This is a genomic window from Veillonella atypica KON, from assembly GCF_002959915.1.
Classification (GTDB): Bacteria; Bacillota; Negativicutes; order Veillonellales; family Veillonellaceae; genus Veillonella; species Veillonella atypica.
In genome coordinates this window covers 1-57,671 of record NZ_PPDE01000010.1, presented here as the reverse complement: position 1 = coordinate 57,671, position 57,671 = coordinate 1, and the positions used below count along the sequence as shown (strand labels likewise).

Genomic DNA, 57,671 nt, shown 5'->3' with positions numbered 1-57,671 from the left:
CAAGAGATTGAAAAGGTTAATAATAAATTAGCAGAAACTCAACAAAAGCAAGCACAAGTTATGGCACATTTACAAGATATTCTCACTAAAGCATATCCATCTGAAATGGCTGATAAGAAATTCTCCTTAGCTATTCCATCTGGTGGCTATACAATGTATGAAATCACTAATAAGAATACAGGTGAGAAACTCTATAAAACTGGAGAAATCATGTATAATGTGAATTCCTCTTTATACCCTGAATACCTAAAAGAAAAGGCTAAGGGGCTCATTGTTTCTACTGATAATAAAGATGCTTTAATAAATCCAAAAGCTTATATTGATCAACATGCTGCAGATATTAATCAATCTATTTCGGAAATCGCAAAATATAATGCCGCAGATAACTGGTCTAACTATAATAATAGCGAGTTAGATACTGTTTGGGTTAAACAACCAGATGGTACGTTTAAACAATCCTATGATTATTATGGACAACCATCTAGCGACTATGAATTTACTGGCTATTTAGGTGTAAAAACGTATAAATACGATAGTGGAGAATATGTATTTAGCGATTATGATGCTAAAGATGCCCTTTATAATAAGAACTTTACAATGTCCTATAATGATTGGGGTGAAGGTAGCTCCGATTATGGTTGGGGCATGACACCAGCAATGTACAACTATTTATATAATCTTGAAAAAGTTGTACACGATGCAGAGTCTGAAAATAAATTACCACGTGAAGCAATTGGTAAAATTATCGGTAATATTATTCAAACAGAAGGTGTAGTTCTTGAAAAAGATACAATTCCACCTATCGAAACGGCAGCGTTTGTTCAAGTGAAGAAACAAATTGGAGATCGTCTTGGCTTACAAGCATGGTACTTACGCTCCTTTAATGGTAGTAAACGTACATTCTTAAATGCTAATGGCAATGGTAATGATGAACAAAGCTTCTCCAATATAGCTAATGTATTTGGCATTGGTGCTAAATATCAAATCGGTGAAAGTGCAGTACTTACTGTAGATTATGGTCAAAATAGATCGAAATTTGGCCGCTACATGAATGGTAATACTGTATATGACCATGAACGTGGAACCGCAGACTTTACTGTAAAAGGTCACCAAATGGGCGGTACACCTCATTTCTGGATGGCTCGCCTCGATATTGGTCGTGCTGATATCGATATTCCTAAATCATGGAATGCGTTCATAGATTATAAATACTTCGCTCATGGCTCATTCCTCGGCGGTAATGGTACAGGTGCTGTACCGGATCGTTACCTCGATGGTATTCGCAGCTTTACATTCGGCGCTGGGTATGTACCGCGCAAGAATTTACTCCTTGAAGCATTCTATACATTCGATGCTAAGGGCACAAATAAACGAGATACTTTATATGGTAATGAAGGCTTTAAGTTAGGCGATTATGCAAGAATTCAAGGAACCTACCGGTTCTAATGTACAGTCTGTAAACAGACAGAAAGGTTTATTAGTATGGAAAATCTAAATTATGTCATTCACTTGTTTCATAGTGGCGGGTATGTAATGTATCCATTATTATTCTTGTCTCTTATGGTCATTGCTATCGCCGTAGAACGCACTTTCTACTATCGTAAATATGCAGGGAAAACCTATATAGTAACTCATGCGGTTAATGAGTATGCAAAATTACAAAAATGGGATGAAATTGAAAAGGTAATCAAAGAAAACCCATCCATCGCTAGCCGTATTGCTGAAGCTGGTTTGAAAAATGGTGCTACTGAAGAAGGCATGAAAACAGCATTCTCTGATCAAATGGGTGTCGATGCAGTAGGTTTTAGAAAATATATGGATTACTTAAGTGCAACCGTTACAATTTCCCCATTGTTGGGTCTACTTGGCACCGTAACAGGTATGATTGGTTCCTTTAGTATTCTCGATGCCGGTGCTGGTGCATCTGCCATTACTGGTGGTGTAGGGGAAGCCCTTATCGCAACGGCGACTGGCCTATGTGTAGCCATTATGGCCTTTATTGTGTATACATTCTTTAGCCATCGTTTGGACTCTATTATTAACCAAATTGAAAACATGTGTGTTAACATCATTACCGCAAAACGAGAAGGGTGGAAATAACTATGAATTTACAAAGTTTTCGTATGAAATCCAAGCCTGAATTCATGATTATCCCTATGATTGATATCATATTCTTCTTATTGGTGTTCTTCATGATGAATAGCTTACAAACAATTGCCCAAAAGGCTTTGTCTGTACAGTTGCCACAGGCTACAACCGCATCTGCACCAGCTCAATTACCGGTGGTGCTTACATTAGATGCAGAAGGTCATATAACGATTGATAATGTCCCAATGAGCATTGATGCAGCAGAAGCGATGGTAAAAGAACGAATTGCACAAAATCCGAATGCTAGCGTTATATTGCAAGCGGATAAACGCTCTGCTCATGGACAAGTAGTAGCAATTATGGACATGCTTAAACAAGCTGGTGTTAAACGCTTAGCTATTGCAGCAGAACAGAAAGGATAACTATGGGATTAGGCATATCATGGAAAAAAGCAGCCATAATATCCGCCGTAGTTCATCTAATCATTCTATTTATTGCCGTTATCTTTTTCGTAGTCGTTCCTGCTATTCAAGAGCAAGAAATCTATGAAGTCGATCTCACCCAAAGTGTGCTCGATGATGGCGGTAGTGGTCACGCTGGTGGTGGCGGCGGTGATAGGTCATCTCTATTCCCAAAACCATTGTCTGCAGATGAAGTGGCGGCAAGAACAAAGGCTGTAGTAGCGAATGTAGAACCATCTACAGCGACGGATATTCCTGATGCGGTAGATGTCCCAAGTAAGGGTAGTGAAAATACATCAAATGTATCTGGTGAAAGCGGTGGTGCCGGTAATGGTCCAGGATCTGGTGGCGGCGAAGGTGGCGGCCATGGTACTGGTACAGGAACGGGCGTTGGTGATGGACAGGGTGAAGGCGAAGGCTCTGGTACGGACAAGGGCTCTGGTGATGGTCATGGTCGAGCTCATGTCGCTTTTGATAAACAAGGCTTTTATAATGCTGTAAATAATCAGAAGGTGATTCCTCAACAATACATTCGTCAACATAAAGAAGTTCATGAAACAATTTACGTATTTGTACGTATTGATACAAATGGTAATGCCGTTGAACAATATGTGGAATCTGGCGATGATCCATTGTTGAGAGAAGAGGCTATGGCTGCGGTAAATCGTGCATTACCATATCAAAACCCAACAGATGACATTCAACCGGTAACTGTTCCGGTACGATTTGACCTATCCGAAGGTACAGATGACGATGATTAATCATACATAATGTAAGGAGATAAATATGGGTACTATTATTTTATATTCTTCCCTCACTGGGAATACAAAAAGCGTAGCGGAGGCGATGGCCTCTGTTATGCCTGAAGGTACACCTTGTGTACCGGTAAAAGAGGCACCGGCTAATCTAGGGGATTACGATACTGTATTTTTAGGTTTCTGGGTGGATCGTGGCACAGCTAATAAAGAAGCGGCTAAGTTGATTGAAACCCTTACAAATAAACATGTAGTATTCTTTGCTACACTAGGTATGTATGCCGATTCTGATCATGCTCGTGAAAGTATTGAAAAGGCATCTGCCTTATTGCCTAATAAAGAATCTCTTGTAGATGGTTTTGTATGCCAAGGTAAAATTGACCCTAAGGTTATTGAGATGATGTACAAAATGTTCCCACCAGGATCTGCTCATGGACAAAGTCCTGAACGTGATGCATTGCATAAGGCGGCAGAAACGCATCCTGATGAACAAGATTTTGCAAATGCGAAAGAATTTGCTAAATCTGTGCTTGCAAAGTTGCAAGGCTAATGAGTGAAAGGGGGAACGTATGAGTTTAGCGAGTTTTTTCGAATCGATTCCAGAAAAACAACGGAATCTGCAACTAGGATTGGCCTGTGATAATCCTATGAGTGGCGCCTTTCCTCATAAGCGCGTTGTTCACGCAGGCCTTAATGGGACTTTAATTTCACCTAAGGAATCACAATCTGTATGGGATACTGTAATGCGTGGTACTCCTAAGAGGGGGCAAATGCAGTGTGCTTATATTCACATTCCGTTTTGTAAAACGAAATGTACATACTGTGGTTTCTTTCAAAATGGTACAAGTCAAAGTATTGAAGACCAATATATTGATGGTCTTATTGGGGAACTTAAGCTGGCTAGTGAAAGTCCGCGCTTAAAGGATGGTCTTATCCACGCTGTATTCATTGGCGGTGGCACACCGACATCCTTATCTCCAACAAACTCTGAGCGCTTGTTAAAAGCGATTAAAGAATACTTACCACTAGCAAATGATTATGAGCTTACCCTAGAAGGTCGCATTCATGATTTGATTCCTGAAAATCTTGAAGTATGGATGGATAACGGCGTTAACCGTATGTCTATTGGCATCCAATCCTTTAATACTGAAGTGCGCCAAATGGTAGGTCGTTTGGATACAAAAGAAACCGTACTAGAACGGCTAGCGGCCCTAAAGGCCTATGGTCAATGCTCCGTTGTGATCGACTTGATTTACGGATTGCCTGGTCAAACAATGGATGTATGGGAACAAGACTTAGCCGATTTAGTAAGTTCTGGTGTAGATGGCGCCGACTTATATCAATTGAATGTATTCGATGGTAGTGACCTAAACCGCGATATTGCAAGTGGTAAGGTACCACCTGCGGCAACAACCGCTATGCAAGGGGATATGTTTGAATTTGGTCGTAAATACTTAGATGCCCGTGCGTACCGTAGATTAAGTGCTGCTCACTGGAGTGCTAATAATCGTGAACGTAGTTTATACAATATCTTAGCTAAAGCAGGTGTACCGATGTTCCCGTTTGGCAGTGGTGCCGGTGGCAATGTGGATGGTTATGGGATGATGTTACATCGTGCGCTTAAACCATATGAAGATATGGTAAGCCGTGGCGAAAAACCATTTATGGCACTTATGAAGCAAAGTGATTTACAACCATTTGTAAACCAAGTAGTAAGCCAATTGGAACAAGGCTACTTGGATATCAATACATTAGTGGCTATGGATTCTCGTTTAGATGAATTGAATTGGTTGTATAAACTATGGGAGAAACGAGGCCTAGTTTCGTATAATGGCTTATTGTATAAATTGACATCCGCTGGTGAATTCTGGACTGTAAATATTACGCAAAGTACATTGGAGGCTATGGAATATATTTTAACTGGTAAAAATTCCTTTGCCTTAGAATCCGTAGCGGCCCAAGATACGAAGACTACATCTAAAGAAAATCCTAACCAAGAGGTACGTGGTATTGGTCAAGGTAAGGCTAATATTTCCGTACCGACAGATGAAGATAGTGAAGTACAACGTAAAGAAGCTCTCATGGCAAAAGCGAAAGAGGAAATTGCCAAGAGTGGTGCCTCTGGTGAAGCGGCAAACCGCATGGTGCAAGCTATGGCGAATTTGAGCGCTGATGAAATTGAATACATGATGGAACGTATGATGTCCTAATTATCTCTAACAACCTCTCATATAAATAACTACAAACATTGACAGGTACGTTTTATCTTAGTATTAAAACCCTAGATTACGATCTATTCTTTAAACTGGACGATTCAGTTTAACGAGAATATATCGTGGCCTAGGGTTTACTTTTTATGTTTTGGAATGTATTCTGTACATATAGTTATACAAGGTATTAGGAGGTTAGTATGAATGCATTTCCTAACGAAGTGATAGATATAGTTGGTATTGGGGCTAGTACCTTAGATCGATTCATCGTGGTTGATCATTTTCCAACGGGGCGTGAGGTGCAAGAGGCCATCTCATCTACTACAGATGGCGGCGGGCCGGTAGCGACTGCACTAGCCACGGCTGGTAAATATGGATCTCGGACGGTAATGATTGACCGTATTGGGGATGATATGGTTGGACGCTATATTCTAGAGGACTTTCATAAATATAATGTCAATACAGAGGGCATCCAAGTTGATGCGGATGCTAAGAGTGGAACTGCAACGATTCTTGTGAAACAGAAGACAGGGGAACGCGCTGTATTTTTTGAACGATCTACAGCGTCTGATCCAGAGTTCTTAGACAAGTATCAGGGATTAATAGAAAATGCATCCATCGTGCATATCAATGGACGCCATCGCCATTTGATGCGTACCGCTATTGATATAGCGCGACAAAGTGGTACTATTATCTCTCTAGATGGGGGGGCTCAACGATACGATAATGATATGAGGCCAATTACCGAATCATCTCATGTCGTTATTGTGGCTCGCGACTATGCAGAAAAATATACAGGGGCTACTAATTTAGAAGAGGCATGTTACATTATTCATGACCGTGGTGCGTTAATAGCTGGTGTTACCGATGGGGCCAATGGCAGTTATTTTGTTTGGCCTGATGGAACGGCGTATCGCTGTCAACCATTCCCTCAAGCCAGTGTAGTAGATACGACTGGTGCTGGAGATAGTTTCCACGGTGCATTCTTATCGAAACTTGCTGTGTCGATTCGCCAAGAAAATGCATTATATGGTGAGTTTATAAAACCTATAGACATATTACAATCCTTAGATCATAAACAGTTAGAGTCTGCCGCTATTTTTGCGTCTGCTGTGTCTGCGCTCAATACACAGGGCATCGGTGGGCGTAGTGCGTTACCATCGTTAAAATCAGCATGCAACCTAGCTGGATTGGAGTAGACCTATGTGGCAAAAACATAAACCGCATCATATGCAACGATATATGCAACAGAATCCATATCGATTGCTAGCACTTAGCTTTTTAGCGGTCATGACGGTGGGAACTCTTCTTCTTATGTTGCCTATAGCGAGTACACAAGGACAAGGTACAACCCTTGTTGATGCAGCTTTCACTGCTGTATCTTGTGTATCCGTAACGGGACTCACTACTGTGGATACTTATTATCACTGGTCCTTGTTTGGTAAGATTGTTATGGTCATCCTTATCCAATTAGGTGGACTTGGCATTGTATGCTTTACAACCATTATTGCCGTACTATTGGGAAAACGGGTAGGCCTTAAGAATCGATTATTACTTTCAGAAGACGTAGGTCAAGATGGGATGGCGGGTCTTCTCCATGTAACGAAAAAATTAACTATTTATACATTAGCCATTGAATGTATAGGCGGAATTTTGTATGCTATTCAACTACATCCATATATAGGTGATGATTCGCTCTATATAGGATTTATGCAAGCCATTTCTACATTTTGTAATGCAGGATTTATATTTTTTGACAATAATCTGCCCTATAAAATGGTAGGTGATGTATTATTTAATATTAATACGATAGCCTTAATTATTATCGGTGGTTTTGGTTATTTAGCAGCTTTTGATATATGGTCCCATCGCAAGGTGAGACGCTTCGCAGATTTAAAACTGCATACCAAACTTATGCTTATCGGTACGACTCTATTGATTGTCCTAGGAGTTATTATATTCCTCGGTGTAGAATGGGCTAATCCTAAGACCCTTGGCCCTCTGCCTATGTGGGATAAGGTAATGGCTGCCATCTTTCAATCTGTAACACCACGTACAGCGGGGATAGCTACTGTCGATTATGGTCAACTGCATCCTATCACACTGTTTGTCAGTATTATCCTCATGTTTATTGGGGCAGGTCCAAACTCTACGGGCGGTGGTGTTAAAATCAGTACTGTTATGGTTGCCATCTTAGCATCGTGTACATTGTTCAACAACCGCTCAGACGTAGAGGTTTTCGGCCGACGCATATCTATGGTTACCGTTCTTAAGGCGAATGGGATTATATTCCTTTCCCTATTATTGGTATTGTTAGCTACGTGCTATTTAGCATGGGATGAGCCGTTCGATTTTATCCGATTGCTCTTTGAGGTTACGTCCGCATTTGGTACAGTGGGCCTTACGACGGGAATTACGCCTGATTTATCTGAAAGCAGTAAATGGGTTCTTATTTTGGTCATGTTTACAGGCCGTGTGGGTGTCATGACCGTCATTGGAACTTGGGCGTTACGGACAAAGCCGAATAAGCCGATTTCTTATGCAGAAGAGAATGTAATGTTATAACGATAGATGACAATACATCTAAAAGAGGTACATAATGAAACAAAAAACAATAGCTGTTATAGGTCTTGGTAGCTTCGGTACGACCGTTGCCAAGATGTTGGCATCCATGAATCATGAGGTGCTAGGCGTAGATATCAATCCAGATGTTGTACAAAAAATATCTCCCTATCTTACACATGCCATCGTAGCGGACACTACTGATGAAGAGGCGATTAAAGCATTGGCATTAAGTCAATTTGATATGGTCATTGTAGCCATTGGTGGCAATATCCAAGCTAATTTGATGACATCCATGCTTCTCAAGGAAATGCATATCCCTAAGGTTGTGTGTAAGGCAGAAAATAGCCTGCAAGGTAAAATGCTTAAAAAAATCGGCGTAGATCAGGTTATTTATCCTGAGTATGATATGGCGTTGCGACTTGTTCAATCGTTGACGAGAGAACATGTGATGGATTATTTACAACTATCCAAAAATATTAGTCTTATAGAAATAAAAATGCCTTCATTTATGGTTGGCACATGTTTGAAAGATTCCAATTTGCGTGAGAAATATAATCTTAATGCAGTAGGCATAAGACGCGGTGAGGATTTAGAAGTTCCACCAAACCCAATTACCATCCTCGGTGAAGATGATAAATTATTAGTTATTGGGAATAATTCTGATTTAGATTCATTAACAGTGTAGTAAGTATACGAAACAGATATAATTATATCGAAAAATTATGATACAATAGGAATAGAATTCAGTATAGGCCGTACGTATTCGTATGGCCTTTTTAGATAGAAAAGAAGGTTATTATGACAGAGGAACAATATATAACGGCTCTCAAAAACAATCCCCATGGCATACGCAATATCCCTAATCCTACAGAGGAAATGCAGTTAGTCTGTGTGGAACAGAATGGGATGCTATTACAGTACATTAAAAATCCTACTGATCGAGTGATTGAAACTGCGTTAGCACAGTCGCCACGAGCCATTCAATATGTGGACAATCCAAGTGACGAATTATTGATTTCATTAGTCAAACAAGATTGGGCGGTACTTGAGTATATTCAACATCCATCAGATGATGTGGTTCGCATTGCCTTAGACCAATCGGGCTGGGCCATTCGATATATTACAAATCCATCAGAGGAATTACAGTTAAGGGCTGTAGAAACACAATATGATGTATTGCAATATATTGCCAATCCATCAGAGCGGGTTCAAATGGCTGCTGTAAAATCTAATTATTTATCATTGCGCTATATCCAGAATCCGACATTGGACATTTTGAAAGCCGCCGTGTTACAAGATCCGCAGGCTATGCGTCAAATTACGAACCTAGATTTAGATACAGTGGTAGAGCTATTGAAGGTTTCTACATTGATACTTGGGTATGTACCGAAACAAATAGGCTTGACTGTCGATATGGTTCGACAAATTATAACTGAAATGATTGCAAATCCTGCTGTAGAAGATCGCTATGTGCGAGAAATCGTAAGCAATCCTGCCATTGGTGGACGCCAATCAACATGGCCCATCGATGTATTGTCATTAGTTGATGCATATGGATCTATAGAGGCAAAGAAAATTGCTATTGATCAGTATTTACTATATTAATTAAGAAGGAGTCATAATGAATTTTACAGATACAATGGCTAGTGTGGAATTGGTACTAGCCGCTAATCAAGTACCATTGCTCGTCGGTGAAACGGGGATTGGTAAAACATCGCTAGCAGCGCGCGTAGCAGAGTCTCATGATTGGGAACTCGTCACCATTGATGGCAATCTTTTAAAAGAAGGTGAAATAGGCGGTTTGCCTACGGTGGAAACTGTATCTCATAAAGATAGTAATGGGACGGTTAAAGAAATAAAGACCACCGTGTATGCCGTTCATCATACATTAGAACATGTATCAAGGGCTGTTAATGCAGGTCGACATGTGTTGCTGTTTATCGATGAAATCAATCGGGCAGAGCATGCGGTACAACAAGAGTTGATGAATTTGATTTTGAATCGAGAAATCAATGGATTTGCTTTGAGCGATGATGTGCGCATCATTGCGGCTATGAACCCAGAGGATTCCTTTGACTACCAAACGATTGATATGGATCCAGCCCAACAAAACCGTTTCGTATGGCTTTATATGGAAGCGGATTATATGCAGTGGATTGACTGGGCTATTTCTGTAGGCATTGAAGATAAGGTGGTGGAATTTATCTCCTCTTATCCAGATTATTTAAATCAACGTCATGAAGATGATATCGATGCGACACCGCGTTCCTTTGAACGGATATCTCATATTTATGATATCTATAAGGAAGGTGGTTATAGCCGTGAAGTATTCCAAAATGTTATCCGTGGTAATGTGGGTAAACTCATTGCGGAGGCCTTTGTTAATTTCGTTGAAACTGAACAAGAGCCATTGATTTCCTTTGATGATGTGTTAGAGGCTGTGCATAAACCGGGTGCCATTATGTCCTTGCAAGAACGTGTTAATGGTGAAAGTCCTACTCGCCTCTATGTTTCTGCGAAAAATATGTTGTATCGTTTGAATCGTAATAGTAATGCCGAAGAAGTTCATTACTTTATTGAGTTCATCACATTGTATCCAGGTGATTTGCGCATTGCTGTTATGAAAGATTTACGCAACGCATATGCTCATGTGTATAGCTATGCTATTGAGGATGAGCTCTTTATTGAAACGTTTTTTGAAGCCAATCGTTAATTGTGAAAGTGCATATGACAGGTAGAAATTATGAATCGAAATTTAGATAAAGACGATATTCGGGATGCGTCTGACCTGCTCACTCATATAGACGGATGGGAGAAGACTGGACGCTACGATGAAGAGGCTATCAAGGAACTCGATCGCTGGCATAGAAAGCGAAATCAGATTGCTCGTGATGCGGATGCTTTGTATGAGCAAGTATATGCGCGTTATCAAGCGTATGTAGATGAACATCCAGTGCATAAACAACAGGCAGAAGATATTGCTGTAGATATGGTAAATCACAATATGTCGGATAGTCATATTGGCACGATAGGCAAGGGATTAACGGAACTGTATGAGGGCGAAGGCACAGATCTCGATGTGTTGGCACAACACGTACTAGCCGATGGCTATGAACAACGGTTATGGCATATCTTGCATGATGTAAATAGTTTATTGCTTGACGAGGATCAATTCTTTGGCTATTTTTATCTACAAATGACGCATCGTGTACGCTTAGATATGACCAGCGCTTTTGGTGTTAACCTCAAACACGGTGGCTATGTGCTATACGTGAATCCTTTCATTATGTTACGACAACCGCCGGATGTTATGAAAGACGGCATTAAACGAGAAATATTACATGTCATATCCGCTCATTTGATGCGGGTCAAAGAACTTAGTCAACGGTTTAATAAAAAAGCTGTTCACATGGCTATGGACATGGTTGTCAATGATTATTTAGAACATGTTGACCGCGATGCTATAACCGTTGCCAATGTAAATGCAAGATATGGTCTTTTACTAAAGCGATTCCGTACTTTAGAATATTATGCAAAGGCCATTGATAAGGCAATGCAGGAAAAACCAGATCTTTTTATAGCTGTCGAGGATTCCAGTCAAATCATAGCAATGGAGTTTAATGCTGATTCAAGCCATGATATTTGGGATGAGTCCGATGCTATCGATACAGAGACGATGGATAAAATTACGGAACGCTATATTAACGAAGCATCAAAAGGGGATATGGAAGGCTATGTAAAAAGCCTTATCGATACATTCCAAAAAACGCGCCGTTCCTTGCCTTGGTATTTTTATCTTAAAAAGTTGATGGGTAAGGTGGCTAGCGGACATAAAAAAACGACGATGCGTCGCAATCGTCGTCAACCTGAGCGTCTGGAATTATCTGGCACATTACGTCAACATAAGGCGAATGTGTGGGTAGCCCTCGATATGAGCGGTAGCATTACAGATGCGGAATTTACCAATGCTTTAGAACAAGTATTACAAATCGTACATGCCTATAATCATCGCATTACCATTGTGGAATGTGATAACGAAGTACGTCGAACCTATACGATGGAATCCGTAAAAGATGTGAAACCACGACTCGATGTGCGTGGGTCAACAGCCTTTTCACCTGTATTTTCTCTAGCTAATCAACATCACGTAGATTTACTCGTATACTTTACGGATGGCAAAGGCGAAGACCGCCTTCGCGAAGCGCCAAAAGGCTACAAAGTACTTTGGGTCCTTACGGGCTCTGAACCTAAATTATCCTTGCATAATCCGCACGGCATAGTTCGTGAAATGGGTTATGTAGCCGTTGACGAAACACAAGACATTGACGAATTCGTGAGAATGAGCAGTCGGTCGGGGTTTTCCATGGCGAATCAAGAGTAATCATTGCTTAACAATCTTAACTAGACCATATTATTTACGGCAGAGGGAGGTGTGGGTGTCTAAAATCTTCCACCGGCTATTTCTTCCCCCCTTCGGGGCTCAGGCCAAAGTCAGATTTTAGACACCCACACCTCCCTTTTGAACGTAGATGATATTTGATCCATTAAGATTGTTAAGCAGCTGATTACTTCGGGCATAATAAAGAAAGGGCCAAAGTCAGATTTTAGTCACCCTCGTCCCCTTTCTGAACGTAGATGCTACCAAGCTTATTAAGATTGGTAAGTCATTGATTACATCGGGTAAAAAGAGAACGGGCCAAAGTCAGATTTTAGACACTCACACCTCCCTTTTGAACGTAGATGATATTTGCTCCATTAAGATTGTTAAGTAGCTGATCACTTCGGGCATAATAAAGAACGGGCCAAAGTCAGATTTTAGTCACCCTCGTCCCCTTTCTGAACGTAGATGCTACCTAGCTTATTAAGATTGTTAAGTCACTGATTACACTGGGGTTCTGGAATTAGAACAGGCCTGTTCTAATTTTAAAATGCATATATCAAGGGCGGGAAAGGTTAGATTTTAGACATCCGTTTCTCTCTTTGAGCGTAGGTGATACTTAATCAATTAAGATTGTTACGTTACTGATTACACTAGGGTTCTAGAATTAGAACAGGCCTGTTCTAATTTTAAAATACATATATCAAGGGCGGGGAAGGTTAGATTTTAGATGCCCCTATATCTTTTTTGAGTGTAAATACTATTTAATTTATTGAGAGTATGAAAGTATTCTTCTAATATAAAAGGACGCAATTGCGTCCTTTTTTGCACTTTATTGATTTATCTGTATTAGTTTTATAATAGATAAATTACCAAGGTGGAATGACAAAAATGGCCCCCAAACTCTGACTTTGGCCTGAGCCCGTAGGGCGAAGAACAAGCCGGTGGAGAAGTTTGGGGGCTGTTTTTGTCACAACGTTGTAATTAGTTATTTAAAACAATAGAAGAACCTGGATCGATAATAACCGCAGTTTGGTTGTATTTGCCTTCTACTAGGCTTGTGAATACAGCTGGTTCGCGGTCGATAACAGGCCATGTTTTGTAATGGATTGGGATAGAAATACGAGCTTTTACATAGCTAGCTGCAAGGGCTGCATCCTCGACGCCCATTGTGTAGTTATCGCCGATAGGGAGAAGTGCGTAGTCGATATCGCCAAAGCGGTTCAATAGTTTCATGTCGCTAAAGAGGGCGGTGTCGCCTGCAAAGTATACGATGTCGCCAAAGAAGTTGACGATGCAACCTGCTGCGTGACCACCTGGTACGCCAGCGCCATGGAATGCAGGAACGATACGAACGGAACCAAATTCAAAGTCATATTTGCCGCCAAGGTGCATCGCATGTGTACGGCAACCTGCAGCAGCTGCTTTGCCAGCAACTTCAGCTGTAGAGATTACGAGCGCATCGTTAGCTTTAGCGATGAACTCTGTGTCGCCGTAGTGATCATCGTGACCGTGGCTGACGAAGATGTATTGGCATTTAATATCTCCTTTTTTTGCGATGTCCCATGTATTGCCTGTTAAAAATGGGTCGAAAATCATGGATACGTCACCATTTGTTAACATAAAGCACGCATGGCCGAAATAAGTTAATTTTGTTTTCATAGGAACACTTCCTTCCTCATATATACTAATTTAATTATATTGTATAATAGAAATGGAAAAAGTAAAACTATTGATGTACATTTATACATAAAATAAGGAAATATTATGGAATTAACACATTTTGATGAACAAGGTAATGCGTGGATGGTGGATGTTTCGGGGAAGGACCATACGCATCGTATTGCGGTAGCAGAAGGTTTTATCGCTATCAATGATGCCATTTTTGAGCGCATTCAAGGTGGAACGATGAAGAAGGGGGATGTTTTATCCGTTGCTCAATTGGCTGCTATTATGGGGGCTAAGCAAACGAGTAATCTCATTCCGTTGTGCCATCCTTTGATGCTTACGAAGGTAGAGGTTCATTGTCACCTTGTTGATGGTGAAAGTTTAGCTTTCACAACGGATACACATAATAAAGCGGTTAAAATTACGGCTACGGTTAAGACGACGGGGCAAACCGGTGTAGAAATGGAGGCACTTACAGCCGTTCAAGTGGGCCTTCTTACGGTATACGATATGTGCAAGGCCATTGATAAAGGCATGATTATGGGGCCTACGTATCTCGTTGAAAAAGATGGGGGCAAGAGCGGCCATTTTATTCGAAGTAGCAGTAAATAATCTTAGTGGTGTAGTGCTATTTGTGTCCCACCTAGGAAAAATAGAATTCACTACTTGAATACGCACTTTAGATTAGGTAGAATAATATAGATATAAGAATAGAGGGAATAATATGGAAATTGTATTATATGAACCGGAGATTCCTGGTAATACCGGTAATATTGCACGCCTTTGTGCGGCAAACCATATGACCTTGCATCTCATCAAGCCATTGGGGTTTTCCATTGATGACAAGCACGTTAAACGGGCGGGCCTTGATTATTGGCATTTGGTAGATGTACAGGTTCATGAAAATATAGAAGAATTATATGCGAAATATCCTGATCGTCGTTATTTTTATGCTACTACAAAGGCAAAACATGTGCATTCAGATGTGAAATTTGAAATCGGTGATATGCTCGTGTTTGGTCCTGAAACTAGAGGTTTACCTGAAAGTTTATTAGAAGGTAATGAGGAAGCGTGCATTCGCATTCCTATGGTGGAAGAGGCGCGGTCTTTAAACCTTTCTAATTCTGTGGCTATTATTGCCTATGAGGCTATGCGTCAATTGGATTATCCAGATTTGAAAGAAGTTGGCAATTGGATTAGCCATAAGTAAAATAATGTATGATGTTCGTGAGACTTAGCTTTCACAAAGAATAGTGTATGCAATAGGGGGAATGAATATGAATTACGATAAAGCCCATGATTTAGCACACGCAATGCGTGAATCTGAAGAGTATAAAGAGTTGATGCAAGCGCAAGAGGCTGTGAAAGCTGACGCAGAAGCAACTGCATTGGTGCGCACATTTATGGCTCAACAAATGCAATGGGAATATGCTAAGTTATCTGGCGCGCCTGAAGCAGATGATTTGCAAAAGAAACAAGAGGAATTAATGCCTCAAATTCAAGCAAATACTGCAGCTGCTAATTATTTGCAAGCGCAAATGCGTTGGAGCCAAGTATCTAATGATATTTACAAAATCATTAGCGAACCAATCACTGAGGGGATGAAAGTGTTAGATCATGGGGAAAAACAACAACCACAACATTAAGGCTTTACAAACGGCTTTATTAGAAACATTACCAAGTACACGTGTACGGGAAGAGGAATATTTACGTCATCATACGACCTTTAAAATCGGCGGTCCTGCTGATTTGTTCGTTGAACCTACAACGATGGCTGAATTAAGCTTTGCGCTTCGCACCATTCACGAGTTTGATGTGCCTGTTACCATTATCGGTTGCGGATCCAATATTCTCGTGAAGGATGGTGGCATTCGCGGTGCTGTTGTATCTGTTCGACATATGACACAAATTATGGACTGCAATGATAACGTATTGTGTATCGGTTCTGGGTATATGTTGAAAGACGCTTCTGAGTTCGCCTGGGAAAATGGCTTGACTGGCCTTGAGTTTGCTATCGGTATTCCTGGCACATTAGGGGGTGCCGTATTTATGAATGCCGGGGCTTATGATGGGGAAATGAGCCATGTCGTTACAGCTGTTCGAGCTGTAGATTTTCAAGGCAATATTAAAGAATACGATGCATCGCATTTAGATTTTGCCTATCGTCATAGTATATTCCACGATAATCATGAGGTTATTGGTGAAGTGATTATGACACTTAAACCTGGAGATAAAGCTGCTATCAAGGCACGCATGGATGAGCTTACAGAGAAACGCGAGTCCAAACAGCCTTTAGAATTTGCTAGTGCTGGATCCACCTTTAAACGCCCACCAGGGTATTTTGCAGGAACCTTGATTGAACAAACAGGCCTTAAGGGCTTATCCGTAGGAGATGCGCAAGTGTCTCATAAGCATGCGGGCTTTGTTATCAATACAGGCAGTGCTAGTGCGAAGGATGTACTCGATTTAATTGCTGAAGTACAACGTCGCGTATATGACCAACATGGTGTGCATCTTGAACCCGAAGTACGTATGATTGGTGAAGATTAATACAAAAAATACTCATACAAGATTTCTTATGAACCGTTATCCTTTTTTAGGTATGATGAATTCATAAGAAATCTTTTTTTATAGTCTGTAAAAGAGTATGATAACTATATAGTTAATCTATGTTTAGGAGGCGATGATATGAATATTTTGTTGGCCCAGGAGATTCATGATAAAGCGCTAGCATGTGGCTATGATAGTTGTGGTATAGTGCCTCTTGATGCACTTGATTTTTATAAAGACCGGTTAACGAAGCGTTTAAAAGATGTACCTGAAAGTGAAGATGTATATGCTCATAGTAAAGACTTTCTAGCATTAAAAGATAATTATCCTTGGGCACAATCTATAGTAGTTTGCACCGAGTATTTTGGAAATTATAAGTTTCCTGTGTCGCTGCAGAAGCGATATGCAAAAGGCTTACTATTATCATTAGCCAATATCCCAGATGGTGTTGAAGCCAAACGAAGACGATCTTTTGAAACGTGGTTGCATAGTAAGAATATCCAATGTATTGGCGGTGAAACAGCAAGGCCTGCAGGGGTTGTTCCGCTACGCCCCGCTTCCGTAGCAGCAGGACTTGGCATTTATAGGAAAAATAATTTCTTTTATGGCCCTAAAGGTTCTAATTATGAATTGGTAGCCTATTTAATAGATAAGTCTTGTGAGTATATTCAGCATCTAGAGATACCACCATGTCCAGATACTTGCGATTTATGTCAGCAAGGGTGTAAAACGAAATCTTTATCTGCACCGTTTACAATGAACCCATTAACCTGTGTATCTTTTATCAATACCTTTGGTGATGGTAATTTGCCAGAAGGTGTAACAGAGGATATGTTGGAAGAGTGGATTATAGGTTGTGATAATTGCCAAGACTCGTGCCCATTTAATAAGAATCATGATTGGAGCGTCGGGAAAGACTATCCTGGACTTGATGAATTGGAACCTATACTACAGCCAGAATTTATTTTGAAAGCCTCTGATGAAGAGATTATAGAACAGATGATTCCTAAATTCTGTTTTCATTTAACGAATGAACAAATTCCATTGTTGCGTAAATCTGCTAAGCGCGTGATAGAGCGTAAATAAGTCTTTGGTTTAAGATGAGTCAAAAGTATAATCAAATGTTGAAATTGCCATGATTAGAATAGGCGTCTGTTTTGACTTTTTTCTATAGACTGCGTTATAATTAAGTGTTGCCAATTTTGGGAATATACCTATATAGCGACTTTCACAAGCGTTATATGATATAGAATATACTGAAGGAATTAAAGGGAGGATCTTATGATTCGCGAAAATCTTCGTAATGTAGCGATTATCGCCCACGTTGACCATGGTAAAACTACTTTGGTGGACGCATTATTAAAACAAAGCCATGTGTTCCGTGAAAATGAAAAGGTAGCAGAACGCGTAATGGACTCCAATGATTTGGAACGTGAACGTGGTATTACTATCTTGTCTAAAAACACTGCAGTTATGCATGATGGCATCAAAATCAACATCGTTGATACTCCAGGCCATGCTGACTTCGGCGGCGAAGTAGAACGTGTACTTAACATGGTTGATGGCGTATTGCTTCTCGTAGATGCTTACGAAGGTCCAATGCCTCAAACTAAATACGTTTTGCGTAAAGCATTAGAACAAAAATTGAAACCAATCGTAGTTATCAACAAAATCGACCGTCCTGACCAACGTGTTAAAGAGGTTGAAGATGAAGTTCTTGAATTGTTCATGGAACTTGAAGCTGATGATGACCAACTCGATTTCCCTGTAGTATACGCATCTGCTCGTGCTGGTGTGGCTAAAACTAACTGGGATGACGAAGCAGTAAATATGGAACCATTATTTGAAACCTTGATTAAAGAAATTCCTGCACCACAAGGTGATTTGGAAGGTCCTCTTCAATTCATGGTTACTACACTTGATTACGATAACTTCATCGGTAAAATCGCAGTAGGCCGTATCGTTCGCGGTAAAATGAAACCTAATCAACAAGTGGCTATCATGACTGGTGAAAGCACTCGTAAAGCGAAAATTGGCCGCGTATATACATACAATGGCTTGAACCGTGTTGAAACTGACGAAGCACAAATGGGTGATATCATTGCATTCGCTGGTATCGACGATATCAATATCGGCGAAACTGTAGCAGATGCTGAAAATCCTGAAGCATTGCCATCCATCTCCATCGACGAACCAACATTGTCCATGGTATTCTCCGTAAACAATTCTCCGTTCGCAGGTCGCGAAGGTGAATTCGTTACATCCCGTCACTTACGTGATCGTTTATTCCGCGAAGTAGAAACTAACGTTTCTATGAAGGTAGAAGAAACTGATTCTGCCGATGCTTTCAAAGTATCTGGCCGTGGCGAATTGCATTTGGCTGTATTGATTGAAACTATGCGTCGTGAAGGTTATGAATTACAAGTAGGTAAACCTCGCGTAATTTTCAAAACTATTAACGACAAATTGTGCGAACCATTAGAAGCTTTGACTATCGACGTACCTCAAGAATTCATGGGTACTGTAATGGAAAATCTTGGTCAACGTAAAGCTGAATTGACTAACATGGTTGAGTTAGCTGGTTACCTTCGCATGGAATTCGTAATTCCTGCACGTGGTTTGATCGGTTTCCGTGCACAATTCTTAACAGCTACAAAAGGTAATGGTATCATGAACCATGTATTCCATGGTTATGCACCATACAAAGGTGAAATTCCTTCCCGTACACGCGGTGCCTTGGTAGCATTTGAAAATGGCGAAACTACACCATATGGCTTGAACTCTGTTCAAGATCGCGGTACATTGTTTGTTGGTCCTAACCAAGACGTGTACGCAGGTCAAGTTATCGGTGAAAACACTCGTGAACTTGATATGGATGTTAACCCATGTAAGAAAAAACACGTTACTAACATGCGTTCTAGCTCCTCTGATGAAGCAGTTCGCTTGACTCCACCTCGTATCTTCTCCTTGGAACAAGCTCTTGAGTGGATCAACGATGACGAACTTGTTGAAGTAACACCTGAAAGCATTCGTATGCGTAAAACAATCCTTGATCGTGCTGCACGTGCGAAAGCTGCAAAAAATAAAAAATAATATCTATACAAGATATATGAAAACGACACTCCTGGTGAGTGTCGTTTTTGTATTTTTATAAGATTTAGGTATTCCTATTTATTATATACATATGAAAATTAGATGATAAATTTATCATTTATGATAGATAAGCATAGTAATGCCTATATATATAAAGTATGCATAATAGCTTGATTATACGGGTATAGGTATATACGAAACCTCCATAAATTTGTATAATAATAGCAAGTTTGTTGATATAAGTTATTGATTATGGAGGTTTTTATGAATAAGAAATTATTAGCATCCTTATTTGCTGTAGGTTTGGCTGCAGGTTTTGTATGCTCTTCCGTTGACGCTCATGGTGTATTCTTTGCTAACCGTACCGATGAAAAAGCCCTTGTTCTTGGTGAAGGCCCTGTAGATAATGCCTATAGTGCAGATATGGTGAAAAATATTACTGGCTATGATGTTCAAGGTAAACAAATTCCAGTACAAGTTGTTAAACATGAAAAAAATGTAGCTATTGTTCCACCAGCAGATCTTGGTGTTACAGTAACTAATTTTGACTATGGCTACTGGACTAAAACTAAAGATGGCAAAATGATTCATAAACCAATTACAGAAGTACCAGGTGCTGTTAAGAGTACACATGCTATCAAATATGATGTTCACTATTGGAATGCACAAGCAAAACCTTTCGTAGATAAAGATGCATTTATCCAAATTATTCCATCTGTTAACCCATTAACACTTAGAAAAGGCGATACTTATGAAATTCAAGTATTGAAAGATGGCAAACCTTATGCAAATGCACCTCTTATTAAAGATTTAATAAATGATTTGACTGGTGAATCTAAAGCTGATGAAAACGGTAAAGCTACTGTAGCTGTTACAGCAGATGGCTTAAATGTAGTAGGTGTTGAAGTTGCATTCCCTACACAAAATAAAGGGGAACAAAATAAATACTTTAGTGCATTGTCATTCCTTATTTCTCCTGAAGAATAATAATTAGTATTTTCTAGTACTTACCGAGTGTGTGAGTTAATAAAAGCCCTCCTAAGTTGGACTTAGGGGGCTTTCTATGTTTTTGAGAGTATATAAATCAGTCTGTTGAGAGTGTAAATTAAGACTGGCTAAGAAAGAAGAGAGAACTTTATGAAATTATATCGTCATGTATCGGCAGTCATGGCTGCTTTAGTGTTAACAGGTTTATCTTATTCTGCTGGGGCTACTGATATTAATGTATCAAGTGATAAAGCAGAAGAATTACTTGGTTTATCCATGGGGTCCCCTACACAAACGCAACCAGAGGTTAAGCATTTTGAAGATACATTAACTGTTAATGTACATGGTAAAAGCTTGACCGATGCAGGTAAAAGTAAAAATGTAACAGGTATCTATAATGGATTTGGATCCCAGTTAACGGTAGATAAGGATTTAGTGGTTCGTCTTAAAAATGATGCGCCTGCTTCTAAACGAGAATTGGGTCATTATTATATGAGTGCTGTTTATGCTGGTTACGGCGGTAAGGTACCACGTCTTAGCAAGGATAATCCGGACCGAGATTTTGGGGATACTAATATTCATGTTAAAGGCAATGTAGATATTGATGCTATCGGCTCTGGTTTACAAGTCAATCAACGAGGTCATATCCTTGTTGATGGAGGCGGTAAGATTATCACGCATCCTGTAGAAACATCTGATACCTATTCTGTAGTAGCAGAAGAAGGGGATGTATATGTTAATGCAGGCGCTGATGGCAAACATCCAGGTACTAAGGACCTAGTTGCTGTTGGTAATGTGGGCCTTATCAACAAGGACTATGGCCGTGATCCAAATCATAATGTTGAACCAACTAATATAGCACTGGCTTTCACAACACCTAACTCTAGCCTTACCGGTGCTGTTTTGAATGAATATGCTGAAAGCAATAAAAATCCACATAATTCTGGCGCGGATATTTATCTACAAAATGGGGCTACTTGGAATAATGAATGGATTGGTATGGAACGACCTACTCCTAAAAAAGAACGTCCTTCTGGGGATAATGCGGCGTACCTATATAAGGGGAGTAAAGTACGTAATCTCGTAGGTGGGGCGAACCCAACTGCGGCAGGTATTATCCACCCTATCGATGCACGTCCAATTACCATTCAAAATTATAGCGGCTTTGTGAATGCCGATTATAAGGCTGGTGTACCAGCTAGTGAAGACGGTAAGGGGCAAATCATTATCCAACATGCAGCTGACAATAGCCATGTAATGGTGCAAGGGGATAGTGCAAAAAATCTAACTGATGATGCAAGTTACCGTACGGAAATGCAAGCATTGGCAAATAAATTGCAATATACTGGAAATGATAAAAAATTAGCTACCGCAGTTCAAATCAATGAAGGCATAACACGCCCTGCAGCTGTTGCAGAACTTGGTACAGATGCGTTTGATGCGCAAGGTAATCTCGTTGTAGGTAATACGACGACTGTTAAACACGCTGGGGAATCTTCGTTGGTAAGCGGTACTAAATCCGCTCTTGCATCTACGGCTATGGCATGGCGTAATAATACAAACGATTTACAACGCCGTTTAGGCGACCTTCGTTTAACTAATACAGATCAAGGTGTATGGGCTAAATATATTGGTGGTAAATCAAAGATTACAGATGGCGCTGATGCTCGTATGACCTATAATGGCGTTCAAGTTGGTTACGACCATAAGGTATCGAATGGCTGGATTTTTGGTGGTGCCCTAGATTACAGTACATCTAGCAATTCCTACGCCGTTGGCAGTGGGGATGGTAAAATCGGTGGTATTGCACTATATGGCACAAAACAACATGATGATGGTCGTTACCTAGACATTATCGCTCGTGGAAACCGTTTATCCAATAATTACAAACTTTATTCGGTAGGTGGACAACGTGTGAACGGTGATTACCACACATTTGGCACATCCTTGAGTGCTGAATACGGTAAGCGCATTAAGAAACAAAATGGCTTCTACATCGACCCTAGCGTAGAATTCATCGTAGGTCGTTTGAATGGCGTATCCTATGATGCTAATATTGCCGGTGGTGGCTCCATGCATGTGAAAGCTGACGGCGTTAACTCCGCCGTGGGTAGATTAGGCTTTGGTATTGGTAAAGAAACAGAAAAATCCAATATCTTTGCAAAACTTGCATTGGCTCATGAATTTGCTGGTAAGATGAACACAACCTATTCCGCACCTGGCAATCCAACAGTAAAAACGGAACTCGATTTGAAAGATACTTGGCTCGATGCCGAAATCGGTGGCTCCTGGAGCGTTCGTCCTAGTACATACCTATATGGCACATTTACGAAAAACTTTGGTGCTACTATAGATAATACATGGCGTATCGATGCGGGGGTACGACATAATTTCTAGTTGAATAAATAGAGTTGCTCTATAAGTTCTATCTCTATTTTCTTGTTTAGAGAAATTAAGTTACAATTTTTGGGAATGAATTTGGTATATTACCGGATTCATTCCTTTTTTTTATTGATGTTATAAATAAGAATTTTGGTCGTAGTAATATCTAAAATGTAAATAAGATGAATTTTTTCGTATTTTGGAGTACAATAAATGAAACGTTATATTTTATATTGGGGAAAGTATATATAATAAAGGGGAAATATTATGAAAGCTTTGGATTCAGAGCTGACCAAATTTTTAAGTACGGAAGCACAATTTTCTGTTCCTATTTATCAGCGTAAATATAGTTGGAAAAAAGAAAATTGTTTGAAGTTATTGGACGATATAATAAAAGTTGCAAATGATGAAGGCAGACCTTGTCATTTTATTGGTTCTGTATTATATCTTGCAAAAGATAGTTCAATGCATGCATCAGCTGTTAAAGAATATTTAGTGATTGATGGTCAACAGCGGCTTACAACTATTTCGATTTTATTATTAGCTTTAGGTGATTATACAGCTTTAAAGTTTAAGAATAATTTAGAGGAGTATAAAAAAGCAGCAACTAATCTTGATAAGATTTCTCGAAAGTATTTGCTGAATGAGGATGAAGCTGGAGAGCTATATTACAAAGTTAAGTTAAATAAGGAAGACTCTTATGCTTGGAAAAAATTAATTAATAATAGAGAAAAACCAGATGATATTGATAAGAGTAAAATTTTTGATAATTATAATGTCATATTGGGGGAATTTTGCAAGCAAGGAGTAGATCCACAAGTTGTATATAATGGTATAAAGAAGTTGCGGCTAGTAGATATATGCATTTTGCCAGAAGATAATGCTCAATTGGTTTTTGAGACTGTAAATAGTACAGGACTGCCTCTTTCAGTCGCAGATAAAATTAGAAATTTTTTGTTAATGACGGTAAGCTCAGATAAGCAGGAAGCACTTTATAATAATTACTGGCATCCCATGGAAATAGAACTTGATATGCAATTTGGGGATACGACTCAATTTGAAAAATTTTTTAATTACTATATGACGTCTGTATTACAAAAAACCTTAACAGGTGATTATTATGATATTTTCAAAAATTATTATTATAAATATAAACGTGAAAAAACTACAACAATAAATAGTTCTGTAGTAATTACAGACGAATTAGTAAAAGAGATATATAAATATTCGAAATATTATAAAGCATGGCTAGATGCATCTGAAACAGGTGATAAAATTCAAAAGGCTTTATATGATGTAAGGCGTACAGGCCAGTTGAAAATCACCTCTGTGATTTTAAAACTTCTTGCAGACAGAGATAATAAGTTGATAACAGAAGAAGATTTATTAGTAATTTTAAAAATTATTGAATCTTATTGGATGCGTAGAACAATTTGTGCCCTACCAACAAACACTGCTGGACCAGTTTGTATTTCAATGTTAAAGAGTTTATATGAAACTAATAAGGTGGAGTCGTTTAAAAAGAATTTAAAAGAGTTAACTTGGCCACAAAGAGTGCCTGAGGATAGTGAAATTAAAGAAACGCTTAAGACTTTAAAAATATATTCATTGAATTCAACTAGAACTAAGATGTTATTGGATAAAATTGAAAATAGTATGGGAAAGGAACATATAAATACTAATGAATATACAATTGAACATATTATGCCTCAAAGTCTATCTAAAACTTGGAAACAAAAATTAGGCAGTGAATATAAGGAGGTTCATGAAAAATACTTGCATACAATTGGTAATCTAACACTTACTGGTTATAATTCAGAATATCAGAATAAATATTTTATTGATAAATTAGACTGTAAAGATAAACAGGGAAATAATATAGGTTACAGGCATACTCCAATCAAAATTAGTCATAGTCTAATTAAATATAATCAATGGGGTGAAAAAGAAATATTAGCAAGAACTAATCAATTGGTGAACAAATTGATAGAAATATGGGAATACCCTATTTCAAAAGATGAGTAAGATTTTATTAATTAGTTATTATTTTGCTGTGAAGAGAGAAACATCGACTAGTTGTAAACTAGTCGATGTTTCTCTTATCTACAAAAGATATCAGTAATTATTTACTAGAAAGTACTAGGGCTATATTTTACGGCGATAATGTGTAATTATATCTTCTTTAATTCTGAAAAGAGGATTCGGGCATCTAAATCTATTAATTTAACAAATTCACATTTCTATGCTAATATATAAAAACTAGAGCTTATACAATTTTTTAAGTAAAAATTAGGAGAATAGAATATGAAAGTTTTGATCGTAAATGGTAGTAGCCATGTAAATGGTACGACTATGCAAGCTATACAAGAGGTACAAAAGGTATTCAGCGAAGCCAATGTAGAGACAGAGGTCATTCAGCTTGGCAATAAGCCTATTCGTGATTGTATTCAATGTGGATATTGTTTTGAACATGGCGAATGTGTATTTAAAGATGATGATGTAAATGCCTTCGTAGAAAAAGCGAAAGATGTAGATGGTTTTATCTTTGCAACACCTGTATACTATGCACATCCAAGTGGTCGTATTTTATCCTTTTTAGATCGTGTATTTTTCAGTGCAGAAAATGTAACACCAAATCCATTTGCCTTTAAACCAGGTGCATCCATTGCGGTAGCTCGTCGTGGTGGCACAACGGCATCCTTTGATGTGCTTAATAAATATTTTGGTATTTCTCAAATGCCAATTGCAGGCTCTACGTATTGGAATATTAGCCACGGCCTAGTAGCAGAGGATGCTAAGCAAGATGAAGAAGGCATGCAAACCATGCGTAACTTGGCTCGTAATATGATTTGGATGATGCGTAGTTTTGCGGTAGCTAAGGAGCAAGGTGTGCCATATCCAGATACAGAGAAAAATGTATCTACGAACTTTGTACGTTAATAATTCGACACTTGGTGTGGTGTTAAAGGAGATATAATGGTTAATGTTTTATTTATCTGTCACGGAAATATTTGTCGTTCTACGATGGCAGAGTTTTATATGAAGCATATCGTTAACGAGGCAGGTTTGACTGATTCTATTTATATCGAATCTGCTGCCACATCTCGTGAGGAGATAGGAAATGATACCCATTATGGGACTAAACAAAAATTAGATGAAATGGGTATTCCTTATACTCGTCGTAAGGCTCGCCAAGTGACTGTAGATGATTACCATACATTTGATTACCTCATCATCATGGATGAAAATAATGCACGAAACTTACGTCGTATTATCGGTGATGATGTGGATCATAAGGTGCATAAGGCTATGACCTTTGTTGGTGAAAGCCGAGATGTAAAGGATCCTTGGTATACGGGGAACTTTGACGAAACCTATGATGATGTCAGTCGTAGCTGTGATGCACTCTTACAGGTCATTAAAAAGAATATGTAAAATAATACGCCTCTATTATTATTTCATCGATTAGCTAATGATAGGGGCGTATGTTATATGTCCTTGTGCTAATATACTTTATACTATCGAAGCATGCTGTAATATGGTATAATTCTTTAGTACACATGCGCCTATAGCTCAGGGGATAGAGCGCCGGTCTCCGGAACCGGGTGCGCAGGTTCGAATCCTGCTAGGCGCACCAATAGCTAACGGCTTCTCGAAATTTCGAGAAGCCGTTTTTATATGTTACTATCTATATTTATTACACTGGATTCCTCTGGATCTAAATTCCTTCATGAGTATGTCTATTGATTTATCAATAATTTCTTCGTTAGATATATATACCATTTTTTTGTAATAGACAGTACCATCAAATTCTATCCAACGGCTTGTCTTACCATTTATTTTGCAAATCTTCATTCTCCCGGCCCAACTTCCCATGCTGCGGAATTTTTTCCCTTTAGAGAAACGCACTTCGCGAATATCTTTTAATTTATAGGTTCTTCTTACTAAACCAATGCCTATAGAGACTTGATCATCTTTAAAATAGAGAAGTTTATAACGTTCTTCAGGCGGCATGGATTTAATCATAGATAAGTTATAAGTAGCAAATGTCACGGCAATAGCAACTAATACAAACATTAGGATTAGTATATAAGTTCCCATATTTTCAAGTCCTCCTTTTCTTTATTATAATAAATATAAGTGGTGTACGAAATAATTTTTATCGTTAACATTGAAGCGATATTTGTATGTATTAATAGGAGAAAAATGAATGGACATACATGAACGTACTACTAAATGGAGTAAAGGTATATCTGAAATGTATTCTATAGTTTGCACTTCATGAATGAAATTTCATATCAGTTATATATTTGATATGGTATAATGTTGCCAAATTATTCATGTTGTTCATATTAGTTTGGTTTTCATTATAGTATTACAGATATGGAGAGAGGATTATATGAGTTCATTAATATTTCTGCTGATATTAGCATTGGTAATTTTCTTTATTAAGCAATATAATACATTGCAAAAATTAACTGTAGAGATTAAAGAAGCTCGTGCTAATATTATCGTAGCCTATGAGAAAAAGGTAGCTATTATCAATCAATACTCTGGGTTAGTTGATGAATATGGCGATTATGAGAAATCTATTCAATTAAAGGTGTCTGATAATTTCTTGGAAATGGCACGTGCAACGGCTAAGGCTGTTCAAAATATTACGGCGTTAGCTAATCAATTCCCAGAGTTAAAAGCCGATAGTCAATATGGTAAATTTTTAGAAGCGATTAGTGAAAATGAAACTTTCATTTCTAATAAACGAGAAATCTATAACTTCCAAGTTAAAGAATACAACAGTGCTATTGCGCAAATTCCAATGGTATTCGTAGCTGCTATGTTAGGCTTTAAACAAGCGCCTTTCTTTGATCCTAAGAATGAAGAAGCTCTTGCAGCATTCAGCGGTGCAGATCCTGAAGCTATCAAAAATTTAGCTAAAGAAGGTACTGATAAACTTAGAGATACATTCGATAAGAAACCTGCTGAATTTAAACCTCAAGAAAAACCTGAACAATCTGAACAACCAACTAGTGTAGAAGAATTAGAACAACAAGTTTTAAAACAAAATGAGCTTGGTAAATCTGTAGATACAGAAGAAACTAAGCAAGATGATAAAAAATAAATTATCTAACTATAAGGGACTATACCTTATGCAAATATATTGCATGTGGGTATAGTCCCTTTTGATGATTATGGGGAAATAATGAAATATATTGTTTTCTAATCATTAAAATAGTACAATGTGATTAGATTAGATTAGATTAGATTAGATTAGAAAGGAGGCTTTTATGTATAAAGAATCGGAAATAATAGAATTTAAAAGAGAATATACAGCGGATATTCGTAAGGAGATTATTGCCTTTGCTAATACTAATGGTGGTACTATTTATGTTGGTATTGATGATAATGGCGATATTGTAGGTATAGATGATTGTGATGCTCTTATGTTGAAAATAGGTAATTTAGTGCGAGATTCCATTAAGCCAGATATTACTGCATTTATTCATTACGATAATTTGGTAGAGCATGATAAAAATATATTAAAAATTACAGTCCAACGTGGCACGTTAAGACCTTATTATATTCATAGTAAGGGATTAAAACCTAGTGGTGTATATGTGCGACAAGGTTTCGCCTCTGTGCCAGCTAGTGATATGTTAATTAAGGATATGATTCGCGATACTGACGGAGATAGTTACGAAAGTGCTAGATCCTTACAACAAAAATTAACATTTAAACGGTTAAAACATGAATTTGATGATAAAACTCTAGCCTTTAATGATCCGCAAAAAAGAACCTTAGGAATTACTGAATTTGATGATATTTATACCAATCTGGGGTTACTATTGTCTGATCAATGTCCTCATGAGTTGAAAATTGCAGTATTTCAGGGAACCGATGGATATATTTTTAGAGATAGGCGTGAAATCAGAGGGGCCTTATTAGATCAATTATATGAAGCGTACGAGTATATAGATAATCGAAATGCAGTTAAAGCCACTATTGAAGGGCTTCATAGAAAGGATAAACGAGATTATCCACAGATTGCTATTCGTGAAGCATTATTAAATATGCTAGTTCATAGAGATTATTCATATATGGCCAGTCCAACCATAGGCATATATGATAATCGTATTGAGTTTACATCGCTTGGCGGTTTGCCACCTAGAACTAGTTTAGACGATATTTTATTAGATGGGTTTTCATTGTGCCGGAATCCCAAATTAGCTAATGTATTTTATCGGTTAGAATTAATTGAAGCCTATGGGACAGGCTTACAAAAAATTATGGATGCCTATAAAAATAAAACAGTTAAACCTCAAATTATTGTGACTACTAATGCATTTAAATTAATATTACCAAATTGCAATATCGATGAGCCTATATCTGAACACAATGTACCTAAAATTAGCTATCAGCAAGAAGAGCAGATCATTAATCTAGTTCGTGATTGTGGAAGCATTAAACGGAGTGATGTTGATACAGAATTAAAAGTAGCACAGGCCACGAGCGGTAGAGTGTTACGACGATTAGTGGAGAAGGGGCGACTTAAACAGATTGGCAAGGGACGTTCTATACGATATATTTTATCCGATACAATGTAAATATATAGAATAGGATATTCGATACTTTAGATAATATATGTAAATGTGACTATAGTAACACAAATTTTATTGAGAATAATATACAATGAAAATATAGTATCCATATACAAAATTTGAACTGCCTATTTGGAATGATAGGGCCATATGGATATTGTGTTAACTATATTTACAGTCACATATACAGTATCATAGTAGAGGATATAATATGAATAATACAATACAAGAAGTATCCGTTGATCTCCATGATTGGCGCGATGAACAAGCGGCCTGGAATAATCGATCTAAATTTTTCGTAGAACTACATAATCGAGCAGATCGTAAGGCACAGGTAACTGACTTTCTCTCATTTTTAAAGGACGAACATCTATTACCTTCAGCTGGTGGTACCGCTCTCGACATTGGTTGTGGTGTTGGTGATTATGCACTTGGATTAGCTAGAGAAGGTTACAAAACTACGGGAATTGATTTGTCCGATGGCATGATTCATGGTGCAAAACAACTGGCAGATAAAGAAGGCCTTGATGTGAGCCTATATATTGCACCATGGTCTGAAGAAACTAGGCAGAAATTAGGCTGGGATAAATCCTTTGATTTGGCGTATAGTATTTTTTGTCCTATCATGTTTGATGTAGAGAATATACGGGCCATGCATGATGCAAGCCATGATACATGTCTATGGATTGCGTTTAGTGAACGTATGGATGAAACGGTAGATATGTTGTCAGAACATTTCTTCGGACGAGATTCATTTCCGTGGGCTGGTAAGATGAAAGCATGTTTAGATGCCATTCATGAGATAGGTCATAATGTGAAAGTTACGTATAAAACTGTACCCGAAACAGAGGTTATGAGCCTTGATAAAGCGGTAGATTATTTCACGATGCGTCTCCACAATAATGAGTGGGGCACCATGGAAGATATGAAGCGAGAAATTAGACAACTCATTGAACCGCGTGCTATTGATGGTAAAATTCATAATAAGACAGTGGATACGGTTGCATGGGTATCTTGGTCGGTTAAATAGGAGGCATTATGACAGTAGAAGAAAAGCGTCAATTAGAACTCAAAACGATGCGTCAAATCATTGGCATCTATTGTCATGATAAACATCATACGCCAAAGGGCCAACTATGCGAAGATTGTGAAGAGGTATGGCAGTATGCACAGCATCGCATCGATGTATGCCCACACATGGAGCATAAGACGTTTTGTAGCGTATGTAAAACACATTGTTATGCGCCGACGTACCGAGGAAAAATCCGTGAAATCATGCGCTACGGTGGCCCGCGGATGTTACTACACTCTCCAATTCAGGTTGTTCGTCATATGTATTTAGAGTGGAAGGATAGAAAAAGGAGCCATATATCTCATGAAAACTGATATGATTGTAAGAACGGGAATATTTGTAGCGTTGACGGTTTTACTATCTTATATATTTGCTATTCACACTACCTTTATACATATCACTTTTGGATTTCTATCAACCGCTATATTTGCCATTCTTTATGGGCCGATGGCAGCTGGTATAATGGCTGCTATTGCCTGCTTTATAGGCATGGCTCTATTTGGACAAGGCGTATTCTTTCCCGGCTTTATCGTATCTGAATTTCTTGTAGGCTATGTGTATGGACATTTTTTACATGGTCGTAATGTTACATTTAAACGATTACTTTTACCAGAAGCGATTGTGACAGTATGCATACATTTGCTATTGAATACACTGTGGCTGACAATATTTTATAATAAAGCTGTATCCGCTATATTTGTTGGACGTCTTATTAAAAATATTATTTGTTTCCCCTTAGAGATTGCATTGATTTTAATTGTGTATAAGGCAATCAGTAAATTTATAGTACCCAAAAAGCTATAACCCTATAACCTTTTATTATACTAAAATGCACCCCTAACATTAGATGGTATGTTAGAGGTGCATTTTTATTGGTTATATAGTTTTTATGCAAGCGCTTTGTCGAATACAGCCTTGATGTATGCCTTAGTTTGGTCATAGCTTTCACCAGGTTGTGCTTCGTATTGTTTATCAGTACCGAACCAAAGGTTAGGGTAGTATTCATATGGATGCGTTTTGAATAATTCGTGAGCATCTTGATCCTCAACCCAGTCGATTTTGATATTTTTATATGCAGGATTTTCTGCTTGTAATTCTTCGATTGCACGGAATGCGTTATGGCAATAAGGGCAACCGTTTAAGTGGAAACCTAAAATTTCTTTCATAGTATTCAGTCCTTTCAGAAAATACGACTAAATTTAGTGATTTATTGAGTTATTTCATACTCACATCAACTAAGATATGTTATATTAAAAAGTATATCATAAATAATAACAATATTCAATTTTTTAGATATAATCTACTAACATTTGTAGGTTGTTATATAGGAGGATGGCTATGATTTCAGGTGCCGCATACGTGGTGAAAGCATTGCAAGAGGAGAATGTTGATATTTTATTCAACTATCCTGGCGCAGCAACCATCGATATAATGGATGAATTATATAAACAAGATCAGGTGAAAGTAATCTTACCTCGCCATGAGCAAGCATTAGCACATGCTGCTGATGGTTATGCACGCAGCACTGGCAAGGTTGGCGTTTGCATGGTTACGTCTGGTCCAGGTGCGACAAATCTTGTTACTGGTATTGCTACAGCCTACTCAGATAGTGTACCTATGGTGTGTATTACCGGCCAAGTAGATTTAGCATTGATGGGCAATGACGCATTCCAAGAAGTAGATACGGTCGGCATTGTTCGTAATGTAAGTAAGTATGCTGTTACGGTTCGTGACCGTAAAGATCTAGGTCGTATTTTGAAAGAAGCCTTTTACATTGCTCGTACAGGCCGCCCGGGTCCTGTTGTCGTAGATATTCCTAAGAATATCCAAAAAGCGATGGGGTCTGATGTATATCCTGATGAAGTTAACATTCGTGGTTATAAGCCAAACACGACAGTTCACATTGGTCAGGTAAAAAAAGCTTGCTCTGTTATTGCTAAGGCTAAACGTCCTTTATTCTTATTAGGTGGCGGTATTAGCATCAGTGGTGCTAATGAATTGATGACACAGCTGGTAGATAAAACGGGAATTCCTGTAGTCACTACCTTGATGGGGAAAGGGGCTATTAGTTCATGTCATCCATTGTACTTAGGCAATGTAGGCATTCACGGTGGCTATGCACCGAATGTGGCCATTACCGATTGTGATGTTATGATCTCCATTGGTACGCGCTTTAATGACCGTATTACCGGCAAATTGAGTACATTTGCACAAAACTGCAAGATTGTACATATTGACGTAGATGCTGCATCTATCTCTAAAAATATTAAGGTAGACATTCCAATTGTGGCGGATGCAAAATTAGCTATTGAAGCTCTATTAGAATATATTGAACCTCACGATCTAGGCGATTGGCCAGCTCAATTGCAACAATTAAAAGAAGAGCGTCCTGTTACGCAAGCTGGTGAAGAAGGTCTTACGCCTCAAAATATTATCGACTACATTAATAATCATTATGACCGTCCAGTGGTGGCAACTGATGTAGGTCAAAACCAATTGTGGACTACACAATTCCTCGAAATCGAAGGCAATCATCAATTGTTGACATCCGGCGGCTTAGGTACGATGGGCTATGGATTCCCTGCGGCTATTGGTGCTCAATTTGGTAATCCTACAAAACGTGTATTCGCCATTTGTGGTGATGGGGGTGTGCAAATGAATATTCAAGAATTTGCAACAGCTATGCATTACCATTTGCCTGTGACCTTGGTTGTTATCAATAATGGCTATCTTGGTAATGTACGTCAGTGGCAACAATTATTCTACGATAAACGCTATGCATGTACTAATTTGTTGATGGATGAAAGTGCTATCGTCACTCGTGATATGATCGATGACGGTGAATTTGAATACGTACCAGACTTTGTGAAATTAGCAGAGGCCTATGGCGCACAAGGTATACGTGTTACAAAAGCTGAAGAATTAGAAGGAGCGTTTAAAAAGGCAGATGCTTTCAAAAAAGGACCAACACTCATTGAATGCATCATTCCAACTGAGTTAAATGTATTGCCAATGGTACCAGCCGGCAAATCGTTGAGCGACATGTTATTAAAGGATAAAAAATAGGAGGGGCTATGGAATTACATTTAGAAAAACGCTGCATTTCAGCATATGTAGAAAACCAAATCGGCGTATTGGCCAAAATTTCTGGCCTCTTCGCGGGTAAAAATTATAACCTTGATACGTTGACAGTAGGTGAAACAGAAGACCCTACCATGTCACGTATGACCATTGAACTCACTTGCGATGATTTGACATACGAACAAATTATCAAGCAACTTAACCGCAGTGTTGAGGTTATTAAGGTTATCGACTTTACAGATATGCCGATTACAAAAAAAGAATTATTATTCATCAAGGTTAATAACTGTAAAGAATCGGACAAACAAGAAATATTCCGCATTGCAGAAACCTTTGACCTTAAGGTCATTGACTACAATCGAAAATCTGTACTTGTACAATGCGTGAAAACAGTATCCAAGAACAATGATATGATTGCCTTGTTTAAGGATATGTTCGTTAATCGCATCGAAGTTGTTCGTGGTGGCAGTGTCGCAATTGAGGCATTGGCGACTCCGGATCGCTAGTGAGGTATAGACCTAGAGTATTCATGTTGAGTAGCCCGTACTTGCTCGCTCCACCGGCCGGGTCTGACTTCGCCCTTCGGGCTACGCAGGGCCAAAGTTTGGCGTTCAGCTCATACTTGCTCGTTCCAGCTACCTTAACGGTCTTCGGCCGAGGGCCTTGACCTAGTAAAGTCACTGTGCTAGTATGAGCTTCACTTGGACAATAATGTCTGTTTGTTTTATGGTATAATAAAATATCGAATGTATTAAATATAGAGACCTTGCTTTAATTTAGACAAGGTCTTTTTTACCTGGAGGAAATATGAGTTTACTTGATGATATTTTGAAGCATAATAAGGAATATGTAGAAGATCAAAATACAGGATATGTTGATGTAGATACAAAATGTAGTAAGATGCCTAGTCGTCAGATGGCGATTGTAACGTGCATGGATACGCGTCTTGTGAATTTCTTAGAGGATTCCATGGATATTGGTCGTGGTGAGGCTAAGATTGTTAAGACTGCAGGTAATTGTATTACAGGACCTTTTGATGGTGTCGTTCGTAGTTTGTTGGTTTGCATTTATGAGTTAGGTGTTAACGAAATCTTTATCATCGGTCATCATGAGTGTGGTATGGCTAAAACTACGGCTAAAGATTTAACAGAAAAAATGTTAGCTCGTGGTATTGCACCTGAGGCCATTCATATGGTGAAAAAGGAGATGGAACATTGGGCGGATGGATTCACACATCCTGCTGAAAATGTAGAGGAAACAGTAGATGAATTACGTATGAATCCGTTGATTCCTAAAGATGTGCCGATTCACGGTCTAATTTTCCATCCTAGAACTGGTGAAATTGAGGTCCTTGTCAACGGCTATACACAAATGAAACAATATTACGAAAGATAGACGAGTCCGTCATTGAAAAATAAATGGAGCTGTAGTAGTATGCGTATGCTATTACAGCTCTTTTTTCGTAAAACTTAGAAATTCATATAATTTATAGCTTATAGTTCTATGATTAAAATTAATGCATAGCATAACAAATAAAAATACAAAATATATGTATAAAACTTGAATAATATAAGCGATAGTATTATAATACGTACATAGGTTATAAAAATACACATATAATGTATAAAATATACATACAGTGTATAAAGGAGATAACGTCATGAATACATTACAAGATTTAATAAAAAAATATGCAGCACAATATAAAGAACAAGTTATAGCATGGCGTCGACATATTCATAGTCATCCAGAATTATCTGGTCAAGAAAAAGAAACATCTTTATTCATTCAAAAGATTCTAGATGAATTACATATTCCTTATGTAAATGATGTTTCAGATTATGCAGTCATCGGTGAAATACAGGGCGCTCACACAGGCCCTGTTATTGCTTTACGGGCCGATATTGATGCATTGCCAATCCATGAAGAAACAGGATTGCCATTTGCATCGCAAAATGAAGGTGTTATGCATGCTTGTGGACACGATGGGCATGTATCGATTTTGCTTGGCACAGCGGCCGTATTGCAATCTATAAAAGATCAATTACATGGTACCGTTAAACTCGTATTCCAACCTTCTGAAGAAGAGGCTTTATTCCCTGGTGCACAAGGCATTGTGGATAGCGGAATCCTAGATGATGTAGACGAAATCTTTGGCCTTCACGTGTGGCCTCAATTGCCGGTGGGTAAGGTTGGTCTCAAGAAAGGCCATCTCATGGCGGCATCCGATCATTTCCTCGTTCACATCCACGGTAAATCTACGCATGGTGCGGAACCACATAATGGTATCGATGCTATCATGGCTGCAGCGAACTGGATTGTTAATGTAGAATCCATGGTGGCTCGTGAGACGAATCCAATGGAAAATCTCGTGTGTACCATTGGGGTAATCAATGGTGGTGACCGCTATAATGTCGGCTGTGGCGATGTATACCTTGAAGGTACTTGTCGTACCTACGAACCAGCGAAACGTGACTATATTGAACGTCGTTTAGGTGAAAGCTTACAAGCTTTGGACTTGATGTTCAAAACAAAGAGCACCTTGGATTATAAACGTGGCCATGGCGCGACAACGAATGACCCAGATGCCATCGACTATGCTACATCCATCGTAGAAAAATACCTTGGCAAGGACGCCGTAGTACAACCAGAACATCCATCTATGGCGGCAGAAGATTTTTCCGCATATTTGCATAAAATCAAAGGCGCTTTCCTTTGGTTAGGAACCGGTTTTGAAGGCAATCCAGCACTTCACAATGCAGGATTTACCATTGATGAAAAAATCTTAGAATCAGGTATTACCATGATGGCTGCACTGGCTGCAGAATATTTACAACCGAAAGAATAGCTTTCACAAATAACAAAATAGAATTGTATAAATATATACCATATAGATTGAAGGAGTTATCATGAAAAGTTTACATAATAAATCATTTAAAACAATGCTAGATTATACGCCAGAAGAGATTAAATATTACCTAGATCTCGCAGCTAAATTAAAGGCCGATAAAAAAGCGGGCACAGAAATCAAAACGATGGAAGGCAAAAATTTCGTACTCATCTTTGAAAAGGATTCTACGAGAACACGGTGTGCCTTTGAAGTAGGTGCGGCGGACCAAGGGGCGCATACGACATATCTTGGACCTACAGGTTCTCAAATGAACAAAAAAGAATCCTTAAAGGATACGGCCCGTGTTCTTGGTTCCATGTATGATGCCATCGAATTCCGTGGCTTTGACCAAGAGGATGTAGACACATTGGAACAATATTCTGGCGTGCCTGTATGGAATGGCCTAACCGATATGGATCATCCTACACAAACATTGGCTAATTTCCTAACATTACAAGAAAATATCGACAAGCCATTGAACGAAATTTCCTATGCCTATGTAGGCCATGGTCAATCCAATATGTGTAATGCTTTGATGAGCGGTGCTGTAAAAATGGGCATGGATTTCCGTCTCATTGGTCCTAAACAATTCTGGCCAGCTGGTTCATTCTACGAAGAATGCTTAAAGGTAGCGAAGGAAACTGGCGCTACGATTACATGTACAGATAATGTGGCAGAAGGCGTGAAAGGTCTTGATGTGATTTACACAGGCGTATGGGTAACGATGGGCGATACTTACGATATGTGGGAAGAACGGATTAACCTCTTTAAACCATTCCAAATCAATGCGGATATGATGGCCTTAACTGGCAATCCAAATACAAAATTCTGCCACTGCTTGCCAGCATTTCACAATACAGAAACGCAAGTTGGTAAAGATATCTTTGAACGTTTTGGCATGAATGGTATCGAAGTCACAGAGGACGTATTTGAAGGTCCAAACTCCTTGGCATTCCAAGAAGCAGAAAATCGCTTGCACACCATTAAGGCGGTTATGGTTGCTACATTTGGCGATTATCCAATGAAATAATAGGTAGAATACAGATGACGGGAGAGGTCATCTAGCACGTATAGTAAAGAAGGTTATCATATGAATCCATATAAGGTATTTATCGTAGGTCACGAAGGAACGACGGGCCTTAGAATTCACGAACGGCTATCCGGTCGGAAGGATATTACATTATTATCCATTTCCGATGAGGACCGTAAAAATATTGATGTCATTGCGAGCATTGCAAAGGACGCGGATATCGTGTTCTTGTGTTTGCCTGATGCGGCCTCCAAAGAGGTGGTGGCGGCTATCGGCGATTACCCTTGCAAGATTATCGACACATCCACAGCATTTAGAACGGCTGATGATTGGGCCTATGGCTTTCCTGAACTTGGTGAAAGCTATAAAAACGATATTAAAACGAAACAACATATCGCAAATCCTGGCTGTCATGCAAGCGGCATGATTGCTTGCATTGTACCTCTTGTGAAAGCAGGCATTGCCCCAGTAGATTATCCTTTCACCATTACATCCTTAACAGGCTATAGCGGTGGCGGTAAGAAAATGATCGGTCAATATGAATCGGAGCCAAAGGATTATTTCCTCTACGCACCACGTCAATATGGCCTTAGTCAACAACATAAACATTTGCCAGAAGTAACCCATGTATGTGGCCTTACAGAAACGCCAATATTCATGCCTATCGTAGACGATTACTACAGCGGTATGGAGGTCAGTGTTGGCCTACATACACGTCTATTAGCAAAACCTGTTACCGTAGAAGATGTGCATGCTGCACTCGTAGATTTCTATAAGGATAGCATTATCGTCAAGGTAGCACCACTTAACTTAGAAGAAGACAATAAACAATTGTTAAATGCTAATAAACTAAGCAATACGGATGTCATGGTCATATCTGTTACTGGCAATAATGACCGCATGGTCGTTCACGCTATTTTTGATAATTTAGGTAAGGGCGCTTCTGGTGCAGCCGTACAATGTATGAACATCGCACTTGGATTGCCAGAAGAAACGGGGCTTTCACTATGAACAGTGTAACAAATGCAATGCGGGCGCACATCTTAACGGCGGCCGTTCCATATATTAAACAATATACAGATAAATACGTAGTCGTAAAATACGGCGGCAATGCCATGACGGATCCGGAACTTAAAAAATCCGTTATGAATGATTTGCTACTACTCCAATTAGTGGGGGTGAAAGTAGTCCTCGTTCACGGCGGTGGCCCAGATATTAATAGTACCTTGGAGGCTATGCATATTGAATCGAAATTCAGTAATGGCTTGCGCGTTACCGACAAAGAAACGATGAATGTGGTACAAATGGTGCTGGCCGGCAAGGTCAATAAAGGCCTCGTAGCAGACCTCATCGGCTTTGGTGGCCGTGCTATCGGCCTTTGTGGCGTGGATGGTGAACTCATTCAAGTACACAAGAAAAATGAAGAACTTGGCTATGTGGGCGAAGTCGATACAATCGATCCTAAGGTTATTGACGACGTCATCAGTAAGGGATACATTCCTGTCATTTCTTCTGTCGGATGTGACGCAGAAGGCAATGTATATAATGTCAATGCCGATACGGCAGCTGCAAAGATTGCAGGGGCCCTCAATGCGGAAACCATGGTGGCCATGACGAATATTGATGGCGTACTACGGGATGTAAACGATCCTAATTCCCTTATTTCAAAGATTACTCTTGCTGAAGCGGAACAGTTGAAAAAAGAGGGCGTCATCGCTGGTGGCATGATACCAAAGGTTGACTGTTGCTTAGAGGCTATCAATGCAGGGGCTCAAAAGGTTTTCATCATCAATGGTGAAATACCACATGCCATCCTCATCGAACTATTAACCGATGAAGGTCTTGGCACAATGTTTGTAAAGTAATATAGTAGATATAACGATGGTAACATCATTTGCCATCGTTACATTGCATATAGATTGACGGCGGCTAGGCCGTACGTTTGGAGGATATGATGAGTAAGACACAAGATTTTGAACAACAAGATAAAGAGTATATAGCCAATACGTATGGCCGGTTTAACGTTTGCTTTGAAAAAGGCAAAGGTTCTTTGTTATGGGATGTAGAAGGCAAAGAATATATTGACCTTGGCTCTGGTATCGGTGTTACCGCCTTTGGTGTAGACGATGATGAATGGTCCAAGGCCGTGATTGCACAAACTCATGCATTAAACCATATTTCAAATTTATATTATTCCGTACCACAAATTAAATTGGCTGAAATGTTATGTAAACGGACAGGCATGAAAAAGGTGTTCTTCTGTAACTCTGGTGCCGAATCTAATGAATGTGCTATCAAGGCAGCTCGTAAGTATAGCCATGACAAATACGGCGATGGTCGTAATGTCATCGTTACGCTTGTAAATAGCTTCCATGGTCGTACAGTAACAACCTTGTCCGCTACAGGTCAAGATGTGTTTCATCAACATTTCTTCCCATTCACAGAAGGATTCGTTCATACGCCTGCTAATGATATTGATGCGGCTTTGAAAGTCCTTGCTAATCCAGCAGTTTGCGCTATCATGATGGAACCAATTCAAGGTGAAGGTGGCGTTATGCCTCTCGATAAGGAATTCGTACAAGCGGTTACAAAATACGCGCATGAACACGATCAACTCGTGCTTATCGATGAAGTGCAAACGGGTAATGGTCGGACTGGTAGCCTGTATGCATATGAACAATTTGGTATCGAACCAGATATCGTATCTACGGCTAAGGGCTTAGCTGGTGGCTTGCCTATGGGAGCTACTTTATTCAATGAAAAAACGCAATTCGTATTAACCGCAGGTGCGCATGCCACTACATTTGGTGGTAACCCAATCTGTGCGGCTGCAGGTTGCACTATCATTGAACGGTTAACACCAGAATTTTTGGCTACTGTAAAAGCTAAAGGTGATTACGTAAAACACGCCTTAGAAGGTAAACCGGGCGTTGTTGGTGTTAGTGGTATGGGCCTCATGATTGGTATCGAAACAACTGTAGATCCTAAAGACGTCATCGCTAAATGTCTAGAAAAAGGCGTTGTATGTTTATCTGCTAAAAATAAGGTTCGTTTGTTGCCAGCTCTTAACATCCCTCAAGAACAACTAGAAAAAGCAATTACCATCTTGGCTGATGTCATTGGTGAATTGGCTAGCAAATAGTCTCACGATGACAGATCCATTTATTTGGTATGAACAATTGATAAATATATAGATAAAATCCGATGAATATGTAGACTTTATATTCTATTCGTGATAACCTAGAATAAATAGTCTATATTGGAGGAGTAAATATGAATACAGAATCCTTACGTAATGATGTATTGGTTCCTGCTGTTGCTAAAACATTAGACATTGCAGCAAAAGCAAAACCAACAAAAGATGAGCTCTGCACAACTGCAAAAATTACAGCAGCCGTAGCGGTAGCAACTGCTGTTGTATCCTTGGCGGTACAAGCAGTATTGCGCAATCGATAAGAGAAGCATAAAGAAAACGACATGGCGTTGCCTGTCGTTTTCTTTTACATTTACCCTGTTATTCCCATAAATATGGGGATTTCCAGTATATTTTGTTAATCTGTGCTGAAAGCTAAGGAGGCGATACCATGCATAGTCGTGATTTAATTGAACAATATAAAACCTATGTACAAGATTGGCGTAGGTATTTTCATAAACATCCAGAACTCAGTAATGAAGAGTTCGAAACAACTAAAACTCTAGCCAAAGAATTAGAGTCCATGGGTGTAGAGGTTCATGTAGATACAGAACGTGGAACTGGTCTCATCGGTATTATCCATGGCGCTAAATCTGGTAAAGCGATTGCCCTTCGTGCAGATATTGATGCCTTGCCTGTACAGGAACATAATACATTCGATTTTAAATCCGATGTAGATGGGAAGATGCATGCCTGTGGTCATGACGGACATATGGCGATATTACTCGGTGCGGCTAAGATGCTTACTGCTATGAAAGACCGTATCGAAGGTGACGTATACCTTGCCTTCCAACCGGCCGAAGAAACCGGTGCAGGCGCTCCTGATTTCATGAAGTTTGATAATTGGTTTGAAAAAATCGATGCTATCTTTGGTGGTCATGTATGGATTGACTTACCAGCAGGTCTCATTTCCGTTGAAGAAGGGCCACGCATGGCGGCTAGCAGTAAAATTACAATCCGCGTAAAAGGCAAACAAGGTCATGGGGCACAACCACATCAAGCTATTGATGCGGTTGTCGTAGCCAGTGCTATCGTTATGAATTTGCAAACCGTAGTATCTCGTAATGTGAGTGCCTTAGACTCTCTTGTACTTACCATTGGTAATATTCATTCTGGCTCAGAATGGAACGTTATCCCAGGCGAAGCACAAATGGGTGGTACAATCCGTTTCTTTGATCCAGCACAAGAAGACCATTACGTAGAATCCATACGACGCGTTGTGGAACATACAGCATTAGCTTATGGTGCTACGGCTGAATTGATTTATGAAAAGAAAGTGCCTCCAACCATTAATGACGTAGCAGCCAGTGAACTGGCTGAACGCGTTGTTATCGATACACTAGGTAAGGAAAAACTGTCTAAAATGCGCAAGGTAATGCCAGGGGAAGACTTTGCTTGGTACTTGCAAGATAAACCAGGCTGTTTTGCTTTTATCGGCATTCAGAACCCAGAGGTAGGCGCTACCTTTGATCACCATAACAATCGATTCACAATGGACGATAGCGTACTATCTGCTGCATCGGCGGTGTATGCGGAATATGCTATTGCGTGGTTGAAAGATCATAAGTAATAATATTACTGTATAAAAACTATAGAGCACCATCATCGTAGCTGATGATGGTGCTTTTGTCATGTATTTTTATTTGTATTTTATGTATACTATAAATATATAATACAAGAATTGTTATATGAGAGGTATTTATGAATATACTTATATGTCTCATCATTATTGCTGTTACCGGTATATTACTGATGAAGCGCTATCAACCACAGCCAATCTTGATTGGCATGGGCATCCTCATGATGTATATCGCCTATGAAGGTAGCTGGATTAATGCCATATTAGATGAATCTCAGTCTACAGGCGTTTTGGTGTTTGATGCGATGGATATTGTGCGAATCACGACATCAGAGAATGTAGTGAGTTTAGGACTCATGATTATGACCTGTGCTGGTTATGCCAAATACATGGAACATATTGGGGCCGGGACGAGGCTGGCTCATACATTTATAAAACCCTTGTATCGTCTTAACAGGCCATACATAGTGCTAGCTCTTATGTTTCTACTCAATATGGGGTTATCCATATGTGTACCAAATCCGTTGAGCCTTGCCTTACTTATGATGGTTACCATCTATCCTGTTCTGTTGCGTCTTGGGGTAAGTCCTGTCGGTGCTGCTGCGGTTATTGCTACTGGCCATTTGATGGATGTTGGGCCTGGTGCGGTATCGACATTGCTCATAGCCAAGACACTTAATATACCGGTACCAAACTATTTCGTAGGTTACCAGTTACGCCTCTATTTCTTGGTGGCTGTTGTGACGGCGGTAGCACACTTTTTATGGCAACGATATCGCGATCGATTAGATGGTCCTATGGATGTAGGTGACTGTGAAAGTATTTCTGAGGCGCCAATTGGGCCTAAGCCATACATGATATTCCCTTTGTTACCACTATGTTTCATCTTGGGCTTTAGCCAATATGGCTTGCCTGGCGTAAAGATGAATGTAACCCTTGCCATGATGCTTGCCTTTGGTATTGCCTTATTGGCAGAACTCATTCGTCATCGTAATTTAAGGACCGTCCTTAAAAGTACCACTGTATTTTTTGAAGGTATGGGGAATCAGTTTTCCTATGCGGTAACTCTCATTATAGGTGGACAAGTCTTTGCACAAGGCTTAGTGAGCTTAGGACTTATTGATTCGTTAGTTAGTGCACTGCAAACTTTATCTCTAAATTCAGAGGAACTTACCTCTGTTATGGGTGGAGGCATGCTAGGCCTTAGCATGGTAACTGGCAGTAATGTAGCACCTTTATTTACATTAGTGCCACTCGTGCCTAATATTGTATCTAATCTCGGACTAGATCCGATTACGACCATGCTTGGCATGCAAAATGGGGCTAGTCTAGGTTTGTTCTTGAGTCCTATCAGCCCTGTTATGGTCGGTGTAGCTGGGGTAGCACATATTAAATCTGTAGATTTGCTTAAGCGCACCTCTGTGCCTGTGCTTGTAGCGCTTATTACGAGTTGTGTGGGGATATGGATATTATACTAATATTGATGGATAATATAATAACGAATACTGTAGCGTAAAAATAAGAACCCCCGTTATCAAAATAGATAATGGGGGTGTTATAATACTAATTTTTTACCATGTTAAGGACTATCTGTTTTTATATGCAGTTTTAGTTATATAAGATATAGCACTTCCTTAAATAATTTGTGCTATAATATACACAAATATTAACTCTCTGAAATTAAATTTCCGCCGTTACGATAGTGGCGCGATTTATAGATGTTATTTTAGTATGCTAAAGTACCTTTTAAGCCCAATTGTTAAATTAAATAATCCCCTGATGGGGACGGAAACAAATCAGCAGTTCTAGCTAACTTTACCCAAGATAGAATGACCTTGCTAAATTAAATAATCTCCTGATGGGGACGGAAACAACCCTTTATCACCAAAGGTAAAGAAACCGCCGTTTTTTATGCAGTTAAATTAAATAATCTCCTGATGGGGACGGAAACTAACAATCATAACCATAACCAAACAAACGGCGGTACAAGCCTTGTTAAATTAAATAACCCCCTGATGGGGACGGAAACATGTTGGCGGTTATAAGTAATATTTTTAATTATTTCTATTGTTAAATTAAATAACCCCTTGATGGGGACGGAAACAAACCGCCTTTATATGTTCCGTTCCAACGTCCTTGCGTAGGAATGTTATATTAAATAATCCCCTAATGGGGACGGAAACACCTGCGCCGATGTCATTGGATGAGAATGTTTCAATATCGATGTTGGTTAAATTAAATAATCCCCTGATGGGGACGGAAACCCTGTGCTAGATCACGTCTCAACGTAACTGCTACTTTTTCCAGTTAAATTAAATAATCCCCTGATGGGGACGGAAACGTACAGGTAGAGTATTTAACCGAGTACTCTACCAAGTCCGCTATGGTTAAATTAAATAATCCCCTGAAGGGGACGGAAACAATACCGTGGCCATCTGACAAACGGCTATTGTTTTAGTGATCAGGTTAAATTAAATAATCCACTAATGGGGACGGAAATCCACTTCATCGACGGTATACGTTAGTTACATTTAGTATCTCCTGTTAAATTAAATAATCCCCTGATGAGGACGGAAACTAACCAACCACCATGCCGTGGCCACTTTCTACCGTGCCATTGTTGTTAAATTAAATAATCCCCCGATGGGGACGAAATCAATATCACACTCAATAATATTAACAATCAAAATAACATCCCATTAAATTAAATAACCCCATAATGGGGACGAAAATATCTAACTCTAACTCTAGTTCTTTCTCTAACTCTATTTTTATCGTTAACTAAATCCCTTTATAGGGTAATGAGTCTTATCTCAAAAACTCATATGAGTACAAAAATATATCCAGTATATTCTTTTTTGTGAATATGCTGGATTTTTTGTATAAATAAGACTATTTCTCTATTGGTTTTAAACAGAGATGAATATATAATGAAAGTAATAAGTCGTTTATTTCGTAATAAAAGTTTGGAGGCGATGTGATGGGTAAATGGGATGCACTGGTAAAAGGTGCATTGCTACATGATATCGGCAAAGTTGTGTATCGGGCTAATCAAGGATCTGATGCACATTCTAAGCGCGGCGCTGCTTTTATCGAACCCTATTTTTCAGATATGGGTTTGAAGCAAAGTATTACTCATTGTTTGAAGTATCATCATGGGAAAGAGCTTAGAGGGGCTCAATTAAAAAATGATGATTATGCATACATTGTGTATGAAGCGGATAATATTGCTGCTGCCGTGGATCGTCGGAATCTTGATGAGGGTGAAAATACCTCTACACAAAAATTTGATAAAGAGTTACCGCTCCAATCAATTTTTCGTGTGTTTGGTGGTAACACTAGTAATAAACCTTTACAGTATTACCTACGTGGCATTGATGTATCTGATCACTTTAATTATCCTGAAAGCGATAAAACGATACGTGCATCAAGTGATAAGTATAAGGCACTATATGATGAATTAGTACGTAACTTTCAGCAACAACCAATCGATAAGATGTCCGTTAATGAGTTGCTGAGAATTTATGAAGATACTGTGTCTTATATGCCATCTAGCACAGCAACAGATCAGGCTAATGATATTTCTTTGTATATGCACTCAAAGATAACAGCTGCTGTTGCACATAGTATGGTACATTATTTTGAAGAACAGGGGATTACTGATTATAAAGAATACTGTTACCAAAATTCTAAAAAGTTCCGTGAAATGCCAGCATTTAAACTCATATCTGGAGATATTTCTGGTATCCAGAATTTCATCTATACGATTCCGTCTAAAGGTGCATTGAAATCATTACGTGGTCGTTCATTTTATTTAGAAATCTTGATGGAACAAATTGTAGATGAGTTATTAGATGCATTGCAGTTAACACGGACAAACCTTATTTACAATGGTGGTGGTCATTTTTATGTGCTGGCGCCAAATACAATAAAAACTAGTACTACGATTGAATCTATGGAGAAATCCATTAATGAATGGTTATTAACAGTATTTGGTACCAAATTGTATTTAGCTCTTGGCTCTGCCACAGCAACAGCTGAAGATTTAATTAACTCACAACGCACATTGTTCCGTAATGTGAGTCAATCTGTTGGTGAGGCGAAGACTAAACGTTATTCTGAACAGCATTTAACAGACCTATTTAATCCTAACAGTGTATATAATATGGTTCTTCATGGTGATCGGGAATGTTCCATTTGCCATACTTCAACAGCAACACTATCACCTTATGGCAAAGATACTGATGCTGAGGCTTGTCCAATTTGTAATGGCTTATATAGTTTAGGGGAACAGATTGTTGACAGTCGAGATACAGTTTTTGTATTAGCTAGCCCTAATACTAGTGATGATAATGAAAGTATCCCTAAAGTTGAAGTATATATTAACCGATTGAGTGGTAGTGAGGATAAGGGAAAACTATATCTTTATGTAGTTCCTGAATCATCATTACAGAAGTTCGAATCTAGTCATAAAATCCTTAGAATTTACGCTAAGAATACAGCTAAAACTGGACATAATGTATTCAATCGTATTTGGTTAGCTGATTATGTAGCACGTAAGGATAATGGTCAAGTTTATGAATTTGAAGAACTAGCCGCGTCTAGTGGCTTAGGTGATGATAAAGGTATTAAGCGACTTGGTGTATTACGAGCAGACGTAGATAATCTTGGAGCTGCATTTATTGGGGGCTTTATTTCTGAGGGCTCTGATAAGTTTAAATATGGCACCTTATCACGCTATGCTGACCTATCTCGTGATTTGGCTATGTTCTTTAAGGTTGCTGTTAATAAAATGGCCCAAGGTGATGTGCAAGGCTTTGGTACATCTGTTACACCATTTACTATTTGGGAAAATAAACAAGTTACGACTAGAAAAATTCACGTTATTTATTCTGGCGGTGATGATGTATTCCTTGTAGGTGCATGGGACGAATTATTAGAATTGGCCATCGATATTCGTGAGAAATTAGCTGAGGTTACAGATAATAAAATCACTATGTCTGCTGGCTTAGCTTTATTCTCTCCATCCTATCCGATTAGTCAAATGGCAGCAATTACAGGATTACTTGAATGTGTGGCTAAAGATAATGATGGCAAAGATAGTATCGCTTTATTTGGCTTTGAAACAAATAAAAATGCGAGTGGTGAAGAACGTATATGTCGTCATGTGTATAAGTGGGATGAACTCATTGATAATGTGATAGAAGATAAACTTTATACATTAGATCAATTATTCATTATTCCAGGTATTAATGAGACTCAACAATCTAAAATGAAATTAGGTAAAGGCCTAATTTATCAGTTAATGGAGTTATTACAAGGTATTTTAAATGATAGAGTACAAGGAAAGCATATTAATATCGCTCGTATTCTTTATTTATTGGCCCGTCTAGAACCTAAGAAACATGACCCTACATATGGATCATATAAAGATTTTGTTACAGCAATTCATACTTGGATTCAAACAGAAGCAGATTGTAAAGCATTATTAACAGCTTGCAACCTCATTGTTTACTATATGCGTGATACGAAGTGAGGATAACTATATGGCACAAGATACATTTAATTGGAGTTTAGACCTTGTTAAGGTGGCTGAAGCCGTTATTAATAAGTTAGATAAGAATAAGAATGGTAATGCTTTCTTATTAAAATATGCACAGCTACGTAAAATTTTATCGAGCGTAGTAGCTATTAAAAATAAATTAAGTGTTGCTCAACGGAAAAGTAAAGCTTTTGATGAATTACCTGATGATATTGCTATGGAGGTACGTTTTCTAAAAACTACACTTTTGTACCAAGCTGGTCGTATTGAAGAGTCGGTTGGTCGTGGTAAAAAAGTCTATCCAGTTAAGCAGTTGATTGATATTAGTAAGCTTTTAAACATGATAGAAGATATTGGAACAGACGTTAAGCGTTTTGATTTACTTTGTAAATATGTAGAGGCTTTAGTAGCTTTCTATAAATATCGTTCTGTAGAACTATCTCAATCACCAGAACCGACATTTAATACAAATCAAAATAATCGTCCATCATTTGGTAATCGATAATAGGAGGAGCTTAACATGGAGAGCAATGATAAATTAAAATCCTTACGTGGTAAATTACTAATTACAGGTACTATAAAACTCGAAACAGGTATGCATATTGGGGCTAGTAATGATTTTGCTCCTATTGGATCCGTTGATACACCATTTATTCGTGATGTAGTTACTCAAGAGCCAATTATTCCTGGTAGTTCTATTAAAGGTAAATTGCGCACCTTACTAGCTAAAAGTCATTGTGACGATTATATAATGAATGATATTAAAGAGGATAAAGAGGAAATTAAGCGATTATTTGGTTCCGTAAATCCTGTAAAGCCAGCTCGTTTACAATTCTATGATCTATTTATCACAGACGAAACTCGTCAATTGTTTGCCAATATAGATACAGATACTTATATGGGTGAAATTAAGTTTGAAAACGTTATTAACCGTGTTGATGGTAGTGCTAATCCTCGACAAATTGAACGTGTCCCAGCAGGTACTATATTTGCATTTAAAGTAGCTTATAATATTGAAAATGAAGCTGAAGTTACTGAAGATATGAAGATTTTACAAGAAGGTCTTGCATTACTAGGAATCGACTATTTAGGTGGTCATGGCTCTCGTGGCTATGGTCGTGTAAATATTTCTATTGATGATGTAAAAGCGGTAGGTAATAGCACTATTAATACGCAGGATTTGTTAGATATATTAAGAAAGTAGGTTGTTACTATGAACTACTATCTATATCCACTGCGTTTTCTTACACCAGTGCATTTTGGGGATACTTCAGAGGGCGGTAGTTTAGAAACTATTTCCCTTACATTAGGCTCTGATGCACTATTTGGTGCATGCTGTCATGAAATAAGCCATGACACAGGTCTGCTACAATCTTTTATCGACTCTGTAAAAGAGCAACATATTGTATTATCTAGTTTGTTTCCGTACTGCATAGATAATGGTGAGTATCAATTGTATGTTCCTTCACCTATTATGCAAATCGATTCAAAAGAGCTGCCTATTACAACTTTTGAAGAGACAAAACGGATCGCAACGGAACAAAAAAAGATTAAGAAAATTGACTATATTCGTGCATTACAGTTACAAAATTTTAGTCAGTATATAGAGGCCGATACCTCACAAAAATATATGCCTAGCTTTGGTGCAAAACAAACTTCTGCACAGGTAAATATGCGTGGAGAGAAGAGTCTACCATATTATGTGGGGAACTATCAATTTATGTCACATACGGGACTATACCTTATTGCTGGTTTTAATAGTGCTACAAGCCGTGAGTTATTTGAAGGTATACTTGAGGTTTTAGGACTATCTGGTATTGGTGGTAAACGTAGTGGTGGTTATGGAAAATTTGAATTAGCTGATGCTCCTATTGAATTAGAGGCTAAAGGTATGTATACAGATATCTCAGCTTTATATGAGTTGATTCATAATAAACAAGGAAACATGATGTGTATTAGTGCTTGTGTTCCGACTAGTGATGAAGTGGCTATTTTAAAACAAGGTTCCTATAAGTTACAAAAGCGTGGTGGTTTTGTAGGAACGGCAGGCAGTATGACTCAAGTGAAACGTAATTCTTATTATGTTGTTAAGGAAGGCTCTGTTTGTCCAAAAGCATTAGTAGGACAAATGCTTACTATTACAGGATCTAGTTTACCTCACCCTGTATATCGTAATGGCATGGGCTTATGGATTGGGGTGGATTATGAGTAATCGTATAGATCATGCACAACTAACACTCACTATTGTGAGCCCTACTAATATTGGTGGTCCTGAAAAACTAACTACTAAGGATTATATGTATAATTACGATGCCGGTGAAGTATATCTCCTTAATAACTATGAATGGTTTCGCTTTTTAGCTCGTCATAATAAATTAGCAGAGTTTGAAATATACATGCAGAATGAAATGGTAAGACCAAATGGTCGAACTATGTATGATTGGGCTAAAAATACTATTGGAGCATCTCAGCTAACAAAAGATGTATTAGGCCCTGCTATTGGCTCAATTATGAAATCATCGATATATAATGAAGGACGTAAAAACTCATTAAATGATATTACACCTCAGATTCGTGGGGCAAATGGCGAAGTTTATATTCCTGGTAGTTCGATTAAGGGTGTTATTGATAGTGCTATTATTTCACATATGCTTCGTAGAGATACTAGATTTAGAGCTACAGTACAACAAAAGCTAAAGGAAATTTTATATAAATATAGAGATTTCCAATATGATAAGAGGCGTTGTAAACGTGAAATAAGTTCTGTATTACGAGAAGTGAATAAGCTGATTGATCATAAGATACAAGCACTGTTCAGGGATTCAGAAAAGAAAGTTAATGGTATTTTAGCCAGTGCTTTCAGAGGTATTTCTGTTTCTGATGCTATGCCTATGAGTACGATTCAAACCGAGGTATTAAAGAAAGAGGATTCTTGTATTGATGAAGATGGTACTCATGCTATTTCGGTGCATCGTGAGTGTATTTTACCAAATCAGAAGTTCTCTTTTACACTAACTCTTGATACTGCTATGACAAAGGGAATAGGAATTACTAATGTAAATCAAGTGTTAGATATTTTACAAGAAGACTTTGATGCTACTCATAAGTTATTAGCCTCTAAATTTAAGAAGGTTAGTCCTTCTGTTTTTAAGGCTTTAGAATCAGCTAATGCCTACATTGGTAGTAATACTGGGTTTATCCAAAAAACAGTTATTATGGCAGCTTTCACGGATGATGAAAAGACGGGTATTGATATTATTAGAGCTATTTTAGATGTGAACTTTCCAAAAGCTAAACATGATATTAAGGATAAAATTATGGCACCTCGTGCGCTCAACTTAGTAAAGTGGAATGGACATTATTATGAGATGGGGGGCATTCATATTGGCAGATAATGTTGAAATTATGGCCATTGAGTTAGGAATAACAGCAGATCCATCGATTAAAATTGTACAGTCCATAGGTAGTGTACTACATGGAGTCTTAATGGAGTTAGTGGGGACAGAATACGCAGGTCAGTTACATGAAACAGGCCTGCGCCCTTATAGTCAATATATCTATTTTGATAAAGAGAAAGGACAATATATTTGGCGTCTTTCTGCTGTAACAGCAGAGGCAGTTGAGCGTATATTGCGACCAGCACTAGATATGTCTGAAAAGATTTTTTTGAAACAAAAAAGAGGGCATATTTATATTCAAGATAGAACTATCTTAGAGGAAACTTCCTATGAAGCTTTAATGGCTAAGTTCTGGAGTGGTGAATCAGAATATACGCAAGCGAAATTGCGGTGCGTGACCACTACAAGCTTTAAGGTAGACCAACAGTATACGATTTTCCCTGAAGCGTTTCGTATTTATCGTTATTTGTTGCGTCAATGGAACCAGTTTACAACGTTTGAAATGATGGACTCTGATGATTTATTAGCTGCGCTTGAATCAGCGACTTTCATTCGTGACTATAATTTGCGTATGGGCATGTATGGTTTAGAAGGGGTTAAAATCCGTGGGTTCCGTGGAGAGATTGTTATGCAATTTAAGCGAAACCTAGTGATGCAACGTATTCTATCTCTATTATCCTACTATAGCCAATTTACAGGGCTCGGAATTAAAACTGCATTAGGTATGGGGGGCGTACAAAGCGAGGTAGTACAATGAGAATCCTTTATACTCCTATTGGAGATACTGATCCTATTCGTGGATGTTATGATGGAGCGATGCTTCATATTGTGAGACATTATAATCCTGATATGGCAATTCTTGTATTGAGTAAGGATATGGAGAAAAAAGAAAAATCTAATAGTCGATTTTCTAAGGCTTTAAAACATGTGAAAGCTGATTTAGATATTAGGTTTGTATATACAGGACTTGAAGAGGTGCATCGTATTGATACATTGCAATCATTTGTTGACCATTTCTATGAGACGATTTCAAAATATCCTGATGCAGAAATCTTACTTAATTTAAGTTCTGGCACACCTCAAATGAAGCTAATCATGTCTTATCTGAGTGTAGAGCATGATGCGGTGCGAGGTATTCAGGTTGATAGCCCTCAACGTGGTTCTAATCGCTCTGAACCCGCAGTTAATGATGACGAAGATATTGAAGTCGTTATTGAAAATAATTTTGACGATCAAGAGGATAGTGAGAACCGATGCCATGAGCCTCAAATGGGGTATATTAAGCGGAATAATATCAAACAATCTCTTTATACGCTCATTACTAGCTATAAATATAAAGAAGCCATAAGCTCTTATCATAGCTATAAAAGAACCTTTGAAGCAGGTGTCGTTAATGATGTATTACCATTATTAGAACATGCTCAGTTACGACTAGGTCTAGATTATGAGGGAGCTTTACAAAAAGTTCGCAAGGTAGGTTCTATATCATTAGCTTCTATATTTACTGATAGGGAACCACGTAAATTATATGAGTTTTTAATGCTTATGGAAGTACGATTGAAACAAGGTCAAATTGAGGATTTTATTTTAAAAATTACTCCTTTTATGTATGATCTTATGCGTTATTACTTTTATAAGGCACTTCGTGTAAATTGGCGACAAGTTGAGAGAAAAACGCCCATGGGGACACGGTTAGATATGCTAGCCTTTGAAGATCAATATCCTGAGTTATATAAATCATGGAGAGCTAATACTAAGACACCTCAAATGCAAGAGATTCAATTATCTTTGTATCATATGTTACATATGTTAGAAGATTTGGATACAGTTGATAATTCTTTATTGGAACAGTTAAAAGAGATTCGTAGTATTGAGCAAAAAATTCGTAATAAAATGGCTCATGAGATTGTAGTATTTACAGAACAAGATATATGTAGTGCTGTAGGCATTCAATCTTTACAATCTTTTTTGCATCAAATAAAGGATATATTCTTTTTTATTACTGAACAGAAAAAACAAAATAAACTAATTTATGATGTTATTAATCAATATGTGTTAGAACAGATACAATAGATATAATGGCGTAAAGGAGGCGACTATATGTCATCCTTATATGTTACAGAAGCTGGTTCGTTTATAAAACGTAACGGTGGTCATGTTGTAGTTGGGCGTAATAATGAAGTTTTATTTGAAGTACCATTAGAACGTATTGAAGATATTACTGTTTTTGATACAGTATCTATAACGAGTTCTCTTGTTACAGACTTTATTGAACGGGGGATACCTATTACTTGGTTATCTGGGTATGGAAAATATTTTGGTACTATCATTAATACGAATACCATTGATATTAATAAACATAAGAAACAATTTGATTTGCTAGACAATCATGAATTTAGATTAGCTATGTCTCGTAAAATTATTCGTGCAAAGGTGCGAAATCAATTAACTATATTGCGTCGTTATGCTCGAAATTTAGATGAAGATATAAGTATAGATACGCAGATTGATAATATAAAATCTGTCCGTAGTCATATTGGTGAATGTGTTCGTATTTCTGAACTTATGGGATATGAAGGTATTATTAGCCGTCTCTATTTCGAGGCATTAGGTAAAATAGTGCCTCCTTCATTTTCCTTTTCTAAACGATCTAAACAACCTCCGCGAGATGAATTTAACGCCATGCTAGGCTTAGGATACAGCATGCTATTTAATGAAATTCTAGCAGGTTTAATTAATGCGGGCTTACATCCTTTTGTTGGTGTTATGCATAGCCTTGGCAAGGGGCACCCTGCACTTGCATAAGATTTGATCGAGGAGTGGAGAGCTCCTATTATAGATTCTTTAGTTCTTTCTATGGTGAGTCGTAACATGGTGGACCTATCTGATTTTGATAACTCAGATAAAGGTTGTTATATGACTCCAGAAGGTAGAAAAGGACTTTTGACCGCGTATAATAAGAAAATTCGTTCTGAAAATCAATATATTGAGGATCGTAAAAGTTATAGGGAATCAATCTATAAGCAGTGTAAGCAATTTGCTAGTGCCATTATGCACGAAGACGTAGATTTGTATACACCTTTGGAGATTCACTGATATGAAAAAATTTATAGTATTAGTTATCTATGATGTAGTTGATAATAAAACACGTAATCATCTTGTAAAATGTTTAGAACGATATGGCGTACGTGTTCAGAAATCTGCATTTGAGGCATTGCTCAATAGAAAACAATACGATGTAATGATGCGTCGGGCAAGTCGAATTATTAATCCAGTAGAGGATTCTCTACGAGTATATATACTTGATGATATTATTAATATTTATACATGGGGAATTGGCGAACGAAAAGAGCAAGATTGTATCATATTGTAATGCATTGATTAGAAATATTATTTAATAACCAATAGTAGAATTATCTTTGTTTGATTAGCTGCATATATCTAATGTACTGGCATTGGTGATTCTACTATTGTATTTTTTTTGTTTTTTTATGCTATAATATATCTAGATTATAACCTTGTGAAATACAATCTCCGCCGTTGTGATAGTGGCGCGATTTATAGGTGTTATTTTAGCACGCTAAAGTGCTGTTTTAGGCTCATTTATGATCTCCGCCGTTAATAGTGATTTTGAACTAGGTAATATCTATTGTTTCAGATACAGGGTTAAATTAAATAATCCCCTGATGGGGACGGAAATTTAAATTTATAACCTTTTGTATATTGTCTTTAGTTTTCATTAGTTAAATTAAATAATCCCCTGATGGGGACGGAAATCTTTCTTAAAATATTCGTGTTCTAATAAGATGGTATGCATTGAGTTAAATTAAATAATCCCCTGATGGGGACGGAAATTGGTCTTTTAACAATGCTTTTTCAGAATTAGCCTTATCGTTAGTTAAATTAAATAATCCCCTGATGGGGACGGAAATTTTTGTATGATATTTAGATATTCCATTATTTACCCTCTTTTATGTTAAATTAAATAATCCCCTGATGGGGACGGAAATATGATTTTAAAATCTTCGATATTGTCGCTTTCGTAGATGTCGCGTTAAATTAAATAATCCCCTGATGGGGACGGAAATATGTGCTACACCATCACGACCAAATACAAAGATATTGCGTGGATGTTAAATTAAATAATCCCCTGATGGGGACGGAAATTCTTTGTTATATACGATACGTAAATATTCATCACCATTTTCATGTTAAATTAAATAATCCCCTGATGGGGACGGAAATTAGTGTGCTTTTAAGAAGATTATTAAAAACCAAGTTTTTTACTTGTTAAATTAAATAATCCCCTGATGGGGACGGAAATTAGTCGTGGGCGTGGTTGCTTGCATAGTCAGTATATTGTTCAGTTAAATTAAATAATCCCCTGATGGGGACGGAAATTGTCTTGCAATTGTTCCGCACGTGTCATAATAATTTAATTCCTTGTTAAATTAAATAATCCCCTGATGGGGACGGAAATACTTACGGAAGCGATAATCAAAACAAGCGTTGCCGTAGCGGGGGTTAAATTAAATAATCCCCTGATGGGGACGGAAATCCATAGCACGTTAAAGGGTGCAATTATTGACGGTTTGCAAGTGGGTTAAATTAAATAATCCCCTGATGGGGACGGAAACCTACTAAAAGAATAACCAATTTTCACATCTGAAAGATGGTTTAGTTAAATTAAATAATCCCCTGATGGGGACGGAAACTTGTGTCTATATGTAATGTCATTGTTTTAAATCCTTTCGTTTAAGTTAAATTAAATAATCCCCTGATGGGGACGGAAACTCCAAAACATCTGAACAATATTCACAAACATTTTTATAACCCGTTAAATTAAATAATCCCCTGATGGGGACGGAAACTCAAATAACCGCGAATGAATTAATCTTTTACCACCACGCTCACCAGTTAAATTAAATAATCCCCTGATGGGGACGGAAACAAATATTTATTGGAAGTGTGTTTCGCTTCACCGAAGAATTTAGTGTTAAATTAAATAATCCCATGATGGGGACGGAAACGCGGTGTGAATAATAGTTGGTATCGTTTATTGATACCCTGCAGTTAAATTAAATAATCCCCTGATGGGGACGGAAACCCGGCGAAATCATATTTTTCACCGTTAATATAAATGTGGTCTGGTTAAATTAAATAATCCCCTGATGGGGACGGAAACTTATTTCTATCGTATAATACGACTGTTTTATTTTCTTTTGACATGTTAAATTAAATAATCCCCTGATGGGGACGGAAACGCCGCTTGCATAAATCCAATCATCATAATTCCCCCGTAATAGCGTTAAATTAAATAATCCCCTGATGGGGACGGAAACGTAACGCCTTAACATTCATTATTAAATTGTGGTTATTCATTTTTGTTAAATTAAATAATCCCCTGATGGGGACGGAAACAACTCATCTAATAAAATCTCTTTAATTTCTGCAACTTGTTCCGCGTTAAATTAAATAATCCCCTGATGGGGACGGAAACTATTCAGCGTATTCAGCAGTTTCAGAATCCAGATAGTAACCTGTTAAATTAAATAATCCCCTAATGGGGACAGAAACTATTTATCTTTGTTAAAATTATTAGGCTTACTATAAGGCTTTATTTGAATATAAGGATTCCTGAAATATCATTTTCCAAAATTTGTTCTATATATCTCCTGAACTTTGACTAGGTTTCGATTATGATGTAATTTACAATAAAAAAGTAGCATTACTATAAGTAATATAGACCATTGGCATATGCCATCTGTGTCTATACGTTAGTAATGCTACTTTTGTTATGTTGCTAGATTTATTCTGTTAAATATTTTATGTAAATGATACTCTAAGAATGTACAAAAATGATGATATAAGAATGTACAATTTTAATTGTATCACCGATACTATAGTTGAGGTGATAACAACATGCAATACGTATACGCTATTAACAGTTCATTTACTGTAACATCATTATTAGACTTACCATTATTAAGGGACATTCTGGAGGTTTGCAATTTGAAACCTAATTATAGTTTACTAGGTCGTGAATTAGGCTATGATAGACGCACCATAAAATCTCATTATGAAAATGGAACGCCTGATCCACATCGTCATAAACCATCTATGATTGATAAATTTTATGACGTAATACAGACT

Annotated in this window: 50 protein-coding genes, 1 tRNA gene, 2 pseudogenes and 1 CRISPR repeat array (1 of these 54 running past the window's edge); of the genes and pseudogenes, 50 read left to right on the top strand and 3 right to left on the bottom strand. The window is 38.2% G+C overall.

The window, feature by feature from the left end; genetic code table 11:
- The 12 genes from VAHSUH02_RS08875 to VAHSUH02_RS08820 form a co-directional block, all read left to right on the top strand.
- Positions 1 to 1,446, top strand: the 3' portion of a protein-coding gene (locus tag VAHSUH02_RS08875) for a TonB-dependent receptor plug domain-containing protein (protein ID WP_005382864.1). It extends 3,615 nt beyond the left edge of the window; only the last 1,446 of its 5,061 coding nucleotides appear in the window; its start codon lies beyond the left edge, outside the window; the stop codon is at positions 1,444 to 1,446.
- Positions 1,447 to 1,482: 36 nt separating this feature from the next.
- A complete protein-coding gene (locus VAHSUH02_RS08870) occupies positions 1,483 to 2,100 on the top strand; it encodes a MotA/TolQ/ExbB proton channel family protein (protein ID WP_005382865.1) in 618 nt (205 codons plus the stop codon).
- Between the two features lie 2 nt (positions 2,101 to 2,102).
- Positions 2,103 to 2,510: an ExbD/TolR family protein gene (locus tag VAHSUH02_RS08865; protein WP_005381857.1), complete on the top strand. Its 408-nt coding sequence runs from the start codon at positions 2,103 to 2,105 to the stop codon at positions 2,508 to 2,510.
- Positions 2,511 to 2,512: 2 nt separating this feature from the next.
- Positions 2,513 to 3,310 (top strand): energy transducer TonB, encoded by a 798-nt coding sequence (locus VAHSUH02_RS08860; protein ID WP_005382867.1) that lies wholly within the window; start codon positions 2,513 to 2,515, stop codon positions 3,308 to 3,310.
- 25 nt (positions 3,311 to 3,335) lie between these two features.
- Entirely contained in the window at positions 3,336 to 3,854 is a 519-nt protein-coding gene (locus VAHSUH02_RS08855; protein ID WP_005382868.1) for a flavodoxin family protein, read from the top strand.
- 19 nt (positions 3,855 to 3,873) lie between these two features.
- The gene (hutW, locus tag VAHSUH02_RS08850) at positions 3,874 to 5,514 is read left to right on the top strand and encodes a heme anaerobic degradation radical SAM methyltransferase ChuW/HutW (protein ID WP_005382869.1); all 1,641 of its coding nucleotides are present in this window, start codon (positions 3,874 to 3,876) and stop codon (positions 5,512 to 5,514) included.
- Positions 5,515 to 5,714: 200 nt separating this feature from the next.
- Complete coding sequence (locus tag VAHSUH02_RS08845; protein ID WP_005382870.1) at positions 5,715 to 6,713, top strand: carbohydrate kinase family protein; 999 nt, start codon at positions 5,715 to 5,717, stop codon at positions 6,711 to 6,713.
- A 4-nt stretch (positions 6,714 to 6,717) separates the two neighbouring features.
- Entirely contained in the window at positions 6,718 to 8,079 is a 1,362-nt protein-coding gene (locus VAHSUH02_RS08840) for a TrkH family potassium uptake protein (RefSeq protein ID WP_005382871.1), read from the top strand.
- Positions 8,080 to 8,113: 34 nt separating this feature from the next.
- Positions 8,114 to 8,764, top strand: a complete 651-nt coding sequence (locus VAHSUH02_RS08835; protein ID WP_005382873.1) for a potassium channel family protein — start codon at positions 8,114 to 8,116, stop codon at positions 8,762 to 8,764.
- A 113-nt stretch (positions 8,765 to 8,877) separates the two neighbouring features.
- A complete protein-coding gene (locus VAHSUH02_RS08830) occupies positions 8,878 to 9,684 on the top strand; it encodes a hypothetical protein (protein WP_005382875.1) in 807 nt (268 codons plus the stop codon).
- 16 nt (positions 9,685 to 9,700) lie between these two features.
- Complete coding sequence (locus VAHSUH02_RS08825; protein WP_005382876.1) at positions 9,701 to 10,792, top strand: AAA family ATPase; 1,092 nt, start codon at positions 9,701 to 9,703, stop codon at positions 10,790 to 10,792.
- Between the two features lie 30 nt (positions 10,793 to 10,822).
- Complete coding sequence (locus VAHSUH02_RS08820; RefSeq protein ID WP_005382879.1) at positions 10,823 to 12,460, top strand: vWA domain-containing protein; 1,638 nt, start codon at positions 10,823 to 10,825, stop codon at positions 12,458 to 12,460.
- 981 nt (positions 12,461 to 13,441) lie between these two features.
- Here VAHSUH02_RS08820 and VAHSUH02_RS08815 read toward each other — a convergent pair.
- Positions 13,442 to 14,119: a metal-dependent hydrolase gene (locus VAHSUH02_RS08815; protein WP_005382880.1), complete on the bottom strand. Its 678-nt coding sequence runs from the start codon at positions 14,117 to 14,119 to the stop codon at positions 13,442 to 13,444.
- A gap of 105 nt (positions 14,120 to 14,224) precedes the next feature.
- On the opposite strand from VAHSUH02_RS08815, the gene moaC reads away from it, so the two are divergent.
- From moaC to VAHSUH02_RS08755, 12 genes are all read left to right on the top strand, one after another.
- Positions 14,225 to 14,737 (top strand): cyclic pyranopterin monophosphate synthase MoaC, encoded by a 513-nt coding sequence (moaC, locus tag VAHSUH02_RS08810; protein ID WP_005382881.1) that lies wholly within the window; start codon positions 14,225 to 14,227, stop codon positions 14,735 to 14,737.
- Positions 14,738 to 14,849: 112 nt separating this feature from the next.
- Complete coding sequence (gene trmL, locus VAHSUH02_RS08805; protein ID WP_005382882.1) at positions 14,850 to 15,335, top strand: tRNA (uridine(34)/cytosine(34)/5-carboxymethylaminomethyluridine(34)-2'-O)-methyltransferase TrmL; 486 nt, start codon at positions 14,850 to 14,852, stop codon at positions 15,333 to 15,335.
- Positions 15,336 to 15,402: 67 nt separating this feature from the next.
- On the top strand, positions 15,403 to 15,771 hold the full coding sequence (locus VAHSUH02_RS08800; RefSeq protein WP_005378601.1) for a YlbF/YmcA family competence regulator: 369 nt from the start codon (positions 15,403 to 15,405) through the stop codon (positions 15,769 to 15,771).
- On the top strand, positions 15,743 to 16,675 hold the full coding sequence (murB, locus tag VAHSUH02_RS08795) for a UDP-N-acetylmuramate dehydrogenase (RefSeq protein ID WP_005382884.1): 933 nt from the start codon (positions 15,743 to 15,745) through the stop codon (positions 16,673 to 16,675). Before VAHSUH02_RS08800 ends, murB begins: the two co-directional genes overlap by 29 nt.
- 138 nt (positions 16,676 to 16,813) lie before the next feature.
- On the top strand, positions 16,814 to 17,761 hold the full coding sequence (locus VAHSUH02_RS08790) for an epoxyqueuosine reductase (protein ID WP_005382886.1): 948 nt from the start codon (positions 16,814 to 16,816) through the stop codon (positions 17,759 to 17,761).
- 195 nt (positions 17,762 to 17,956) lie between these two features.
- Positions 17,957 to 19,768 (top strand): translational GTPase TypA, encoded by a 1,812-nt coding sequence (gene typA / locus VAHSUH02_RS08785; protein WP_005382888.1) that lies wholly within the window; start codon positions 17,957 to 17,959, stop codon positions 19,766 to 19,768.
- Positions 19,769 to 20,032: 264 nt separating this feature from the next.
- Positions 20,033 to 20,755 carry a DUF4198 domain-containing protein gene (locus tag VAHSUH02_RS08780; RefSeq protein WP_038148716.1) on the top strand — a complete coding sequence of 241 codons (723 nt, stop codon included), beginning with the start codon at positions 20,033 to 20,035 and terminating at the stop codon, positions 20,753 to 20,755.
- 150 nt (positions 20,756 to 20,905) lie between these two features.
- Complete coding sequence (locus VAHSUH02_RS08775; protein ID WP_005382891.1) at positions 20,906 to 23,152, top strand: autotransporter family protein; 2,247 nt, start codon at positions 20,906 to 20,908, stop codon at positions 23,150 to 23,152.
- 252 nt (positions 23,153 to 23,404) lie between these two features.
- Positions 23,405 to 25,162, top strand: a complete 1,758-nt coding sequence (locus VAHSUH02_RS08770) for a DUF262 domain-containing protein (protein WP_005382892.1) — start codon at positions 23,405 to 23,407, stop codon at positions 25,160 to 25,162.
- A gap of 279 nt (positions 25,163 to 25,441) precedes the next feature.
- Complete coding sequence (locus VAHSUH02_RS08765; RefSeq protein ID WP_005382893.1) at positions 25,442 to 26,077, top strand: flavodoxin family protein; 636 nt, start codon at positions 25,442 to 25,444, stop codon at positions 26,075 to 26,077.
- Between the two features lie 36 nt (positions 26,078 to 26,113).
- Positions 26,114 to 26,572, top strand: a complete 459-nt coding sequence (locus tag VAHSUH02_RS08760; protein WP_038148718.1) for a low molecular weight protein-tyrosine-phosphatase — start codon at positions 26,114 to 26,116, stop codon at positions 26,570 to 26,572.
- Positions 26,573 to 26,699: 127 nt separating this feature from the next.
- Positions 26,700 to 26,774, top strand: a tRNA-Arg gene (locus VAHSUH02_RS08755).
- A gap of 47 nt (positions 26,775 to 26,821) precedes the next feature.
- On the opposite strand, the gene VAHSUH02_RS08750 is transcribed toward VAHSUH02_RS08755, so the two are convergent.
- A complete protein-coding gene (locus VAHSUH02_RS08750) occupies positions 26,822 to 27,238 on the bottom strand; it encodes a hypothetical protein (protein ID WP_005382895.1) in 417 nt (138 codons plus the stop codon).
- Positions 27,239 to 27,536: 298 nt separating this feature from the next.
- Between VAHSUH02_RS08750 and VAHSUH02_RS08745 the strand changes: the two genes are divergently transcribed.
- From VAHSUH02_RS08745 to VAHSUH02_RS08725, 5 genes are all read left to right on the top strand, one after another.
- Positions 27,537 to 28,256, top strand: a complete 720-nt coding sequence (locus VAHSUH02_RS08745; protein ID WP_005382896.1) for a LemA family protein — start codon at positions 27,537 to 27,539, stop codon at positions 28,254 to 28,256.
- A gap of 166 nt (positions 28,257 to 28,422) precedes the next feature.
- On the top strand, positions 28,423 to 29,739 hold the full coding sequence (locus tag VAHSUH02_RS08740; protein ID WP_005382897.1) for an RNA-binding domain-containing protein: 1,317 nt from the start codon (positions 28,423 to 28,425) through the stop codon (positions 29,737 to 29,739).
- A 205-nt stretch (positions 29,740 to 29,944) separates the two neighbouring features.
- Entirely contained in the window at positions 29,945 to 30,763 is an 819-nt protein-coding gene (locus tag VAHSUH02_RS08735) for a class I SAM-dependent methyltransferase (protein WP_005382898.1), read from the top strand.
- A gap of 8 nt (positions 30,764 to 30,771) precedes the next feature.
- Positions 30,772 to 31,119, top strand: coding sequence for a nitrous oxide-stimulated promoter family protein (locus tag VAHSUH02_RS08730; RefSeq protein ID WP_005378649.1), 348 nt, complete (start codon positions 30,772 to 30,774; stop codon positions 31,117 to 31,119).
- Entirely contained in the window at positions 31,109 to 31,609 is a 501-nt protein-coding gene (locus VAHSUH02_RS08725; RefSeq protein ID WP_005378600.1) for a folate family ECF transporter S component, read from the top strand. Before VAHSUH02_RS08730 ends, VAHSUH02_RS08725 begins: the two co-directional genes overlap by 11 nt.
- Positions 31,610 to 31,692: 83 nt before the next feature.
- Here the strand turns inward: VAHSUH02_RS08725 and VAHSUH02_RS08720 are convergent, their stop codons facing one another.
- Entirely contained in the window at positions 31,693 to 31,971 is a 279-nt protein-coding gene (locus tag VAHSUH02_RS08720) for a thioredoxin domain-containing protein (protein ID WP_005378607.1), read from the bottom strand.
- 172 nt (positions 31,972 to 32,143) lie between these two features.
- Between VAHSUH02_RS08720 and ilvB the strand changes: the two genes are divergently transcribed.
- From ilvB to VAHSUH02_RS08615, 21 genes and pseudogenes are all read left to right on the top strand, one after another.
- Positions 32,144 to 33,871: a biosynthetic-type acetolactate synthase large subunit gene (ilvB, locus tag VAHSUH02_RS08715; RefSeq protein ID WP_038123822.1), complete on the top strand. Its 1,728-nt coding sequence runs from the start codon at positions 32,144 to 32,146 to the stop codon at positions 33,869 to 33,871.
- Between the two features lie 8 nt (positions 33,872 to 33,879).
- Positions 33,880 to 34,392, top strand: coding sequence for an acetolactate synthase small subunit (ilvN, locus tag VAHSUH02_RS08710; protein ID WP_005382900.1), 513 nt, complete (start codon positions 33,880 to 33,882; stop codon positions 34,390 to 34,392).
- Between the two features lie 301 nt (positions 34,393 to 34,693).
- Positions 34,694 to 35,281 (top strand): beta-class carbonic anhydrase, encoded by a 588-nt coding sequence (locus tag VAHSUH02_RS08705; RefSeq protein WP_005382901.1) that lies wholly within the window; start codon positions 34,694 to 34,696, stop codon positions 35,279 to 35,281.
- A 265-nt stretch (positions 35,282 to 35,546) separates the two neighbouring features.
- Positions 35,547 to 36,734: a M20 metallopeptidase family protein gene (locus VAHSUH02_RS08700; protein ID WP_038148719.1), complete on the top strand. Its 1,188-nt coding sequence runs from the start codon at positions 35,547 to 35,549 to the stop codon at positions 36,732 to 36,734.
- Positions 36,735 to 36,795: 61 nt separating this feature from the next.
- On the top strand, positions 36,796 to 37,806 hold the full coding sequence (gene argF / locus VAHSUH02_RS08695; RefSeq protein ID WP_005382904.1) for an ornithine carbamoyltransferase: 1,011 nt from the start codon (positions 36,796 to 36,798) through the stop codon (positions 37,804 to 37,806).
- Between the two features lie 60 nt (positions 37,807 to 37,866).
- A complete protein-coding gene (argC, locus tag VAHSUH02_RS08690; protein WP_005382905.1) occupies positions 37,867 to 38,817 on the top strand; it encodes an N-acetyl-gamma-glutamyl-phosphate reductase in 951 nt (316 codons plus the stop codon).
- Positions 38,814 to 39,671, top strand: a complete 858-nt coding sequence (gene argB / locus VAHSUH02_RS08685; RefSeq protein ID WP_005382906.1) for an acetylglutamate kinase — start codon at positions 38,814 to 38,816, stop codon at positions 39,669 to 39,671. Before argC ends, argB begins: the two co-directional genes overlap by 4 nt.
- An 89-nt stretch (positions 39,672 to 39,760) precedes the next feature.
- On the top strand, positions 39,761 to 40,948 hold the full coding sequence (locus VAHSUH02_RS08680; protein ID WP_005382907.1) for an aspartate aminotransferase family protein: 1,188 nt from the start codon (positions 39,761 to 39,763) through the stop codon (positions 40,946 to 40,948).
- A gap of 131 nt (positions 40,949 to 41,079) precedes the next feature.
- Positions 41,080 to 41,262, top strand: a complete 183-nt coding sequence (locus VAHSUH02_RS08675) for a hypothetical protein (protein WP_005378597.1) — start codon at positions 41,080 to 41,082, stop codon at positions 41,260 to 41,262.
- 128 nt (positions 41,263 to 41,390) lie between these two features.
- Positions 41,391 to 42,569, top strand: a complete 1,179-nt coding sequence (locus VAHSUH02_RS08670) for a M20 metallopeptidase family protein (RefSeq protein ID WP_005382908.1) — start codon at positions 41,391 to 41,393, stop codon at positions 42,567 to 42,569.
- A gap of 131 nt (positions 42,570 to 42,700) precedes the next feature.
- Positions 42,701 to 44,056, top strand: a complete 1,356-nt coding sequence (dcuC, locus tag VAHSUH02_RS08665; RefSeq protein WP_005382909.1) for a C4-dicarboxylate transporter DcuC — start codon at positions 42,701 to 42,703, stop codon at positions 44,054 to 44,056.
- Positions 44,057 to 45,558: 1,502 nt separating this feature from the next.
- Positions 45,559 to 48,114, top strand: a complete 2,556-nt coding sequence (gene cas10 / locus VAHSUH02_RS08660; protein WP_005382911.1) for a type III-A CRISPR-associated protein Cas10/Csm1 — start codon at positions 45,559 to 45,561, stop codon at positions 48,112 to 48,114.
- Between the two features lie 10 nt (positions 48,115 to 48,124).
- On the top strand, positions 48,125 to 48,625 hold the full coding sequence (gene csm2, locus VAHSUH02_RS08655; protein ID WP_005382913.1) for a type III-A CRISPR-associated protein Csm2: 501 nt from the start codon (positions 48,125 to 48,127) through the stop codon (positions 48,623 to 48,625).
- A 15-nt stretch (positions 48,626 to 48,640) separates the two neighbouring features.
- Complete coding sequence (csm3, locus tag VAHSUH02_RS08650; RefSeq protein WP_005382914.1) at positions 48,641 to 49,324, top strand: type III-A CRISPR-associated RAMP protein Csm3; 684 nt, start codon at positions 48,641 to 48,643, stop codon at positions 49,322 to 49,324.
- 9 nt (positions 49,325 to 49,333) lie between these two features.
- Positions 49,334 to 50,332 carry a type III-A CRISPR-associated RAMP protein Csm4 gene (gene csm4, locus VAHSUH02_RS08645; RefSeq protein ID WP_005382917.1) on the top strand — a complete coding sequence of 333 codons (999 nt, stop codon included), beginning with the start codon at positions 49,334 to 49,336 and terminating at the stop codon, positions 50,330 to 50,332.
- The gene (csm5, locus tag VAHSUH02_RS08640) at positions 50,325 to 51,515 is read left to right on the top strand and encodes a type III-A CRISPR-associated RAMP protein Csm5 (protein ID WP_005382918.1); all 1,191 of its coding nucleotides are present in this window, start codon (positions 50,325 to 50,327) and stop codon (positions 51,513 to 51,515) included. Before csm4 ends, csm5 begins: the two co-directional genes overlap by 8 nt.
- Complete coding sequence (cas6, locus tag VAHSUH02_RS08635) at positions 51,505 to 52,275, top strand: CRISPR system precrRNA processing endoribonuclease RAMP protein Cas6 (protein ID WP_038148721.1); 771 nt, start codon at positions 51,505 to 51,507, stop codon at positions 52,273 to 52,275. The genes csm5 and cas6 overlap by 11 nt, the downstream gene beginning before the upstream one ends.
- Positions 52,272 to 53,591: a type III-A CRISPR-associated CARF protein Csm6 gene (gene csm6 / locus VAHSUH02_RS08630; protein ID WP_005382922.1), complete on the top strand. Its 1,320-nt coding sequence runs from the start codon at positions 52,272 to 52,274 to the stop codon at positions 53,589 to 53,591. Before cas6 ends, csm6 begins: the two co-directional genes overlap by 4 nt.
- A gap of 27 nt (positions 53,592 to 53,618) precedes the next feature.
- Positions 53,619 to 54,614 (top strand): annotated as a pseudogene (cas1, locus tag VAHSUH02_RS08625) (CRISPR-associated endonuclease Cas1).
- Position 54,615: 1 nt separating this feature from the next.
- Positions 54,616 to 54,891 carry a CRISPR-associated endonuclease Cas2 gene (gene cas2, locus VAHSUH02_RS08620; RefSeq protein WP_005378595.1) on the top strand — a complete coding sequence of 92 codons (276 nt, stop codon included), beginning with the start codon at positions 54,616 to 54,618 and terminating at the stop codon, positions 54,889 to 54,891.
- 292 nt (positions 54,892 to 55,183) lie between these two features.
- Positions 55,184 to 57,095: a CRISPR direct-repeat array (repeat unit 35 nt; unit sequence GTTAAATTAAATAATCCCCTGATGGGGACGGAAAC).
- A gap of 345 nt (positions 57,096 to 57,440) precedes the next feature.
- Positions 57,441 to 57,671: pseudogene (locus VAHSUH02_RS08615) on the top strand (IS21 family transposase); the annotation flags it as partial.

Excerpts from the sequence above, each read along its gene's own strand:
- VAHSUH02_RS08705 (WP_005382901.1), top strand. The coding sequence starts at position 34,694 with ATGAGTTTACTTGATGATATTTTGAAGCATAATAAGGAATATGTAGAA.
- VAHSUH02_RS08855 (WP_005382868.1), top strand. The coding sequence starts at position 3,336 with ATGGGTACTATTATTTTATATTCTTCCCTCACTGGGAATACAAAAAGC.
- VAHSUH02_RS08870 (WP_005382865.1), top strand. The coding sequence starts at position 1,483 with ATGGAAAATCTAAATTATGTCATTCACTTGTTTCATAGTGGCGGGTAT.
- VAHSUH02_RS08865 (WP_005381857.1), top strand. The coding sequence starts at position 2,103 with ATGAATTTACAAAGTTTTCGTATGAAATCCAAGCCTGAATTCATGATT.
- VAHSUH02_RS08740 (WP_005382897.1), top strand. The coding sequence starts at position 28,423 with ATGTATAAAGAATCGGAAATAATAGAATTTAAAAGAGAATATACAGCG.
- VAHSUH02_RS08765 (WP_005382893.1), top strand. The coding sequence starts at position 25,442 with ATGAAAGTTTTGATCGTAAATGGTAGTAGCCATGTAAATGGTACGACT.
- cas10 (WP_005382911.1), top strand. The coding sequence starts at position 45,559 with ATGGGTAAATGGGATGCACTGGTAAAAGGTGCATTGCTACATGATATC.
- csm2 (WP_005382913.1), top strand. The coding sequence starts at position 48,125 with ATGGCACAAGATACATTTAATTGGAGTTTAGACCTTGTTAAGGTGGCT.
- ilvB (WP_038123822.1), top strand. The coding sequence starts at position 32,144 with ATGATTTCAGGTGCCGCATACGTGGTGAAAGCATTGCAAGAGGAGAAT.
- VAHSUH02_RS08745 (WP_005382896.1), top strand. The coding sequence starts at position 27,537 with ATGAGTTCATTAATATTTCTGCTGATATTAGCATTGGTAATTTTCTTT.
- csm6 (WP_005382922.1), top strand. The coding sequence starts at position 52,272 with ATGAGAATCCTTTATACTCCTATTGGAGATACTGATCCTATTCGTGGA.
- VAHSUH02_RS08725 (WP_005378600.1), top strand. The coding sequence starts at position 31,109 with ATGAAAACTGATATGATTGTAAGAACGGGAATATTTGTAGCGTTGACG.
- VAHSUH02_RS08860 (WP_005382867.1), top strand. The coding sequence starts at position 2,513 with ATGGGATTAGGCATATCATGGAAAAAAGCAGCCATAATATCCGCCGTA.
- typA (WP_005382888.1), top strand. The coding sequence starts at position 17,957 with ATGATTCGCGAAAATCTTCGTAATGTAGCGATTATCGCCCACGTTGAC.
- VAHSUH02_RS08735 (WP_005382898.1), top strand. The coding sequence starts at position 29,945 with ATGAATAATACAATACAAGAAGTATCCGTTGATCTCCATGATTGGCGC.
- csm4 (WP_005382917.1), top strand. The coding sequence starts at position 49,334 with ATGAACTACTATCTATATCCACTGCGTTTTCTTACACCAGTGCATTTT.
- VAHSUH02_RS08770 (WP_005382892.1), top strand. The coding sequence starts at position 23,405 with ATGAAAGCTTTGGATTCAGAGCTGACCAAATTTTTAAGTACGGAAGCA.
- VAHSUH02_RS08800 (WP_005378601.1), top strand. The coding sequence starts at position 15,403 with ATGAATTACGATAAAGCCCATGATTTAGCACACGCAATGCGTGAATCT.
- murB (WP_005382884.1), top strand. The coding sequence starts at position 15,743 with ATGGGGAAAAACAACAACCACAACATTAAGGCTTTACAAACGGCTTTA.
- VAHSUH02_RS08775 (WP_005382891.1), top strand. The coding sequence starts at position 20,906 with ATGAAATTATATCGTCATGTATCGGCAGTCATGGCTGCTTTAGTGTTA.
- VAHSUH02_RS08820 (WP_005382879.1), top strand. The coding sequence starts at position 10,823 with ATGAATCGAAATTTAGATAAAGACGATATTCGGGATGCGTCTGACCTG.
- VAHSUH02_RS08680 (WP_005382907.1), top strand. The coding sequence starts at position 39,761 with ATGAGTAAGACACAAGATTTTGAACAACAAGATAAAGAGTATATAGCC.
- cas2 (WP_005378595.1), top strand. The coding sequence starts at position 54,616 with ATGAAAAAATTTATAGTATTAGTTATCTATGATGTAGTTGATAATAAA.
- VAHSUH02_RS08835 (WP_005382873.1), top strand. The coding sequence starts at position 8,114 with ATGAAACAAAAAACAATAGCTGTTATAGGTCTTGGTAGCTTCGGTACG.
- VAHSUH02_RS08720 (WP_005378607.1), bottom strand. The coding sequence starts at position 31,971 with ATGAAAGAAATTTTAGGTTTCCACTTAAACGGTTGCCCTTATTGCCAT.
- VAHSUH02_RS08780 (WP_038148716.1), top strand. The coding sequence starts at position 20,033 with ATGAATAAGAAATTATTAGCATCCTTATTTGCTGTAGGTTTGGCTGCA.
- VAHSUH02_RS08675 (WP_005378597.1), top strand. The coding sequence starts at position 41,080 with ATGAATACAGAATCCTTACGTAATGATGTATTGGTTCCTGCTGTTGCT.
- argB (WP_005382906.1), top strand. The coding sequence starts at position 38,814 with ATGAACAGTGTAACAAATGCAATGCGGGCGCACATCTTAACGGCGGCC.
- csm5 (WP_005382918.1), top strand. The coding sequence starts at position 50,325 with ATGAGTAATCGTATAGATCATGCACAACTAACACTCACTATTGTGAGC.
- VAHSUH02_RS08825 (WP_005382876.1), top strand. The coding sequence starts at position 9,701 with ATGAATTTTACAGATACAATGGCTAGTGTGGAATTGGTACTAGCCGCT.
- VAHSUH02_RS08700 (WP_038148719.1), top strand. The coding sequence starts at position 35,547 with ATGAATACATTACAAGATTTAATAAAAAAATATGCAGCACAATATAAA.
- dcuC (WP_005382909.1), top strand. The coding sequence starts at position 42,701 with ATGAATATACTTATATGTCTCATCATTATTGCTGTTACCGGTATATTA.
- trmL (WP_005382882.1), top strand. The coding sequence starts at position 14,850 with ATGGAAATTGTATTATATGAACCGGAGATTCCTGGTAATACCGGTAAT.
- VAHSUH02_RS08670 (WP_005382908.1), top strand. The coding sequence starts at position 41,391 with ATGCATAGTCGTGATTTAATTGAACAATATAAAACCTATGTACAAGAT.
- ilvN (WP_005382900.1), top strand. The coding sequence starts at position 33,880 with ATGGAATTACATTTAGAAAAACGCTGCATTTCAGCATATGTAGAAAAC.
- VAHSUH02_RS08750 (WP_005382895.1), bottom strand. The coding sequence starts at position 27,238 with ATGGGAACTTATATACTAATCCTAATGTTTGTATTAGTTGCTATTGCC.
- VAHSUH02_RS08815 (WP_005382880.1), bottom strand. The coding sequence starts at position 14,119 with ATGAAAACAAAATTAACTTATTTCGGCCATGCGTGCTTTATGTTAACA.
- argC (WP_005382905.1), top strand. The coding sequence starts at position 37,867 with ATGAATCCATATAAGGTATTTATCGTAGGTCACGAAGGAACGACGGGC.
- VAHSUH02_RS08790 (WP_005382886.1), top strand. The coding sequence starts at position 16,814 with ATGAATATTTTGTTGGCCCAGGAGATTCATGATAAAGCGCTAGCATGT.
- VAHSUH02_RS08760 (WP_038148718.1), top strand. The coding sequence starts at position 26,114 with ATGGTTAATGTTTTATTTATCTGTCACGGAAATATTTGTCGTTCTACG.
- VAHSUH02_RS08840 (WP_005382871.1), top strand. The coding sequence starts at position 6,718 with ATGTGGCAAAAACATAAACCGCATCATATGCAACGATATATGCAACAG.
- moaC (WP_005382881.1), top strand. The coding sequence starts at position 14,225 with ATGGAATTAACACATTTTGATGAACAAGGTAATGCGTGGATGGTGGAT.
- argF (WP_005382904.1), top strand. The coding sequence starts at position 36,796 with ATGAAAAGTTTACATAATAAATCATTTAAAACAATGCTAGATTATACG.
- csm3 (WP_005382914.1), top strand. The coding sequence starts at position 48,641 with ATGGAGAGCAATGATAAATTAAAATCCTTACGTGGTAAATTACTAATT.
- hutW (WP_005382869.1), top strand. The coding sequence starts at position 3,874 with ATGAGTTTAGCGAGTTTTTTCGAATCGATTCCAGAAAAACAACGGAAT.
- VAHSUH02_RS08845 (WP_005382870.1), top strand. The coding sequence starts at position 5,715 with ATGAATGCATTTCCTAACGAAGTGATAGATATAGTTGGTATTGGGGCT.
- VAHSUH02_RS08830 (WP_005382875.1), top strand. The coding sequence starts at position 8,878 with ATGACAGAGGAACAATATATAACGGCTCTCAAAAACAATCCCCATGGC.
- VAHSUH02_RS08730 (WP_005378649.1), top strand. The coding sequence starts at position 30,772 with ATGACAGTAGAAGAAAAGCGTCAATTAGAACTCAAAACGATGCGTCAA.